The following is a 41833-nucleotide window of genomic DNA, read 5'->3' as shown; positions in this document are numbered from 1 at the left end:
GGCCAAGGCGGTGGCGGCGGCCAAGGCGGCAGCGGCGGCCAAGGCGGTGGCGGCGGCCAAGGCGGCAGCGGAGGCCAGGGAGGGCTGCAGGGCGGTACAGGCGAAGGCTCGCGGCATTTTGTTACGACCCCAAGGCAGTCCCTTGGCGGAGGAACGCCGACATTGGATGATGGGCCTATCCAAGGGGAAGGCGGAGAGATTGAATACGGAGGTCAGGCTCAGATAGAAGAAAGCCGGCCTACCCCTTATGAAGAGGTATACTCCGACTATGCTACAGAAGCTACGCGCTCACTGGAGCGTGCTCCCCTTCCTCAAAGCATGCAGGACTTGGTCAGAGATTACTTTACGGAAATTCAACCTAACCGCAGGTAGCGCTTTTTACAGCAATTGCTAAATCCCGGTTGTACTTTTAACCAAATAAGATATAGAGCCGAAAGCATGAATCAAAACGGATGTTAGTTGTCTATATCTTGTTGCTGCACGTTGGCGGAATCGAATTATGAAGAATGAAGCAATTAGTTATTTTACAGCTGGAAGCTCTAAGCAGTGGCGGTTCATCCGCGCAGGCAGGAATGGATACGCGGGCAGGCTGCTAAAGGCGCTTTGGAGCAGAAAGGGGAAATCAATAGATGGAGTCAAAGCAGCAGCTGCAGCAATGGTCACAGGTTATTGAAGAAATACGGACGGAAGTCGGGCGCGTCATCGTAGGTCAGCGCGAGGTGGTGGAACAAGTATTGTGGTGTATTTTTGCTGGCGGGCATGCCCTGTTGGAGGGGATCCCGGGATTAGGAAAAACGATGCTAGTGCGCACGTTGGCAGACACAATTAAGCTTTCCTTTTCCAGAATCCAATTCACACCCGATCTCATGCCTGCCGACATTACCGGTACTAATATTATCCAATTTGGATTAAAAGGGGAAACCAGCTATCAATTCCAGCAGGGCCCCTTGTTCGGAAATCTCGTGCTGGCTGACGAGATCAACCGCGCTACCCCCAAAACACAGAGTGCTCTGTTGGAGGCTATGCAGGAAAAGACAGTCACGATAGGAGCTACCACTCATGCCCTGCCACAGCCTTTCTTTGTTTTGGCCACACAAAATCCGCTCGAAAACGAAGGGACTTACCCGCTTCCCGAAGCGCAGCTTGACCGTTTTATGCTAAAAATTCATGTAACCTATCCCTCCAAAGAAGAGCTTAAGCAAATTGTTCTAAGAACCACTTCTACAGAAACGATTAGGGCAAGCTCCAAGGCGGACGGGGCCGCGATTGCCGCAGTCCAGCAGGCTGCCAAGGAAATTCTCGTTGCGGAAGAAGTTCTGGATTACGCCGTGCGGGTCATTCTCCTTAGCCAGCCGCAGCAGCCGGATGCACCACAAGCTGTGAAAAAATATGTTCAGTACGGTTCGGGTCCCCGCGGCTTGCAATCTTTAATCAGTGTAGCCAAAGTAAGAGCGCTTTCCTCCGGGAGGTATCATATTTCCCGCAATGATATTGAGAAGGTGGCTTTTCCAGCGCTGCGGCACCGTATCTTTTTAACCTTTGAAGGCCAGGCGATGGGTATTACAACAGACTCGATTATTGAGTCGATATTAGAAGAAGCGGGGAGCGGCTCATGATGTCCTCCGTCCGTGCCGCTCAGCTGCTTCCTCAGGAATTGCTGGTGGCCCTGGACCGTTCCGGTTTGATTGCGAAGCAAAGAATTGCCGGGACCATGCAGGGAAAGAGGCGGTCCAAGCAAATGGGGAGCTCGCTGGAGTTTGCCGATTACCGTTTGTATTCACCAGGGGATGATATCCGCCAGCTGGATTGGAATGCATACGGCCGTACCGGTAAGCCCTTTATCAAATTATATATGGATGAACAGGAACTGCCTGTGCAAATTTATGTGGATGGTTCGGCCTCTATGACAACACCCGCTTCCGTAAGAGGAGCGGATAAATTTCTTTACGCCAAGCAGCTGGCGGCAAGCATTGGCTATATTACGCTGAACAGCTATGATCGTGTCGGCGTCACGGTGTTCAGTTCAGAAGCGTATGAGCGGCTGCCGATGGTCAGGGGAAGGGTTTCCATCCCGCGCTTGTTTCATTTTTTGGAACAATGTCAGGCGGCAGAAGCAGGGGATATAGCTAACGTCTTTCGCCAGCCGGGACTCGTTCCTGCGAAAGCAGGCATGACCTGGATTATTTCCGACTTTTTGTATGAAACCGGCGTGGAAGAAGCATTGTCAACTCTGCTTGCAGCCAAGCAGGAAGTGATCGTTATTCAACTGCTGTCGCCTGAGGAAGTTCATCCGGACTTGATCGGAGATCTTCATCTTATAGATGTAGAGCTGAAATCCGGAAAAGAGGTTGCGATTTCCGACAAACTGCTCAAGGATTATAAACAAGTGGTAGAGGATTATACTTCAGCACTGCGCCGCTTTTGTTATGAACGGGGCATGGGCTATCAATTGCTTGTAACCGATACTCCGCTGTTTGCTGCTGTAACGGAAACATTCCGGTACAACGGCTGGATTAACTAATCCCTCCACAGGTTAAGCAGGAATTCATTTTGATTATAGAGGAAGCAGAACGGATTACTACACGCGAATGGCTATCCGAGGGTAATCCAGACGGACAGCCGTGCACCGTCAATAATCTTCATTCAAGGTGCAAGCTTATGAGGTGAACTGCATATGTTTTTCGGATCGCTGGCGAGCTTATGGTTTGCACTATCCCTACCGGCCATTATCGTCATGTATTTATTTAAAAGAAAATATATCGATACCCCGGTTTCCAGCCACTTGCTGTGGAACAAGGTTCTGCGGGAAATGGAGGCGAACAGACCTTGGCAGAAGCTCAAAAACCGCCTGCTCATGCTTTTGCAGCTGCTAGCGGCGGCGTTGATTGTGCTGGCTCTGATGAGTCCTTATGTTTGGTCCAATGATCGGGCCCAGGATCATGTTGTCTTTGTGCTGGACAATTCGGCCAGTATGCAGACGCGTCTCGCCGATCATGAGCTGACACGCTTTGAATACGCAAAGCGCTCATTGCTGGACTGGGCGGACAAAGAAGCCAGAAACAGCCGCTATACTCTAATTTCTCTTGGAAATTCACCGGAGGTATGGTTGTCTGCAGCGGCTTCCAAGGATTCTTTGGCAGCGGCTCTTGCTGAGCTGCAGCCTTATTATGGCAAAGCCGCTTACGATGAGGGAATGTCACTGGCATCAGCTTTGACCAGGGGCAGTGATGATGCGGAAATCCGTCTTTATACCGACGGTCAATGGCTGGATAGCGGGAGCGGCCTTGCCTTCGATGTCCCTGTGACGGTGGAAACGATTGGAGCAGGTGAGCAAGATAATCTGCAGGTAGTTCAATTTGGAGTAGGACGGACTCAGGCAGACCGCAGTCTCGTTACCGGAGTGGCTGCGATAAAAAACTGGAGCGGACAGGCGGCCGGATATAGTTTAATCGTTTCAGCCGATGGAGAGATTGTGCAGCATTCTCGCGAGCAGCTGGAAAGCGGTGAACAGCGGACCTTTTATTTTGACAGCTTGCCTGAGGCTGAAGTCTATCAGTTGACTATTGACGCTGATGATTTGTTGGAGCTCGATAATGCGGCTTATGCATTTTTGGATAGCGGACATACGATGCGGGCGGTCTTAATCAGTGATGGGAATTTGTTTTTGGAGAAAGCTTTGACCTTGGCTGGTGTAGAAGTATACAAGGCTCAGCAAGCGGAGGATACGTTTACACTTCCGTCCAGTCCCTTCGATCTGATTGTTGTGGACGGTGTTGACGAAGCGAAGCTGACTGGCGAGGAATGGCAGCGGCATTTGACAAGCAAGCCGGTCTGGTATATTCATGCGGGAATCCAAGGGGAGGAAATAGTCCTGGAAGGCTCCCACACGAATCGTATCGAGGTTGCAGAGCACCCGGTCACCCGTTATATCGGTTTTCAGGATACGTATATCGCTTCTGCTATATCCGGTAGCACTCCGCAGTGGGGGGAGCCGGTCGTTACTTGGGGTTCTGTCCCGCTTGTTTTGGCAGGGGAGGCTAATGGCCACGGCCGATTAATGTTCACCTTCGCGCTTCAGCAAACCGATTTGCCGCTGCGCTTTGATTTTCCTATTCTGGTCCGCAATGCGGTCGAATGGCTGGGGAGCACACGTGCACAAATACTGGGCCATCACCTTGCTTCAGACAGGCGTGAAATTCCGCTCCATGCTCAAACTTCGTCTGCTTATTGGCAGCTTGTGGAGAATTTGCAGCCAGCTGGTGATCCGATACCTGCCGACGAGACTGCCAATGGAGCGGTTACTTCGAATCAAACGATTCCCGACCGGCCTGGTCTGTACCAGTTTGTGGAAGAGGATGACGCGGGGCAAGTGCTGCAAAGCCGCTGGCTGATATCGCATGCAGATGCAAGGGAATTTAATCTGGGAGAGCTTCCCGCTCCCGCATTTGTCCAGACGGATGCCGGGCAGCCGGAGCAAACTGACGGGGGCGCAGCGGAGGCGGCCAACAGTAAAGTGCCGATTTCGCTTGTATCGTTCGTTATTGTCTTGGCGCTGGTGATCATGGTGTGGGAATGGAGGGTGTATCAGCATGGGAATTCAATTTAACTCCCCGTGGATGTTGCTGCTCCTGCTCGTTCTCCCCTTCTATCTGTACTGGATAGCTAGAAGCACGCTTCGCTTGAAGGGGCTTCGCAAAAAGGCGGCGATTGCGCTCAGAGGCACGGTACTGCTTCTTCTTGTTCTGGCATTGGCGGGGATGCAGTGGTATACGATAACGACCAAGCAGGCAGTTGTATTTGTGACCGATCGCTCCGACAGCATAGTAGACAGCCCTGAATGGACCGATTGGATGAAACGGGCAGTTTCGGTAAAAGCCCCGGATGATTTGGCCGGCGTCTTAGCACTTGGGCTCAATGCGGCCGTGGAACGCAGAACCGATGAACGCAACCTGGAGGGCTTTCAATGGTCCAGCTCGCTTAATCGCCAATTCAGCAACTTGGAGGCGGGGCTAAGAACAGCAAGCGGCTTGTTCAGTGATGATGTCGCTCCGCGGATTGTCCTGCTCAGTGACGGCGAAGAAAACGTCGGCGATGTGCTTCGCCAGGGACGTTTGCTGAGAGATCAGGGGATTCCCGTTGACGTCCTGCAGCTGCCCTCGGCACAGGGGCGGGATGTAGCCGTAGAGGAATTGAAGGTGCCTGAGCGGCTTTACCAGGGGGAGCAGTATTCCTTGGAGATTACCTTGCAGAGTACAGAAGCGGTGCAGGGTGAACTAAGAATTTACGAGGATAACCAGGAGCTGTCGGTTCAGCAGGTAAATCTGGAACGCGGAGAAAATCGATTTGTCCTGCAGAGCTTGGCCAAGGAGCCCGGCTTTCATCGTTATCGGGCGGAGATTTATGTGCAGGGGGATATGCAGACAGCCAACAATACAGCCACATCCTTTAGCCGGGTGACTGGTCCTCCCAAGGTACTGGTAGTAGAGGGGCAACCCAATACCTCACAGAATGTGCTTTCCGTTCTCGATGCGGGCTTGATCGGCTACGATGTGGTGCAGCCGGAAATGTTATCCCGGGATCTGACAGCTTATGTCGGGTATGACAGCATTCTGTTGCAGAATGTTCCGGCAACCCGGTTATCCCAGCAGCAGATGGAAATGATGGAGCAGGCGGTGCGTGATTACGGTGTCGGTATGATCATGTTCGGGGGAGAGGAAAGCTACGGGCTGGGAGGATACTTCCAAACTCCTGTTGAAAATGCACTGCCGGTATATATGGACTTAAGAGGCAAGCGGGAGATGCCGTCGCTGGGCTTGATTCTCGTCATTGATAAATCAGGGAGCATGTCGGACGGTAAAATGGAGCTTGCGCAGGAGGCCGCCGTGCGTACGGTAGAGCTGCTGAGAGAGCGGGATACACTTGGTGTGCTTGCCTTTGACTCCTCGCTCTGGTGGGTTAGCGAGCCTGAGCCGCTTACCGACAAAGAACAGGTAATCCGCGAAATCAATTCTATTCCGGCCGATGGGGGAACCGATATCTATCCCGCCGTGCAGGAAGCATACTCTAAGCTGCTGGATGTGGATGCCCAGCGCAAGCATATTATCCTGTTGACTGATGGACAATCCGCAACCCAGCAAAGCTACGAGGCGCTTACGGCGCAAATGCTGGAAAACCAAATTACATTATCAACAGTAGCTATAGGAGAAGGCGCCGATACGGTTCTGCTGGAGCGGCTTGCTGGTCTTGCTAATGGCCGGTACTACTTTACTAATGATCAAAGCACGATTCCGGCAATCTTCAGCCGGGAAGCAACGATGGTGTCAAGAACGTACATTGTTGATCAGGCTTTCGTGCCGATCTATGGCCAGGGGGCAGACTGGAGCTCCTGGATGCAAGCAGGGCTGCCGTCCATTAACGCCTACATTGCAACAACGCCGAAGGAAATGGCTGAAGTGGTCCTCATGAGTCCGGAACCGGATCCGCTGCTTGCCAGATGGCAATACGGTTCCGGACGCACTGTTGCGTGGACAAGTGATGTGACCGGAAAGTGGTCTGGCGATTGGGTGTCCTGGAGCGGCTATCAGCAAGCTCTCAGCCAAATCATCAAGTGGACGTTCCCTCAATTCGACGCTATTCCTTACGAGCTGGCTACCCGTGTAGAGGGTGAGCGCACGGTGCTGGAGGTCTCTTCCTCAGTCTCCGAGTACCAAGGGGAATTAACGGCAACCGTTACGGACGAAAACCTGGACACCCATGAAATCTCTTTAATGCCTACCCTGCCCGGAGAATATGTGGGTGAGCTGCCGTTTTCGAATCCTGGCGTGTATTTGACGCGTATTGATCGCCTGGAAAAAGGAGAAGATGAAGAGGAGCATATTTCCAGCTACACAACCGGCTTTGTCATTCCGTATTCGGCGGAATACCGGATTACGGAAAGGGGAGGAGCAGCCAGGTTGGAGCGCTTGGCTGAAACGACCGGGGGGAGGGTGCTTACCCTGGAGCAGGCTGAAGAGGTGTTTGCCGCGGAAGTTAGCGGCAAAAAACAATTTCGCGATCTGGCCTACCCGCTGCTTCTGCTGGCCCTGCTGTTGTGGCTTGCAGATATTGCAATAAGAAGGTTCAGCTTATCGCTTCACGCTCTTCGGGCGATAGTCGCATCGTCAAGGCCAGGCAGGTCCAAAAGTGAACGAGGGGCCGAAGCAGCGGAGTCCTGGTCGCGGCTTCGCCAGTCCAAGGAAAGAGTTAATCAACGACTTGTGTCCCAGAAGGAGGATCCTTCAGAGCAAAAAGGTCGGCAGCTTGTGAATGCTCAAGCGGATTCTGCCCCACGGCAAAATCGTATGGCGCAGGCAGAAGCAAGTGCGAGCCGAACAGGCAGCTCAGCCCTAACGGAAAGCAGGAAAACCAACGATTCGCCTAGGCCTATTGGAGAAGATAGCCGCCCGTCGCAAGCTAATGCAAGAGGCGGTGATCAGGAAGTGGATCCGATGAGCCGGCTTTTAGAAGCGAAGAAAAGAAAGAAAAGATAGGCGGACACCTGCAAACGGAACAATTTGGAAGCGGAAGCTGGCAATTTAGTGCATCTTCCGCTAAACTAACTGTAATAGGATGTCGCATTCTGTCAAACCGGGAGGAAGGCTATGCAAAAAAATCGTTTTTCTATCGGAATATTGTTAATTGTCATTGCGTTGATTCTCATTTTGGGCAAACTAGGCGTCTTCAGCTTTCTCGGTTATTTACTTTGGCCATTGCTTTTGTTGGCAGTTGGGCTTGGTTTTCACTTTCTGTATTTCGCCAAGCTGGCGCCATCCGGCATTTTAGTGCCGGGCGGAATTCTGGTTACCTACTCCTTCATGTTCTTTATATGTAATTTGTTTGGCTGGCATTTGATTCGTTATTTATGGCCATTATTTATCTTCGGAGTGGCTGTTGGATTGTACGAACTGTACCTGCTTGACCGTAATAGCCCCCGTCAGTTGATGACATTTGCTGTAATTCTGGCTGCTTTGTCGGTACTGTTCCTGCTGCTGATGTTTATGTTCAGTGCGTTCATTTATGTCATAGCTGCCCTGCTGGTCATCGCTGGGGTATTCCTGCTTATGAGAAGACCGAAGGCATGGTAACGTTGCTTAACGCAAGCGGGCTGACTTGCAATTTTCCGCCGTTAAGCGTATAATACACTGTGATTATTGAGCGTCGGCGCTTAGTCCGGCGCTTCTTTTGTGAACGGTTCTGAACAGCTCCGATCTCTTGATCTTCGTCATCGGAATGATGTATAGGCCAGCGGAAGGGAAAAGATGATGAGCCCAGGTATCAGCTCACTTTACTCTAAGTACAGAGAGGAAATGGCAGCATGCACGCTAGAGATACGATCAAAAATATTGCAATTATAGCCCACGTCGATCATGGCAAAACGACGCTGGTGGACAAATTGCTTCAGCAGTCGGGGACGTTTCGGGAAAATGAGTTGCAGGAAAGGGTCATGGATTCAAACGATCTGGAACGGGAACGCGGAATCACTATCCTGGCCAAAAATACGGCAATCCATTATAAGCAATATTTAATTAACATTGTGGATACCCCCGGACACGCCGATTTTGGCGGGGAAGTGGAAAGAATTATGAAGATGGTCGATGGTGTACTGCTTGTGGTAGACGCTTTTGAAGGCTGCATGCCGCAAACCAAATTTGTGCTGCGCAAAGCATTGGAACAACAGTTAAGACCGATCGTTGTTCTTAATAAGATAGACCGGCCGAATGCCCGCCCCGCTGAAGTGGTGGACGAGGTGCTGGAATTGTTTATCGAGCTCGAAGCCAGCGATGAACAGTTGGATTTCCCGGTTGTCTATACATCGGCTCTTCAAGGTACATCGAGTACGGATCCGGATAACCCGGGAGACACAATGGAATCACTGTACGAGGCTATTGTCCAGCACATACCCTCCCCTACAGAAAATGTTGAGGAGCCGCTGCAGTTTCTTGTAACGTTGATGGATTATAATGAGTATTTGGGGCGGATTGCCATCGGCCGTGTAAACCGTGGTAAAATCCGTGCAGGCCAGCCTGTAGCCGTCATGACACGGGAAGGCAAGATTAAGCAGGCGCGGATTGAGAAGCTGTTCGGGTTTCAGGGGCTGAAGCGGATTGAAATTCCGGAAGCCGGCGCCGGTGATATTATTGCGATTGCCGGGATCAAAGATATCAATATCGGGGAAACGATCGCGGACCCGGCTAATCCGGAAGCACTGCCTGTGCTTAAGATTGACGAGCCGACCCTGCAGATGACGTTTCTCGTCAATAACAGCCCGTTTGCCGGGCGTGAAGGTAAATGGGTAACGTCACGCAAGCTGCGGGAACGCTTATACAAAGAGCTCGAGACCGATGTGAGCCTGCGGGTGGAGGATACGGACAGTCCCGATGTATTTGTCGTGTCGGGGCGTGGAGAGCTGCATCTGGGCATCCTCATCGAAAACATGCGCCGCGAGGGCTTCGAGCTTCAGGTGTCTAAGCCTGAAGTCATTATCAAAGAAATCGATGGTCAAAAGATGGAGCCAATCGAAAGACTGATTATCGATATCCCTGAAGAAAGCATGGGCGCCGTTATGGAAAGCCTTGGCACACGAAAGGCAGAAATGGTTAACATGGTTAACAACGGAAACGGACAAATTCGCCTGGAGTTTCTAATACCGGCTCGAGGCTTGATCGGATACCGGACGTATTTCCTTACCTTAACCCGCGGTTACGGAATTATGAACCATGCCTTTGACAGCTACGGTCCCTATCAGGGAAGCGGAATCGGCGGGCGTCATCAAGGCGTGCTCATCTCCAGTGAAAACGGGGTCTCAACGCTGTATGGCATTCTGTCGATTGAAGATCGCGGAATTCTTTTTGTGCAGCCGGGAACGGAAGTTTATGAGGGAATGATCGTTGGCGAGCATACTCGCGACAATGATATTATTGTCAACATCTGCAAGGAAAAACAGTTAACTAACGTTCGTTCCGCGGGGAAAGACGATACCGTGAAGATGAAAACACCGCGGCTGTACTCTTTGGAGCAGGCATTAGAATATTTAAATGATGATGAGTATTGTGAAGTTACGCCTAAGTCGATCAGGCTGCGTAAGAAGCTGCTGAACAAAAGCGAGAGGGAACGCGCGGAAAAGCAGCGCAAGATGTCTGAAGCGAATTTATAGGAGGTGACCGGCAGTGTCGGCACTTTATGACTGGTTCTTTGCACATCCCTGGATCACATTTTTTATTATATTTGCCGGGCTGGCTTTTGTTTACAACAAGGTGTTTCGGGTAAAAAAGCTGCCCATTCTTAAAGAAATTATAGTCTACATCATTATGGCTATCGGCGCTTTCATTCTGCTGCTATTCCAGCTGGATTTGCGGATTCCGATAGTGCCGAGTTTGGCGATAGCGGTTCTATTGATGCTGACCGTCAAAATTCGTTACTGGATTGAAGGCAGACAGGAAAAAGACAATAAGCAGGAGTAATCATCGTGGACGGTTAAGCGCGGAAGCTTTCAAGGAAGAGCAGAAGTTACATTTTGAACGGGGGAGGCTTATTAAGCTGGTGGAACTTCGAGATGCGCTCTTTTATTGGCTGCAAATGAAGCTGGTTTGTGAGGCAAGGCCGGAAGATCAAGCGGCTAAAGACACGTTGGCGTTTTTTGAGCAGATTTTATCTGAGGATCATGCCCTGGAGCATTATCGAATCGCTGAGTCCGACACGGTATCTATTCATGTATCGGCAGAAAGCCGAGGCCAAGTACAAAGCTTCCGGTTTGACCGGGAAATGGCGGAACAGCTGCTGGGACAAATTGAGTCTAATCCCAAATATAATTGTTAAAAAACTGTTTTAGTAAAATGATTCAGGCGTGTATAAATAGTGGCTGAAGGCTGCATATGCTATAATGAGGTCAAGATTAGCATACCGGTTGTACTCTACGCCGTCTGCTTGCAGATGGAACTGAAGGAGGAACCCCGTTAGATGATCCTTGGAAGCATTACTCCCGGCCAGCTGCTAGATCGCCTAAATCATACTGCACAATACAATTTAACGGATTTAATCAACAGGCCTATGGTCATTTCGCCTGCTTTAATCCAGTTTGCCCATGTAAAAAGCCTAGCTAAATGGAATAGCTAGGCTTTTTGGCATTAACCGCTAGGCGGCCGTTGCCGGGCACGCACATCTGTTGCTGGAGCAGGGCTAGCTCCGCATGGTTCTTTAGTTAGCGGCTTGCAGGCTATGGAGCTGCCGGGGTATTAGTATTCGCAGGCGGCGGTTCAACCGGGTTAATATCCCGCGGGATTTGCGGCATGATTCTGCCAATAATATCGCCCAATTCTTCTGCTAATCCGGAGAGCGGACGTCCCTGATTAATATCGTCACGGACTTCACGAATCCGCTGATCCAAATCCAAATCCGCGGTAACGAGGGAGTTGACTCCGTAGGGATCCTTTTTCAAAGCTTCAGCTGCTGAGTATTTAATTGAATCTACACGGGCCCGATCCAAGCCGGGCTGGACATTAATGCCAACAATTGCCATATTGCCCAGCACCACACAATGAGCGTCTTCAACTTGCGGAAGCGATTTAACAATACCTTCAAGGTGAGCGGCAACTTCCTCGCGGGATTTGTCTGGTCTTGACTCAGGAACAGTCTGCTGAGTGACTTCTCCCTGTTCCGGCTGAGGCTGATCGGCGGGAGGAGTTGCGCATCCGGCAGCCATAGCAAAGAGCGTGCCTATTAAGACCCATTGGCGTATTAATTTCATAAGTATCTTCCTTTCTTATAATAAGAGAACTCCACTAATCTCTAGTCTTTCCTGCTCAAGAAATTCTATGTACCAGAAGCAACATCAAATGCAAACCGGTTGGAGGGATGGGAATTTGAAAAAGCTTTATGTGCTGGACACTAATGTTCTGCTCCACGACCCCAATGCTGTATTTTCATTTGATAATAACGATGTTGTCATACCCGCTGCGGTGCTGGAGGAGATTGATTCTAAAAAGAGACTTGCCGATGAGATCGGGCGAAATGCCCGCTATGTCTCACGGCTGCTTGACGGATTTCGCAGCCAAGGCCGGCTGCATGATGGAGTGCGTCTGCCGGGCGGCGGTAATCTGAAGGTCGAATTAAACCATCGCAGCTTTACGAAGATGCAAGAAGTATTCGGGGAAATGACCAACGATAACCGGATTTTGGCTGTAGCTATGAATTACTGGATGGAAGAGCAGGAAAAGGAAGAGGCATTACCGGTCATTCTGGTCAGCAAAGACTCACTCGTTCGAATCAAGGCTGATGTTCTGGGTCTAGTCGCGGAGGATTACAAGTCCGACCGGCTTGTGCCGCCGCAGGATATGTACACCGGGTGTGAAACCGTGCAGGTTCATCCCTCGGTAATTGATGAGTTTTACACGTTTCGTCAACTGCTGGTGCGCAGCCTTCCACTTAACTATCCGGTGCATCCGCATCAGTTTATTATCTTGAAGGATGAATTGGGCACGAGCAAATCTGCTTTGCTCAAGGTTACGGCGGACGGCAATAAGCTTCAACCGCTCCATCTCAGCAATGATGCGGTATGGGGGATTACGGCAAGAAATGCACAGCAGCGCATGGCGATGGAATTGCTGCTAAACGATGAGATTCCTCTGGTGACTCTTACCGGAAAAGCCGGCACAGGAAAGACTCTGCTGACCTTGGCAGCCGGACTATTGAAAACTGAGGATGAGCATCGTTATAAAAAACTGCTGATAGCCAGACCAGTCGTTCCTATGGGAAAAGACATCGGTTTTCTTCCAGGAGAAAAGGAGGAAAAGCTGCGTCCCTGGATGCAGCCCATCTATGATAATCTGGAGTATCTGTTTGATACGAAAAAAAACGGAGATATCGACAAAATTTTGGCCGGGATGGGCAGCATCCAGGTGGAGGCGCTCACCTATATTCGCGGCCGTTCCATTCCAGGTCAATTCATTATCATAGACGAAGCGCAAAATTTATCCAAGCACGAAATCAAAACCATTATTACCCGGGTGGGTGAAGGCAGCAAAATCGTTCTGCTTGGGGACCCGGAGCAAATTGACCATCCTTATCTCGACTCGACAAGCAATGGATTGACTCATGTTGTGGAGAGATTCAAGCAGGAGCCGGTAAGCGGTCACGTGACGCTTGAAAAAGGTGAGCGGTCTCGGCTGGCGCAGCTGGGAGCGGAACTGTTATAGGATGTGGAGGCGAATTGTATGCGAAAGTGTATACGCAAACAGTCATGCCATTGAATTCTCAGGCACAACTCCAGCATGAAAATAGCCAAGGATGGCGGGGCTCGCGAGGTTCGCGGAGTTCGTGGGCTGCGCGGGCTTGTTTCCTGCATTTTATACGAAATGTCGTACAAATGAATGGGGTGAGGTGCGATTACAGGAGATTTGTATGAAACGTCGTACAAAAACAGGGCATTGATGGGTAATTACCCAAGATTTGTATGACAAATCGTACAAAAACAACATGACAAAAAAGTTGGACGGAAAACATTATGTTTTTCCGCCCAACTTTTATTGGGACTTTCCGGACAGCCCCATGCGATTGTTTTGAACCCCCCGGGTTTTTTGGTGATCCCTTCGGCAGGAGGACAAGCTGACAATATTTCTGGTATGATGATAGGGAATAGAAAAAGGGGCAAGTTCAATGCAGAAGGAGAGTTTCGATTGACAAGGAAGAAATATTTATTAGTTCTTTTTGCTATAGTAGGCTTATCTATATTGTTGATAACCCAGGTCATGGCACCAGAGGGCGGAGCCAGACAAACCGCTATACCGGGCAGGGATACGCTGACCGGCACCCTGCCAGGACGCGCTGATAACGATACAGAGAACATAATCATGGCTGTGTCCATGAAGGAGGAGGAATATGCCGTCCTTCAAGAGACAATTAATGATTACCTGGATACGGTTAACCGGGTTCAAGTCGAATTGCTCAACCTTCCGCCAGGGGAGGCATACGAGTATTTGAAGAAGGCGAGCCAATTAGGACAAGCACCCGACCTGATGCTGCTCAATAACGATTGGGTCAACGAATTTGCCGCTCTTGGATATTTGCAGCCGGTTGATGAGGTGATCGGCAGCGAGCAGCATTTGCAGATTGTGGATCCGGTATTGAACCAGGTCAAATGGAATGGATATACCTGGGCCGTTCCGAAAGACATTGATCCTTACATTCTCGCCTGGAATACAGGAAAAGCCGAGGAACTGAACGGCGGCGAGCCGCCTCGAACGGCAGAACAAATGGTGCATTGGAACCGGCAAGGAGGGGATGCAGAGGCAGGAATCCCCGGTGTGTATTATGATCCAGCCGATCCTTATGCTTTGTTATCGCTTCTATCCGCTTTAGGCGTGCCTTCCCCACAGGGAGAAATTCCTTTTATCCATATGGATAATGAAATCACATTGCAGGCACTCCAGTCTTTTTACTATGCCGAACAAGAATCGAGCGAGGAAAGAGAGGAAGCAGCGGAACAACCGCAGCGGCCGGACTCTTTCCATCCTTTGCCCGGCAATCCTTGGGAGCTGCTTAAGAAAGGCAAGCTGTCTGCCATGATTACCACGATTTCAGAATTCAAGCTGTATGCGGATTCTTCTGCTGTTGAGTTAAGCGCACTGCCAATGATCAAGGAAGATAATCAGGAGACGACAGGGACCTGGCTCAAAGGGCGGAGCTACGCGATTTCCTCTAAGACGGAAGCGCAAACGGCTGTCGCGGACCTGCTGAAGGCACTTACGACGATGGACGCTGAAATGAATTTATGGTCTGAAGCCAAAGTGCTTCCCGCCATAGTTAGTGCCTATATGGCGCCAGCGATTAAGTCCGATCCGTCTTATCGCTCCTATACCTGGTTAATCGAACAGGGTAATACGATTCCGGTGCAGATTGACCTGGCTAAGAAAATGCATGAGCTGGATCAAGCAATGGAGCAGTTTGCGGACGGGCAGCAGGATCTGGCTGCTTTCGCCAATTACGTCGCATCATTATGGAAGCAGGAGTAAAAGTCCAGATAACAGAGTAAAAGTCCAGATAACAGAGTAAAAGTCCAGATAACAGAGTAAAAGTCCAGATAACAGAGTAAAAGTCCAGATAACAGAGTAAAAGTCCAGATAACAGAGTAAAAGTCCAGATAACAGAGTAAAAGTCCAGATAACAGAGTAAAAGTCCAGATAACAGAGTAAAAGTCCAGATAGAAGCAGAAAAGTCAAAAGCTGAAGCTTATCTAAGCTTCAGCTTTAATTTTAGAGTAAGCATTCCGTCCTCAGTGCTTATTTCAGATGCCTGCAGAAATCCGACGATGCTTTCCGGAGAAAACCCGAGAGGAAACTCCTCCTCCAGGGATCGATTGGTGGATTCAGGGAGGACGAAACCGTTAAAGGTCAATTCCTCCACGTAAAAACGCAGCAGGCTAGCCTCATGCATCTCCAAGACGTACTGTCCCTTGATCGTAACCTCGACATCATCCTCCTGGCCTTCCGCCATAAAGTAACCGTCCTGGAAGGAGAATTCCAGGTTGTTGAACAGCGGATTGCGACTGCGGAAAAAACGGATCAGCTCCTGGTCGGAAATTTGAAAGGTTAGTCCGTTCAAATACTGGTTTCGATTGTCGTCTGCGAGCAATTCTGAAATAGACTGCATCTCATTAGAGATAGCTTCAAAATATTTGCGGAATAACGGAAGTCCCTTGTCCTTCCAGGCAGTGGTTAAATCGACCATCTGCTTAAACACTTCTGTTGCTTCGGGGTTGTTGGCTAATCCTTCATCCATTTCTTGCTGCAAAGCCAGTCTTTGATCACGCTGGATTATAAATGCCTCTTTAATCTGTTTTAATTCCTCATCGTAAGCGATCAGCTCTTCACGCATTTCCTCCAGCCGCTGATAACTATCGGAATAGGCAGTTAACCGCTTGCGGTCATTCACAAAGATCATCGTCAAATATTGGTAAACAGCTATAGCATCGGAGAAGGAATCGGTGCGCAGCAGCAAAGTCCATATATCGTTGCGTTCCCCCATGTAGTAAGCACGGAGAACCTTGCCTGCCTGGTCGCGGGCCTGTTCCATATTCACCTGCTGCCGAGCCATGTTTGCCTCTGTTTGCAGGAGCTGTGCTTCTATCCGCTTTTCTTGCTCGGTCAGCCGTTCAATTTCCCGATCCATTTCTGTGATCGTCAAACTTTTTTGCAGCAGGTCCCTTGCCTGTTCCAGACTGGGCTCTTCGGCTGCCTTCACCGGGGCCTGTGGCGGAATAATAAGCAGAAGACAAAGACACAGCAGTACTATAGGTCGATAAGGCTTGAGCATAGAATACCCCTTTTTCAATTTCAATTTATTTTTATAGGCAAAGCTGATTTTAAGTTCCGTTCAGTTCCGGGGAGTTTATCTTGTTGTCTTTTTCTAAATTTACTCCTTGACCCTCGGTGAACATGACAAAAAACTTCCCCGCAAAAGAGAAGTTTTAAGCGACATCCTTGAACTTAAGACGAAGTAAGACGGGTTAATCCTGCCGTGCAGCGGGAAAAAATAATCGCAGCACCTGACTAAATGGCAGAGCCTGCTCGGGAATTTCTTTTTGAAATTGCGGGTTTTGATTAATGTCGTCATAGCTTTGCTCAAGGCGGATGGTTTGAGGGCTGCCCTCATCCCAGCTGTAGGTTAGGTCCAGCCTTTGACTGCTGGCGTAGCCTTCCCCGTTGATTTCAACGGATAGCTGCCCCGGCGCGTGCAGGGTCAGGGATTGTCCCTTTTCCCTCCATTCGGTCGTTTGTTCCTGTGACAGCAGGCCGTAAGCATGCAGTGTATCCACAATGCCGGGCCAATGATCACGAATGACCAGACTAAGCTCCTCCTGATTTTCTTCGGTTATCTCAATTCCAATCCGGAAAGATCCGTCCGGGTTGCTTTCTTCTGCGTCCAGCCGGGAAAACCAGCGCTCCTCCACAGAGCTGTACAGCTCACTATGCAGCTCTGCGAATAAATGAGCTGTCTGCTTGAGCCGCTCGTCAGTTAGTGCGGAGTCACTGCCCGTCAGCTGGGCTAATTCGGCAAATTCAATCTGAAAATATTCCTCGGGTTTATTAATCAATGGTATATTAACATACAGAGAGTTGTCGGCAAAAAGAACAGGCAGTTTCATGGCAGACGATTCCACGGCTGCTCCTGCAGCGAAAGTGGCTTCTATACGCAGTGGGCTTAATGCAGCGGTGCCTTCCCAGGATAGGCTGCCTTGCAGCAAGGATTGCTGGAGACTGTCCACTATCGGGTTGCTTGTTGTTTTAGCTTCATGATTGATATCAAGATCGGCGCGACCCGTGAAAGTATAGCTTGTAATTTCTTCGTGCTTGCTTAATGCCGTAATCGCTTGTTCCTTCCAATTGACCTTTTCTGCACAGCTGGAGGTCAATAAGGCGGCGCCAAGCAGGCAGAGAAGCGAGCTTTGTTTATTCCAACGCATTTTGGCAAAAACTCCTTTTGTTTAGCTGTTATCATTATAGCTTTATTAACCAGGGTTTGTCTGCAGCAATCCGTAAAACAGATGGGAGCATCAAACATGATCGAATCGAATTCTAGTAACCGTATTGTACCATGGATTGCTTTGGCGATTAGAGAGACAGCAGCGAAAGCGGTCACTTTTTGTGAGTATATGAATTGGTGCCTCTATCATCCGGAGTTTGGATATTACATGAACACTCGGCCAAAGGTGGGGAAGGAAGGAGATTTTTATACCAGCTCCTCTATTACTCCGGTTATGGGAGAAATGCTGGCTAATCGGATTAAAGCGTGGGCCGATGAAGATAGCAGAAGCTCTGCGTGTACGGTTACGGAATGGGGTGCCGGTACCGGAAAATTAGCACGAGCTTTACTGGATAAGCTGGCCCGGGCGTGGCCTGATTTGTATGAACGGTTAGAGTATTGGATCATCGAAAAAAGTGAATACCATCGCCAGCTGCTGCTGCAGGAGCTGGCGGCGCATTCCGGAAAAATCAGAATGTGGAGGGAGGACGAGTGGAGTCAGCAGCCCTGCCCGGAGCGCATGTTCATGTTTTCCAATGAGTTGTTGGATGCGTTCCCCGTTCATCGTGTGCGCCAAAATCATGGGAGATTAATGGAAAGCTGGGTAGCTTGGGATGAGGACAGCCAAGCGTTGACTGAGCGGTGGGAACCTTGCAGCAACAATCAGCTATACCATTATTTGCAGGCCGATTCCATTGAACTGAAAGAGTCACAAGAGGCGGAAATCAATTTGCTGGCTGAGAGGTGGGTGCGGCAGGCGGCGGAATGGCTGTCTCCGGGATCGTGTCTGTTGACTATTGATTATGGCGATTTGGCTGCAGAGATTTATGCCCCCCATCGAATGAAGGGAACGCTCATGTGTTATTACCGGCATGAAGCGCAGGATAACCCGTTAATCTATCCCGGTGAGCAGGATATTACATCGCATGTTAATTTCTCCGCCTGCATGAGGGCGGGCCGCCTCGGCGGTATGGTGACGGAACAGTGGACTACACAAAAGCAATTTTTGGTCGAGCAGGGAATATTGAATGAACTGCAAAACCATGCTTCCCGCGATCCATTCTCCCCGGTGGCAAGAAAGAACAGGGCTATCCGCCAGCTGCTGCTGAGCGATGGAATGAGCGAGCTTTTTAAAGTGCTGATTCAAAGAAAGCTCTAGTCATGCCCCCGCTTGCCAATGTCCGTTTCCGGGTATGAAAACATGAAAAAAGATGATTGCTGACCAGCAATCATCTTGGTTACGCAGGTTAGTTAGCTTATCGACCGGACTTACAGCTCCATATGGAAGACAGACCAATATGTAAAACCGGTAAATGAGATGAGCATGTACGCCCAAAACATCACAATGTAAGTGCGTTCTGTCAAATTCATATAACCGAGCACAACAAACACTGCGGTTTGGAAAAAGAAAATTAATGCCATAGGAATCATATGTCCGGCTAATGCCATTAATCCGATAACAAGTGTCCAGAAACCAAGGACACGATACATGCGTGCCACCGTAACATCCTCCTCTCTTACACAACGATCATCACTAGTACTGCTAATATTATACCGCCCGAGGATGGGCCTGTAAACTCGAATCCGTGACAAAATCGAAACATTTCCGAAAATCGCGGTCTCCCTTAGCGTTTCCAATTCTTTCGAAAATCATGTATGTTTGCCAAAAAAATTGGATATACCTTTTAGTATCAAATAGATTCTATGAACTCTAGTATTGGCATAAAGATAAGGTATCGGGAACGTTTAGTCTTTATGCAAGCCATTAACACCTGAATGAGCAAGATCCATTCTTGTAATTTCTTTACTATCGGTTGGGAGGTAATTAGATGTCGGCAGTAAGACAAGATGCTTGGAGCGAAGAAGATGATCTGATTCTTGCGGAGGTGACGCTAAGACATATCCGTGATGGAAGCACCCAGTTAACTGCATTTGAGGAAGTAGGGGAAAAGATTGGCCGAACGGCCGCTGCATGCGGGTTCCGCTGGAACAGCTGTGTCCGCAAGAGATATGAGGCTGCTATTCAAATAGCCAAAGCTCAGCGCCAAAAAAGAAGCCAGCTGAAGAAAAATGCCTCTGCTCCTCTTTCCAGTGTTTCCTCTGTAGCTGTGTTGGACGGTGACGCCAATCTTCTAAGAACAGACGGTTTCTCCGAAGAAAGTTTGTCTGTAGAGGCTGTAATCCGTTTTCTGAAGCAGTGGAAGAGTACATATTACGAGCTGTCCCGTCAGGCCAAATCTATGGAAAAAGAGTTGCAGGAGCTGCAGGAAGAAGTGGCTCATTTGCGTTCGGAGAATGAAAGACTCAATAAACAAGTTAACGAGGTTCAGACGGACTATCAGGTTGTCAATGACGACTACCGGGCTCTAATTCAAATTATGGACCGCGCTCGTAAGCTGGCCTTCCTCGTGGAAGAAGAGGATGACAAGAAAGCGAAGTTTAAGATGGATGCCAACGGCAATCTGGAGAAAATTGATTAGTGCCGCTACCGAAAGATCCGGTGTTTCCCTAAATGATGGAAAACCGGATTTTTTGTTTGTTTGCCTGCTTGGAAATGAACAATCTGTGCTAGCGGATGATTTGACTACATTTAAAAGAAATAGTACGGCAAAATAGTTGATATAGCTGGATAGGGGCAGGTAAAATGCTAACTCAGGCAGGAAAACAGGAAGCAGAAGGGGAATGTAACGTAAAGACCATTGATCTTGTAGGATAGCCATTTTGCATAAATTGCGGTGGGCTTTTAAGCAAACAAAGATATGGATATCAACGCGGTGTTCGATGTCTATGTCTTGCTGCTGCCTGTTGATAATCGAATTATGCACTTTTGCTCCTACAAGAAATGGATCGGAAATTAGCCTGCAAAGGAGTTAGCCTAATGCGCGTATTGGTGGTTGGCGGAGGCTCCATAGGCCTGCTCATGGCTGGTAGACTAGCGCTGGGGTCAGCGGAGGTTCATTTGGTGTGCAGAACCAAAGAACAAGCCGAATCTATTGCTGCCCAAGGCATAACGGTAACAGCGCTTAATGGTACGAAACAAACCGTGCATCCTGTCTCCATTACGGCATTTGACGAAGCGCTGGCGGCAGCGCTTCCGTCCGCCGAATCTACATGGTCATGGATATTGCTTACCGTCAAGCAAAAGGATATTAATGCTGCATTAATCCAATGGCTGAAGACGCAAATGCTTGGGGAAACCAAGCTGGTTGGCTTCCAGAACGGTATAGGCCATATGGAGCTGCTGGCTGAGATGCTTTCTCAATCCCGTCTGTTTGCCGCTGTAACAACTGAAGGGGCCAAAAGGGAATCGGAGACTGTGGTGTTACAGACGGGGAGGGGAACGGTCTGGCTGGGCAGAGCCTTTGCCGGGAACAGACAGACAGCGGCACCTGGTCCTTCAGCAGCAGAGCATGGCGAAGGTTATTTAATGGATGGGGAGACTCAAGCGCTGATTCAGGTATTGAGAGAAGCGGGGGTGGATGCCCGTGCCGATGGGGCAATGCCCGTACGAATATGGAATAAACTGATTGTGAATGCAGTCATTAATCCATTGACTGCAATCAGCGGAGTAAAGAACGGGGAGCTGCTGGAGGATGCCTGGCGCAGAGAGCTGGCAGGAAAGCTGTATGAAGAAGCTAGAGAGGTCGCTCTTTCTCTCGGAATCCCGATAGCTGACGATCTATGGGAGCAAATCGTCGCGGTTTGCAAGCGGACGGCTGCCAATCACTCCTCCATGCTCCAGGATCGGATGGAACGGAGAAAGACGGAGATCGACTGGATTAATGGGAGCTTGCTGAAGCTTGCACACAGACAGGGGATCCCCTGTCCTAACCATGAGAGCATCGTTCGACAAGTAAAGGCGCTTGAGGACCAATATTTGTCCGGCGAGACGTTCTGAAGCTCGAGGGAATTCTTTGACTATTAGAGGGAGGATGTGTACAATCGAAACAGAATCGATTACCTACTCACGAGTCGTTATATAGGGTAGGGGAGGAGTCCATCTGTATGAAAATAATTCCTTTTGAGCGAAACTCAGGGCAGCGGCTGGCTGCCGACTATTATCATCAGTTTTCTAAAGTAAGCGAGTTTTATGAATATAATCCCTGGGATGGAGACAGTTGGGCTATACGGGCAGAGGCGCTCGGGCATCCCCGTTCTTTAACTGCTAATCGAACCGAGCTGGTCCACAGCTTGATCCGATACAATGATAAAGTCAATAATGCAGCCGAGGCTTTTCAGGCTCTGGAACAGCTGAAAAACGAAAACACGCTTGTCGTTGTAGGCGGGCAGCAGGCCGGATTGTTTACCGGACCGCTGCTTGTTATTTATAAAGCAATAACGATTATTCAAGCGGCCAAGCATGCCGCGGAGAAGCTCGGCCGTGCGGTGGTGCCCGTATTTTGGATAGCCGGAGAGGACCATGACATCGATGAAGTCAATCATACGTATGTTCATGCCCATAATGAAGCTGTTAAAATCAAGCTATCCCCAGCAGAGGGGGAGCCTAGAACCTCCATTAGCCGACTGACAGTGAAGCACTGGGAGGATGTGCTTCAGCAGTTGGATAAATCGCTGATGGATACGGAATTTAAGGCTCCCATCATGGATCAATTAACCTTGATTGCCGGTCAGTCCTCCACTTTGTCGGAATTTTTCGCCAGGATTATGGCGTCATTATTTGGCCGTCATGGGCTCATTCTGCTTGATTCCGATGACCCGGGTATTAGGAAGCTGGAAGGAGCGATGTTCGAGCAATTGCTCGAACAGAATGAGCTGATCAGCGAGGCCTTTCTTAACGAGAGCAGCAAGCTGGTGTCAGCCGGCTATCAGCCGCAGGTTGAAACTTCGCCGCTCTCGGCGAATTTATTTGTATTCGGTGAGGATGGCGAAAGACGACTGCTGCAGCGCAGCAGCAGCGGGTTCACAGATAAGAGAGGGGAGCAGGAATATTCTCTCGGCGAACTGCAGGAAATGGCCTGGAGCCGTCCGGGCAGTCTGAGCAATAATGTCATCACCAGGCCGCTCATGCAGGAATTTCTGCTTCCGGTACTTGCTTCTGTACTTGGTCCTGGTGAAATCGCTTATTGGGGACAGCTTCGCCAAGTATTCGGCGCGGTCGGGATGCAGATGCCCATTCTTTTGCCGCGTAAAGAGCATACTTTGGTGGAAGGTACTGTGCAGAAATATATTGACAAGTACGAGCTGACCTTAGAGGAAGCCTTCGACCAATGGGAGGAAAAGAAGGAGGAGTGGCTGAGATCGCAGGATGAGCTTTGTTTGGAGGAAAGATTCAAGCTGGCCAAAGAGCAATTTGCCGAAATTTACAAGCCCATCCTGCAGGCTGTCGCCAAGATTAATCCGGGTATGGAAAAATTGGGTCAGACGAATGCGGCCAAAATTGTTGAGCAGATTGATTTTCTCCAGGCCCGCTCGATCGAAGCAAACAAATCCCAGTACGAGGCTGCGCTCAGGCAATGGGACCGAATCCGAAATACGCTCTTTCCTCTTGGCAAACCACAGGAAAGAGTCTACAATTTATATAGTTATGTTAATAAGTACGGTCATAGCTGGCTGGAAGAGCTGGTAGCCCAGCCGCTGCAGCTGCGTCCTTTGCATTCCATCGTGTACTTATAAAAGGGGCAGGATATGATGCATAAGCTGCAGGTTGCAACAATTATGTCAGGAGGCATGAATGGATAATGAATTCAAAAGAACAAAGTGTAATTACAGACATATCGCTGGCCCCGGAAGGTCATTTGAAAATCGGATGGGCTGACGCCCATATGCCGGTTTTGAATCGGATTAAAGAGCAATTCGCGCGGGAGCAGCCATTTAAAGGCTTGAAGGTGGCGATCTCGCTGCATTTAGAAGCGAAGACTGCTTATTTGGCCAAGGTCATCCAGGCTGGAGGAGCTCAGGTAGCCATTACTGGGAGCAATCCTTTGTCTACCCAGGATGATGTATGTGCAGCATTGGTAGAGGATGGGATTACGGTATTTGCCAAGTACAACCCGGATCCTGTTGAATATAAGCAGTTAATGGTTCAGACATTGGAGACTAAGCCGGACCTGATCATTGATGACGGCGGAGATTTGGTGACTATTCTTCATTCTGAACGCAAGGACTTGCTGGCACAGGTGCGTGGCGGGGCGGAGGAAACAACGACCGGAATTTTGCGGCTGAAAGCAATGGAAAAGGATGGGACTCTCCAGTTTCCGATGATCGCCGTAAATGATGCTTTCTGCAAATATTTATTCGACAATCGCTACGGCACGGGCCAATCCGTATGGGACGGCATTAACCGGACGACTAATCTGGTCGTTGCTGGAAAGACGGTTGTGGTAGCTGGCTACGGCTGGTGCGGAAAAGGTGTGGCCAAACGCGCCCAAGGCCTGGGAGCGAATGTGGTCGTAACCGAAGTTGATCCGATTAAAGCGGTAGAAGCTTATATGGATGGTTTCCGAGTGATGACGATGCGTGATGCCGCCCGCATTGGAGACTTCTTCGTGACTGTTACCGGGAATCGTGATATCATCCGCAAGGAGCATTACGAAGTTATGAAGGACGGTGCAATTCTGTCCAATGCCGGCCATTTCGATGTAGAGGTTAACAAGCCTGAGCTTGAGGAGATGGCTGTATCGAGCAGGACCGTTAGACGGAACATTGAGGAATATGTGTTGAAGGATGGTCGCAAGTTCTATATTTTGGCCGAGGGGAGATTGGTTAATTTGGCTGCAGGAGACGGACATCCTGCGGAGATTATGGATATGACCTTTGCCCTTCAGGCATTGTCTCTGAAATACGTGAACGAGCAGTATAAAGCTATCGGCACCAAAGTCGTTAATGTCCCCTATGAATTAGATGAGCAGGTAGCCAGATACAAGCTGGAGTCACTAGGATTAACGATCGATTCCTTGTCAGAAGAGCAGGTGCGCTACCTGGAAAGCTGGCAGGAACATTAAGCTTTCGCCATTCAATCCATTATAAAGGGGCGGTTCAGATAATCAGTGAGAATGGACGACTGGACGCCCTGACAAAAAAAGTTGGACGGAAATTACGATTTCCGTCCAACTTTTTTATTGTGGGGACATATTGGACAACTTCTTTTTATTTTTATGGGGAAAACTCCTTGCTGAGCAAATGAAATTGACTGAATAATCATAACGCTATAAAAACTTTTTGGAAAGTTGCTTGGTTTGGGAGCACTTTTTGATTATAATACTGTTATGTGGGGGAAAGTGGTGCAAAGTGGTGGAAAGGGGTGAAGGGTACCATGTTCATGGGGGAATATCAGCATAGTGTTGATGAGAAAGGCCGAATGATTATTCCCGCCAAGTTTCGTGAAGCCCTTGGTCCCAGCTTTGTCGTCACTCGAGGATTGGACAACTGCTTGTTTGTCTACCCCATGCAAGAGTGGACGGTTTTGGAAGGGAAGCTTAAATCCCTGCCCTTAATGAAATCAGATGCCCGCGCGTTTACCCGATTTTTCTTCTCTGGAGCAACAGAATGCGAACTGGATAAACAGGGAAGGGTAAACTTACCTAATACGTTAGTGGAGTATGCCAAGCTTAAGAAAGAGTGTGTGGTGCTTGGCGTATCCAATCGCGTGGAAATTTGGAGCAAAGATCTGTGGGAGAGCTATTTCCAGCAATCGGAGGATTCATTCAATGAAATTGCCGAGAAGCTTGTCGACTTCAATTTTGATTTATAAGGGTCCGCACGCGCTTTGCTGGACGACGCCTGACCAGTCTTCACACTCCAATATTTCAATAACGATCCGGGAGGGCTTTTCTTGTTTCAGCACACAACCGTTCTGCTAGAAGAAGCTGTTGATGGCTTACATATTCAACCTGATGGAATTTATGTTGACTGCACTCTGGGAGGTGCCGGTCATAGTGAGCGAATTGCATCAAGGCTGACTGGTCCGGGAAGGCTGATTGCACTGGACCAGGACGAAACGGCCATACATCATGCGACAAGCAAATTACAGTCATATGAACATCATGTCACGCTGGTCAAAAGCAATTTTCGCCATTTGAAACAGGTTTTATTGGGTCTTGATATACCTGTCCATGAAGGAATTCCGCAAGTTAACGGAATTTTATTTGATCTTGGCGTTTCTTCCCCTCAACTCGATGAAGCTGAGCGCGGATTTAGTTACAATCAGGAAGCGGCGCTGGATATGCGTATGGACACCTCTTCCGAATTGACAGCTTATGATGTGGTCAACACGTGGGAAGAAGAGGAAATTGCCCGCATCCTGTTTGAGTATGGTGAAGAGAAATTTTCCAGGAGAATTGCAGCCCGTCTGAAACAGGAAAGGGATATAGAGCCTATCCGTACAACACTCCGGCTGGCAGAGATCATTAAGGAAGCCATTCCCGCTGCTGCCAGGAGAACGGGCCCCCATCCGGCTAAGCGCAGCTTCCAAGCTATCCGGATTGCGGTGAATGATGAGCTGGGAGCTCTGCAGACAGCGCTGGAGCAAGCGATCGAGTGCCTCGCTCCGGGAGGCAGACTAAGCGTTATCACCTTTCACTCTTTGGAAGACCGTATATGCAAGCAGACTTTTACTAAACAAATTAACCGCTGTACGTGTCCGCCGGATCTTCCGGTATGTGTGTGCGGTCTTAACCCGCTACTCAAATTAGTTAATAGAAAACCGCTGCTCCCGTCCGAGCGGGAGCTCAAGGATAATCCGCGCGCGAGATCAGCAAAATTAAGAATTGCCGAGAAACTCTAGGCTTCAAAAGGAGGAGAAAGTTTGGCGGAATATATGCATGGAAGCTCAGCGTTAAAGCAGAATCGGCAGGAGCAGGTGCGTTATAAGGAAAAGCAGACGATTGTCTATCGCGCGAAATCTATTCCTATGAAAGAAAAAATCATTTATTTGTTAATGATCTTTTTATGTGTGGCGATTGCTGGCACCATTCTGTGGCGCTATGCTCAAATCTATCAAATGAATAACCAGATTTATAAGTTAGAAACCAGTATCCGCCAATTTGAAACGGAAAACACCAGCCTGAAACAGCAGATCGACAAAATGAATGACCTCAGCCTGATCAAGCAAGGAGCGGAGCAGAAGGGGTTAGTCCCAGCCACGCCGGATCAAGTGATCCGGATAACCGGCACTGCTGTTCAGGGGAAATCTGCAGAGGAGACGCCTTAGCTTATAAGCTATGAATAAAAAAGTTAAAGTTAGATCTCTGCTGATCGGGCTAAGTTTTTCTTTGCTGTTTTTTGGGCTTATAGGCAGGATGTATTGGATTCAAGTGGTAGAAGCTTCATGGCTGCAAAGCGAAGCGGAAATACGATGGAAGCAAAGCGAAGTGCTGCGTGCACAGCGGGGTTCGATCTATGACCGCAATGGCAAAGTATTGGCCGAGGACTCTGCGGCGTATACCGTCGCCGTGGACCCGCAGATCATCAACGAGCGGGGAATAGAGAAAATCGTCGCAAAAGGCTTGGCCGATCTCCTTGGAGAGTCGGATGATCCTAGCGAAAAACTGAAGCTGGAACAGAAAATGATGGAGCTTGTGACGAGAAAACGTAGTGACGGGACTCGTTTTGCCAGAGAGGTTATCGTCCGCAGCGAAGGTTATCGTTTGGATGCGGACCGCAAGGAAGAGCTGGAGCAGTTCATTGAAGATTTAAAGAAAAAAACGGAATTTAACAGTGTAGGCGTCTATCTGAAGGAAGAGCAGAAGCGCTACTATCCTAACAACAGGCTGGCCTCCCATCTTCTCGGCTATTTAAGCCAGGAGGGTGAGGCGGTAGGCGGCATCGAAATGATGTTTAATGAACAGCTTACCGGCACGGATGGCGATATTACCCGCAAGAAGGATCGGCGTGGTGTCGAGCTTCCTGATTCCAAGGTTTCCTTCACGCCGCCGGTTGACGGCAATGATTTGGAGCTGACGATTGATCAGAATATCCAGTTCTACACGGAGACTGCTTTACGCCAAGCTTATGACAGGTGGAAACCAAAGAATTTAACCGCGATTGCGGTTGATCCGAAGACGATGGAGATTCTGTCGATGGCCAGCATACCCGACTTTAATCCGAATCGATATTGGGAAGTGAACGGACAGTCTGATTTCATCAATCACGCAATTTCCTCCCAATATGAACCAGGCTCCACGTTCAAGCTGGTAACCCTGGCGGGAGCCATTGAAGAGGGATTGTTTGATCCCGAAGCGTGGTTCCAGTCCGGTACGCTTCAGGTGCCGGGAGCCCCTGTGCATGACCACAACCGTGCAGGTTGGGGATCGATTACGTACATGGAAGGGCTTCTCCGCTCCAGTAACGTTGCTTTTGCCAAGCTGGGCTATGAAGGTCTGAAAAAGGATAGGCTGCAGGACTACATAGACCGATTCGGCTTTGGACAAAAGACCGGCATCGAGCTCCCTAACGAAGTATCCGGAAAAATTCATATGCAGTATCCGTCCGATATCGCACGTGCTACATTCGGGCAGGGCCAGGTTACCGTCACTGCTTTACAGCAGGTAACTGCCTATGCAGCCGTTGCGAATGAAGGAAAGTTAATGAAGCCGTACCTGGTGCGGAACATTCGCGATAGAGAAACCCAAGAAGTGGTGCAAAGCTTTGGGCCGCAGGAGGTAGCTCAAGTGGTATCACCGGAAACGGCGAAAGAAACCGGGCTATACCTTGAGCAGACGGTGGCCAATCAGGAGCTGGGTACAGGCAGGATCGCTTACATTGACGGCTATCGGGTTGCCGGGAAATCAGGTACAGCGAATATCGTACCCGAAGGCTCCAGAGAGTACTCCAGAGATACATGGCTCGTATCCTTTATCGGCTATGCACCGGTAGACAATCCGCAAGTTTTGATTGCGGTCCTGGTCAATCAGCCGGACCTGAAGGGGAATTATCAGCTTGGCGGCGAGGTTGCTACCAGTGTTTTTCGTGAGATTATGACACAGACACTCAGTTATTTGAATATACCGCCCAGCATTTCTCCGTCGGAACGCAGTGATCAATCTTCGGCAAGAGTAATGCCTGATATAACCGGAATTTCTGTGGAGAATGCCAAAGCTAGATTAAGTCAGGTCGGCTTGCAGGCTTCAACATTGGGTGAGGGCAGCAAGGTGACTGCACAATACCCGGCCGCCGGACTGGATGTTTCGACATCGCAGCAGGTGTATCTGGCAACTTCAGATCCATCCAAGCTTCCCATCCCGGACTTGAAAGGCAAGTCCATGAGAGAGGCGATGGAGATCTGCAGCTTCCTGGAAGTGCAATGTGTAACTAAAGGACAAGGTTACGTTAAAGAACAAAGCAATGACACTTCCGCAAGAAAGGCGCAGCTGCAGCTGCGGCCGTTAACGGCGGAGGAAGAAGCAGCTTCTGATCCCGATGAATCAAGCGAAGATTCAAGCGAAGATTCAAGCGAAAACTCCGAAGGGGAAGCTCCGGACGAAGAGGTTGAGCATGAAGGCGAAGCAGAGGGCCAGGCAGAGACAGATTCTGACGAGACGCCTGAAAGCAATCAAGATGAGGAATCCTCATAAAAAAGTTATCATCCCAAAGCAGGCTTTCCGGCGGCTTTGAAGGCTGAGCGCTGCAGCATTGCAATGGCAAGCATGAAAGACAAGTTGTTCTAACCCCTGGTTGTCCCGAATAGTCTGGATATGAACGATCTTGACGGGACAAAGGGGGTTATTTCGTCCATGCGGGTTTCCAATGTAACGATAAGGCGCAGGCTGTGGATAGCCATGCTGGTAGGCATATTGCTTTTTCTTTCGCTAGTGGTAAGATTGGCTTACGTGCAATTGTGGAAAGGATCCGAACTGGCTGAAATGGCAGAGGATTCATGGAGGAGAACGATTCCTTTTGCCGCTAAGCGGGGTGAGATTTGGGACCGTAATGGGGTCAGGCTGACCTATAACGTCAGTTCGCCTACAGTGATGGCGATTCCCGCCCAAATTAAAGAGCCTGAGGAAACAGCAGCCCGATTGGCGGCAGCTTTGCAGATGTCTGAAGAGAAGATCTTGGCTGATATCACGAAGAAGGAAAGAATCGTAAATATTCGCCCGGGAGGGCGCAAAATTTCTCAAGAAAAGGCGCAGGAAATCCGCAGCCTTGGTCTTCCTGGAATTGTAGTCACTGAGGACAACAAACGATATTATCCGTTTGGTTCGATGGCCTCTCATCTGTTAGGCATCACTGGAATTGATAATCAGGGCTTGACTGGGCTGGAAGCGACCTATGATCGATTGTTGACCGGTTCGGCGGGCAGTGTAGCCTATTTGTCCGATGCAGCGGGCAGGGAAATGCCGAATTCCTCGGATGAATTTACGCCTCCCCGCGACGGGCTGAATCTGCAAATAACGATTGACAGTTATTTGCAGTCCGTCATGGAAAGAGAACTGGATCAGGCCATGCTGCAATTCCAAGCGGATAATATTATTGGGATCATGATGGATCCGAATAACGGGGAGATTTTGGCAATGTCCAGCCGGCCTACATACGTTCCGGATCAATTTCAGCAGTATCCTTCGGAAGTCTATAACCGCAATTTACCGATATGGAAAACCTATGAGCCGGGTTCAACCTTTAAAATCATTACACTAGCTGCAGCTATTGAAGAGAACAAAATCGATTTGCATAATGACCATTTCTATGATCCGGGCTGGATCGAGGTTGGAGGCGCACGGCTGCGCTGCTGGAAGCGCGGAGGACACGGGAGTGAAACCTTTTTGCAGGTGGTCGAGAATTCCTGTAACCCTGGTTTTGTCGTGATGGGCCAGAAGCTGGGGAAAGATCTGTTGTTCGATTACATTAAGAAGTTCGGCTTCGGCCAGAAAACCGGAATCGACCTCGGGGGAGAGGAAAACGGGATTTTGTTTAAGCCTTCACAGGTAGGCCCTGTGGAACTGGCGACGACCGCATTCGGCCAAGGTGTATCCGTAACCCCAATCCAGCAGGTTGCTGCCGTTTCAGCTGCTATCAATGGCGGGGTGCTGTATCAGCCGCATCTGGCCAAGGGCTGGTATCATCCGGAAACCGGAGAATTAATAGAATCGATAGAGCCTGAAATGGTAAGAAGGGTCATATCCGAGGAAACGTCCAAACAAGTACGCGAAGCATTGGAAAGCGTGGTGGCCAAGGGAACCGGGCGCAATGCATTTTTGGAAGGCTATCGGGTTGGCGGTAAAACAGGTACTGCTCAAAAGGTGGTCAATGGCCGCTATTCGCCAACGGAGCATATCGTATCATTCATCGGCTTTGCTCCGGCGGATGACCCGCAGGTTGTGATCTACATTGCTGTGGATAATCCGCAAGGGATTCAGTTCGGAGGTTTGATCGCTGCTCCGATTGTCAAAAATATTATGGGGGACACCTTGCATTACTTGGAAGTCAAACCCCGCAAAGAACAGGTGGAGCGCGAATATCGTTATGGGGAGCCGGTACCGGTAGTTGTCCCGGATATGGTCGGGGCTACGGTGCAGGACTTGTACGAGGATTTGCGGTCAGATCTGCGTTTAGCCCAATCGGGCAGCGGGTCCTATGTTATCAGTCAGGCGCCGAAAGCGGGAACGAAAGTAGAGCAAGGCTCGACAGTCCGGATATACTTGTCGTCAACTCCGCCGCCGCAAACCTCGGCCCAGCCGTGAGAAGCTTTTCTTAATGAAATGGATGCTTAGGGAATATACATGAAATGTATAGGCTTTCGAAGCAAGTTTTGTATCCACCTAGTCAATTAATTTCTATGTTATCTACAAAACGAAGCATAGGCTTTCGAAGCAAGTTTTGTATCCACCTAATCAATTAATTTCTATGTTATCTACAAAACGAAGCATAGGCTTTCGAAGCAAGTTTTGTATCCACCTAATCACTAATTTCTATGTTATCTACAAAACTTTGAGGAGGTACCCCCATGCAAATAAAAGAGCTGGCCTCTCTCATCACCCCATCCAAGCTAACCGGAAACGAACAGGCAAAGATAAAAGGAATACAAATTGACTCCCGAAAGGTAAATGAAGGAGACTTGTTTATTTGCCTGACCGGGTCGTTAAAGGACGGACATGACTATGCCCGGCAAGCAATCGACAATGGGGCGACAGCTCTGGTCACTGAAAAGCGCCTGGAGGTGGAAGTGCCTCAGCTGATTGTGAAAAACTCCAGGCTGGCAATGGCCATTATCGCTGATCATTTCTACCAACACCCGAGTAAAGAACTGAAGGTCATCGGGGTAACCGGCACCAACGGGAAAACCACCACGACTTACTTGCTCGAAAAAATCTTGAACGATCATGGCTGCAGCACAGGGCTGATGGGCACGATCGAAATGAAGATAGGCGGTCAAATTTACCCTGTGCTTAACACTACTCAGGATGCGGCCGATCTGCAAAAATCTTTTCGGCAGATGAAGGATGAGGGTGAAAACTATTGCGTAATGGAAGTATCCAGCCATGCCCTCGAGATGGGCAGAGTCAAAGGGGTGCACTTCCGGACCGCGCTATTCACTAATTTAACGCAGGACCATCTCGATTATCACGGTACTATGGAACGCTATCGGGAAGCGAAGGGCCTCCTATTCTCCCGCCTGGGCAATACCTATGCTTCGTCTGAAGCGGAGAGAAGCTATGCGGTTCTGAATGCGGATGATCCGGCTTCCGAATATTTTGCAAGAATGACCTCGGCGCAGGTGATTACCTACGGCATCAACAATGAGGCCGATGTCCGTGCTCATAACATCCGCATTACCTCACAGGGGACGGCGTTCACGCTGAGCACCTTCAAGGGCGAGCAGGACGTGAACCTGAAGCTGATCGGGAAATTCAATGTCTATAATGCGCTCGGCGCGGTTGCCGCTGCGCTTCTGGAAAACATTCCTTTGGAGGAGATTGTGTCCAGTCTGGAGAGGACGGGTTCCGTCCAGGGAAGAATGGAAGTGGTTGATGAAGGACAGCCTTTCCTGGTGCTGGTCGATTATGCTCATACTCCCGACGGTCTGGAAAATGCGCTTTCTACAATTAGCGAGTTTGCCGAAGGCCAGATTTTCTCAGTGTTTGGATGCGGGGGAGATCGCGATCGTACTAAACGTCCGCAGATGGGAGAGATCGCTGCGCGATACAGCGACTATGTTTTTGTAACCTCCGATAACCCGCGTTCAGAGGAGCCGGAAGCGATTCTGGATGATATTGAACCGGGTCTGCTTGAGGCTGGACTAACGGCAGATCAATATGAGAAAATAAGTGATCGGGAAGAGGCGATCCGGAGAGCAATAGATAAAGCCGGACCTAAAGACGTTATTCTGATTGCTGGCAAAGGCCATGAAACCTATCAGATCATTAACGGAACTACCCGCCATTTCGATGATCGGGAAGCCGCTCGTCAAGCGATAAGGGGAAGAAGAACGTGATTAAACGGACATTGGAACAGATTGAAGTGATGGCCGAAGGCAAGCTAGTCCCGGGTGTTCCCCGGGATAAGCTGATTTCCGGAGTTTCGACGGACAGCAGGGCAATAACTACCGGTTGTTTGTTCGTTCCGCTAATCGGCGATGTGTTTAACGGACATTCTTTTGTGACAGAAGCTTTTGCCAAAGGAGCGGCAGCGTCTCTCTGGCAGCAGGACCAGGGGGAGCCGCCAGCCGATATGCCGGTTATTATCGTGGAGAATTGCTTGACCGCCTTGCAGAAGCTGGCCACCGCATACCGCAATCAGCTTACTGCAAGAGTGATTGCCATTACAGGCAGCAACGGGAAGACGACGACGAAAGATATGACTGCAGCTATTTTATCTACTACATATAAGGTTCATAAAACGGAAGGAAATCTAAACAATCATATTGGACTGCCGCTTACCTTGCTGCAAATGGATGAATCGACGGAAATGGCTGTTTTGGAAATGGGCATGAGTGGACGTGGCGAGATTGAGCTGTTGACCGGGCTGGCACAGCCGGAGGCTGCCATCATAACGAATATCGGTGATGCTCATTTGCTGCAGTTAGGCAGCCGGGAGGAAATTGCCCGGGCGAAGTGCGAGATTTTGAGCGGCCTGAAGGAGGACGGATTTTTTGCCTACAACGGGGACGATCCGTTGATTGATAATACCTACCCGTCCATGCCGCAGCCGAACCACTTTTTACGTTACCGGTTCGGAAGCGGTCCGCAGAACGATCTGTATCCGTTAGCCATCATGCTTGATCATGAAGGGCAGCAGTTTCGTATTAACTGGCCAGATGCCCCCGGATTCAGTCTTCCATTACTGGGCGAGCACAATGTGATTAACGCGCTTGGCGCTATCGCCGTTTGCAAATATATGGGAGTGCAGGACAAAGATATTGTCGAGGGACTGCGAAATTTAAAAGTATCCGCGATGAGAATTGAATCGATCAAAGCCAGCTGCGGGGCACTGCTGCTTAATGATGCTTACAATGCAAACCCATCTTCCATGAAAGCGGCTATTCAGCTCGTGCATACGTTAAAGGGCTACCATACTAAAATGGTAGTGCTCGGAGACATGCTGGAGCTTGGTGAACGGGAACTGGAATTTCATCTGGAGATCGGACGGATGCTGGATCCCGCTCAAATTGATTATGTGTTTGCTTATGGGCCGTTGGCTTATCATATTATGCTGGGGGCTAAAGAAGTGTTGGGAGCAGGCAAGGTACAGTGGTTCGAGGATAAGAATGAGCTCGTTAAGAAGTTATCCTCGATGCTCTCCCCGGGGGATCTCGTGTTATTCAAGGCTTCGCGAGGCATGAAGCTAGAAGAGGTTATCCAAGCTGTACAATGAGCATGCTGCATAAGTGACAGGTAAGGAAGAAAAGTATGTTTTGAATAAGATTCAGGAGGGTATCCGGTGATAGATTTTAAAGAAATCATGTTTCCTCTAGGCGCCGCATTCGTGCTGTCCTTATTGGCCGGCCCGCTGCTTATCCCATTGCTGCGCGCGCTGAAATTTGGACAACAAATCCGCGAGGAAGGACCACAAGCGCATCTTAAAAAGGCCGGCACTCCGACCATGGGTGGTGTTATTATTATGCTCGCCCTGACGCTGGCCGCCCTCCGTTTTGCCGATTTAACACCTGAATTAGTAATTTTGCTAGTGGCAACCCTTGGTTACGGGCTGGTAGGCTTTTTGGATGATTACATTAAAATTGCTTTTAAGCGTTCATTAGGTTTGACCGCGAAGCAAAAGCTGGCAGGCCAGTTAATCGTCTCGATTATTGTATGTGTGCTGCTTTACCGCATGGGACACCCGACTTATCTCGACATTCCCGGACTGAATTTCTCTATTCCGCTGGGCTGGTTTTATTATGCATTCGTAATTCTCTTTATGATGGGAATGTCGAACGCCGTTAATTTCACCGATGGACTGGACGGATTATTAGCCGGAACGAGCGCGATAGCTTACGGAGCTTTCGTCGTTATAGCAATGAAGCTGCATAGCCCGGAAACAGCAGTATTTACTGCAGCTATGGTCGGAGCCGTTCTTGGATTTCTGGTTTATAATGCCCATCCCGCCAAAGTATTTATGGGGGACACCGGCTCACTCGGAATAGGGGGAGGGATAGTTGCTGCGGCGATTCTTACCCGCTCGGAGCTGCTGTTAATCCTGATTGGCGGAGTGTTTGTTATGGAAGTGCTGTCGGTTATTATTCAAGTGATTTCCTTTAAAACGACCGGGAGACGGGTCTTTAAAATGAGTCCGATCCATCACCATTTTGAGCTGGTCGGATGGTCGGAATGGAGAGTGGTTATTACTTTTTGGGCGGCCGGATTTGTGCTGGCGGCGATCGGATTATGGATAAGCGGGGTGTTTTAACGATGAAGGAGCCTTATGAGTATAAGAACAAACAGGTTGTGGTTATCGGACTTGCCCGAAGCGGGGCGGCAGCAGCCAAATTACTGCACAGCTGGGGGGCGGTGGTTACCGCCAACGATTTGAAATCGCGTGAGCAATGCCCGGAAGCCGACGAGTTGGAGGCGCTGGGTATTTCTGTTGTTTGTGGCGAGCATCCCCCGGGTCTGATCAGCAGGGAAGTGGAACTGGTTGTTAAAAATCCGGGAATTCCCTATAGGGCCGATCCGATCAAACAAGCGGAAAAGCTTGGTATCGAAGTCGTGACGGAGGTGGAGCTCGCCTATGTCGTCAGCCGGGCGCCTATTATCGGCATAACAGGCTCCAACGGGAAAACGACCACAACGACATGGGTAGGAGAAATGCTGGAGGCTTCCGGATTGCGGCCGATCGTGGCCGGCAATATCGGCAGGCCGCTGGCTGATGCTGCGATGCAAGCGGAAAAGGACCAGTGGCTGGTTGCAGAATTAAGCAGTTTTCAGCTTAAAGGTACGCAGCGCTTTCGCCCGCAGATCGCTTGTCTGCTCAATGTCTCGGAAACTCATTTGGATTATCACGGCACAATGAAAGATTATACCGCCTCTAAATTCAAGCTGTTTGCGAACCAGTGTAAGGAGGACATAGCCGTTTTGAATTGGGATGATGGCGAGTGCCGCAGGCTCGCTTCCCAATTAACCGCCAAAGTTCTTCCTTTTTCTACAAAGGAACAGCTGGAGGAAGGCGTGTTTATACGCCGCCATGCGGAAAGCGGGCAGTTGGAGAGAGATATCGTGTATCGGCCGGCCGGAGGAGACATGAGGCATATTTTGCGGGCCTCCGAGGTAGGCGTGCCGGGCTCCTTCAATCTCGAGAATGCGCTGGCGGCGGCTGCCATTGCCATTGCCGCAGGAGTATCGCTGACGGTAATCGCGGAGTCCTTGCGGCAATTTCGCGGGGTGGAGCACCGCTTGGAATGGGTCGCGGAGCACCAGGGAGTGCTCATATACAACAATTCCAAATCGACGAATGCCACAGCCACGATTAAGGCGCTGGAAGGATTCGATCGTCCGGTCGTCCTGATTGCAGGCGGACTGGACCGGCAAAAAGACAAGCCTGACTCCGGCTTTGAGGAATTGATCCCGATATTCCAGGCGAAGCTGAAAGGCCTCATCGCCTTAGGGGAGACGCGCCACAAGCTGGCTAATGCCGCCCAACAGGCGAATGTCGGGCATGTTGTGCGCGTGGATGCAGCGGATCCCGAGGAAGCAATGGATCAGGCTGTCCAATCAGCAGCTTCCCTCTGCAAGGAGGGGGACATTCTGCTATTGTCGCCATGCTGTGCGAGCTGGGACATGTTTGCCTCCTTTGAGGAACGGGGGAGCATGTTTAAGCAGTCCGTGCATAATCTTTTAACAAGGGGATAACCAAGCTCTGGCTGTCCCATCTTGTTGAAGGATGTGAGGACATGGGAAAAGCACGTACCGCTCCAGATGCGGTGTTGTTGGTTTCGACTTTGCTCTTGCTGACCATTGGCGTCATTATGGTGTACAGCGCAAGCTCTATTTTATCTTTTCATGATTTTGGGGATTCTTGGTATTATGTGAAAAGACAGCTGCTTTTTGCAGTCCTTGGTGTAGCAGCTATGGGTTTGACGATGAACGTGGACTACTGGGTTTGGAAGAAATACGCGAAGCTCGGTTTGCTGGTTTGCTTCGCTCTTCTAGTTATCGTTTTAATTCCGGGAGTGGGTGTCATACGGGGCGGAGCGAGAAGCTGGCTCGGCATCAGCTCCTTCGGGATCCAGCCTTCCGAATTTATGAAAATCGGAATGATTATTTTTATGGCCAAGCTGTTGTCCGAGGAGCAGGGGAAAATTACTCAATTTACCCGCGGCCTGCTGCCCCCGCTGGCGGTCATGGGGCTGGCATTCGGTCTGATCATGCTGCAGCCCGACCTGGGTACAGGCGCGGTATTGGTAGGGGCCACTTTACTGATTATTTATACAGCGGGAGCCCGTATTTCCCATCTGGCTATGCTGGGGCTGGTAGGGCTGGCGGGGTTTGTCGGCCTGATTGCCGCAGCACCGTACCGCTTGAAAAGGATTACCGCATTTCTTGATCCGTGGCAGGACCCGCTTGGCGCCGGCTACCAGGCTATTCAATCGCTCTATGCGATAGGCCCCGGACGTCTTGCCGGGCTTGGCTTCGGCAACAGCTTGCAAAAATACAGCTACCTTCCCGAACCGCAAACGGATTTTATTTTTTCCATCATTGGGGAAGAGCTTGGATTCATTGGCGGCTCGCTGGTTCTTGTACTGTTTGCTTTATTGGTATGGAGAGGACTGCGAGCAGCCATTACCGCCCCCGACACGTTCGGCAGCTTGCTCGCGGCCGGGATATCCGGTATGATAGCGGTCCAAGTCATTATTAATGTCGGCGTGGTCATTGGCATGTTCCCGGTTACGGGGATTACCCTGCCGCTAATCAGTTACGGAGGCTCCTCATTGACCTTGATGCTGACCTCGCTTGGCATTTTATTAAACATCTCCCGCTATTCAAGAGGGTAACCGGGATGCGGCTGCAGCCCGCCATCACGCCGGACCCGATGGACTAGCGATGAGGGTGGATACATTTTTCATGCGGCTGCAGGTTGCGATTGGGCTTTTGTCACACTATTGGGGATTTGACATAAGATACACTATACCCGTGACAAACACCCGTTAACCAGGCAGAAAACCGGAGCAGCGGAAACGCTGCAGCCGATCCTACCTGCAAAGCCCATGCATTTTTTTGAAGAAAGGGTGAGCCTATTGCTGCCGTGGATTACTGAGCTGGAGGCTGCGAATGTTGGCACCGTGCTGGCCAATGAGCCAATGGCGCCTCACACGTACTGGAAAATAGGAGGCCCCGCTGATGCTTTAGTCATACCGGAGACTAAGGAGCAGCTGGTATCCATTGTCCGTCTAGCTAAAGAAAAGCAAATTCCCTGGTTTGTGCTGGGGAAAGGCTCAAACTTGCTGGTAACCGACAAAGGAATCCGGGGTATTGTCATCAAGCTGTCCGATGCATTGGATTACGCAAGGTTTGAAGACAATATCGTGTACGCGGGTGCAGCCTTCTCGCTGATCAAGCTGGCCATATTGGCGAACAAACGAGGCTTAAGCGGGCTGGAGTTTGCGGGAGGCATTCCCGCAAGCATTGGTGGCGCCGTCTTTATGAATGCCGGGGCTCACGGGTCGGAGATGTCACGTATTCTTAAGCAAGCTGAAGTACTGCAGGATAATGGAGAATGGGCGATTTTGCAGAATGAAGAGTTGCAGTATTCTTACCGTCATTCTATTCTTCAGGAACGATCTGCTATCGTTACGGAGGCTGTGCTGGAGCTGGTTCCAGGAGACCCTAAAAAAATTACGGAGGCCTATGCCGTAAACAGGGAAAGACGGTTGAAAACCCAGCCCCTTTCACTTGCTGTTGCCGGCAGTGTTTTCCGTAATCCTCCAGGGCATTACGCTGCACAGCTAATTGAAGCCTCCGGGCTGAAAGGAAAGAGAGTAGGAGGGGCGGAAATATCAACTCTTCACGCCAACTTTATTATCAATACGGGGCAGGCTACAGCGGAAGACGTGCTCACCCTCATTGACCATATCCAGAAGGTGATCGGACAGAAATACGATGTGAAACTGGTTCCTGAAGTATTGGTGGTGGGTGAACGGTAATTCGGAGGTGAAACATTGGAAAAGTTGGTGATCGAAGGCGGGAAACCACTCTCGGGAACCATACGAATTCATGGAGCTAAGAACGCAGCATTGCCCATCCTTGCAGCAAGCATTATGGCTGAAGGAACACACGTACTAGAGAATATACCGGATTTGTTGGACATCCACGTGATGCTGGACATTTTACGCGCTCTGGGGTGCAAAGCAGAGCTTCGGGGCGATAAAGTAACGTTAAATACATCGCCTATTTATTCCTCTCACATCCCGCAAGAATTAATGAAGCAAATGCGGTCGTCTGTTTTCCTCATGGGTCCTTTACTTGCCCGATTTGGCACTGTGCAAATTTATCAGCCTGGCGGATGCGCGATCGGTGAAAGAAAAATCAATTTGCATTTGCAGGGGCTGCAAGCATTAGGTGCAGTGGTGGAAGAGAAGGGGAACACCATCCTGTGCCGCACCGAACGATTGAAAGGCGCCGATATTGTATTAGACTTCCCCAGTGTCGGAGCTACGGAGAATATTATGATGGCTGCGGTTATGGCTGAAGGAACGACAAGAATATTCAATGCAGCCAGAGAGCCCGAAATCGTGGATCTGCAGAATTATTTAATTGCCATGGGCGCGAAAATGATCGGTGCCGGAACCGATACAATTACGATCGAGGGTGTGAGCAAGCTTCAACCGGTTTCTTACAAGGTGATTTCCGACCGAATCGTAACTGGAACACTAATGTGTGCGGCGGCAGCAACTCGCGGCAGCGTAACCTTAGAAAACGCCAATCCGGCCCATTTGACTTCAGTCATTCATGTGTTAAAGCGGGCAGGTGTGCAGGTTGTTTCCCAAGGAGATGTCATCCAGGTGACGTGTCCGGCCAGGCCCAAGGCGGTAGAGAGAGTAGTAACTTCCCCTCATCCGGGATTTCCTACCGATTTGCAGCCGCAAATGATGGTGCTGCTTGCCCTCGCGGATGGAATCAGCATCATTAAGGAAACGATCTTTGACGGCCGCTTCAAGCATGTGGAGGAGCTGTCGAGAATGGGCGCCGACATCCACGTAGACCTCTCTTCAGCCTTTATAAGAGGTGTACCCAGACTTTACGGCGCTACAGTAGAATCGACCGATTTGCGGGCAGGAGCGGCTCTTGTCATTGCCGGGCTGGCTGCCCGCGGAACGACGGTGGTTGAAGAAGTGCATCATATTGATAGGGGATATGATAGAATAGAAGTAATGCTAGGCAAGCTAGGGGCAAACATAAGCCGCTGTCCCTCGCTAAGCCGAAAAACCCTCCTGTCTTGATGGTAAGCTGTACGTCCTTCTGTCCCTTCCTGCCTAGGAAGGGATAAGGACGTTTTCACTTCATCAGAAAGTATAAGTCTCATATTTTCAAATTTCTGATGAAGCTTGACAAACGCGCCTATTCCTAAAGGGGCGAATCCGTTTATCCTTGAGCAGTAGATTTCTAGAAGGTGATCGATTGTCTGCTGAACGAAAAGTGCCGGCTATCAAACCAGCCCGGCCGAAAAAAAGGACTAACCGCAAAAGGGTCATTTTGCTTGTCGTTTTTTTTGTTACATTATTAGCCATTCTTTTCTTTCAATCTTCCATCAGTAAAATAAGCGAGATTGAAATAGTCGGGTACGAGATGGTATCAGCTGAGGAGATTGGACAAGTCTCGGGGATTACTCTGGGGGACAGCTTTTTTACTATAAAAGATCGAGAAGTGATCGCAAACATAGAAGCGCTGCAGCCCGTTAGGGAAGCGGCCATTCACAAGAAGTTCCCCGGTTATGTGCAGATTGAAGTGACAGAGCATGAGCGGGTGGCCTTTACCATCAATGATCAGGGGGCGAGAGAGGCGCTGCTGGCAGACGGCACGGCCGTTCCTCTTGAAGGCCTCGCGATACCATTGGACAGGCCTATCCTGAGCGGATGGGAAGCGGGTAATCCGCTAATGATCGAGCTGTGCAGCGTGCTCGGCAGCATAGCTGAGCCCCTCTTGGACGATATTTCGGAGATTGTGCCGGATCCCAGCCAGGCTTACGAAGATAAGATCCGGATGTATACCAAATCGCAATTTGAAGTTTCCACAAGAATAGCTTTGCTCGCAGAAAAGCTGCAGTATTTTAATCTCCTGGTCCAGGAAATTAAAGATCAGGACATCCATGCAGGGGTGTTTACGCTAATGGAGCAAGACCGCTTTCTTCCCGTAGAACTGGAGGAGGAAGAGGCGGGGAATAACTTGGCCGAGTGAGCAGCCAGCCTATTACAGGCTTGTTTTGAAAGAGCAAAAAAAGATCAAAATAGACTACTCTTTGCCATTCAATAATGTTAGAATTGATACTATGGGATTTCTGCGAAATAGGAATTATTTACTATATAAAAAATCGCTGAAAAAAGAGGGAAAACAGGAACGATGTTGAATATGTACAGAGGTCTAAATTTAGACTGCAATAGGGACAAGCAACAGGAGGTGCCTAGGATTGAGCAACAATGACGTCATCGTCAGTTTGGACATTGGTACTTCCAAGGTTCGTGCCATTATCGGGGAAGTTGCTAACGGAACTATCAATATTATCGGCGTAGGATCCGCGGAATCCGAAGGTATTCGCAAGGGTGCTATTGTCGATATTGATCAGACCGTACAATCGATACGAAATGCCGTCGATCACGCGGAGCGCATGGTCGGCATTCAAATTTCAGAGGTTTATGTCGGAATTTCCGGCAATCATATCGGTTTGCAAACCAGCCATG

At 49.7% G+C, this 41833-nt stretch carries 33 protein-coding genes and 1 pseudogene (1 of these 34 cut by a window edge); 30 read left to right on the top strand and 4 right to left on the bottom strand.

Going from position 1 to position 41833, the window contains the following annotated elements:
* From PSHG_RS30835 to PSHG_RS04850, 9 genes and pseudogenes are all read left to right on the top strand, one after another.
* A pseudogene (locus tag PSHG_RS30835) lies at positions 1 to 372 on the top strand (phage tail tape measure protein); the annotation flags it as partial.
* 257 nt (positions 373 to 629) lie between these two features.
* Positions 630 to 1616: an AAA family ATPase gene (locus PSHG_RS04885; protein ID WP_010270184.1), complete on the top strand. Its 987-nt coding sequence runs from the start codon at positions 630 to 632 to the stop codon at positions 1614 to 1616.
* Positions 1613 to 2521 (top strand): DUF58 domain-containing protein, encoded by a 909-nt coding sequence (locus tag PSHG_RS04880; protein WP_235782008.1) that lies wholly within the window; start codon positions 1613 to 1615, stop codon positions 2519 to 2521. The genes PSHG_RS04885 and PSHG_RS04880 overlap by 4 nt, the downstream gene beginning before the upstream one ends.
* 153 nt (positions 2522 to 2674) lie before the next feature.
* Entirely contained in the window at positions 2675 to 4606 is a 1932-nt protein-coding gene (locus PSHG_RS04875; RefSeq protein WP_010270180.1) for a vWA domain-containing protein, read from the top strand.
* A complete protein-coding gene (locus tag PSHG_RS26600; protein WP_010270177.1) occupies positions 4590 to 7529 on the top strand; it encodes a VWA domain-containing protein in 2940 nt (979 codons plus the stop codon). The genes PSHG_RS04875 and PSHG_RS26600 overlap by 17 nt, the downstream gene beginning before the upstream one ends.
* 111 nt (positions 7530 to 7640) lie before the next feature.
* Entirely contained in the window at positions 7641 to 8123 is a 483-nt protein-coding gene (locus PSHG_RS04865) for a hypothetical protein (RefSeq protein WP_010270175.1), read from the top strand.
* A gap of 230 nt (positions 8124 to 8353) precedes the next feature.
* The gene (gene typA, locus PSHG_RS04860) at positions 8354 to 10192 is read left to right on the top strand and encodes a translational GTPase TypA (RefSeq protein ID WP_010270172.1); all 1839 of its coding nucleotides are present in this window, start codon (positions 8354 to 8356) and stop codon (positions 10190 to 10192) included.
* Positions 10193 to 10205: 13 nt separating this feature from the next.
* Positions 10206 to 10499, top strand: a complete 294-nt coding sequence (locus PSHG_RS04855; RefSeq protein WP_010270168.1) for a YlaH-like family protein — start codon at positions 10206 to 10208, stop codon at positions 10497 to 10499.
* Between the two features lie 79 nt (positions 10500 to 10578).
* On the top strand, positions 10579 to 10854 hold the full coding sequence (locus PSHG_RS04850) for a hypothetical protein (protein ID WP_010270166.1): 276 nt from the start codon (positions 10579 to 10581) through the stop codon (positions 10852 to 10854).
* A gap of 397 nt (positions 10855 to 11251) precedes the next feature.
* On the opposite strand, the gene PSHG_RS04840 is transcribed toward PSHG_RS04850, so the two are convergent.
* A complete protein-coding gene (locus PSHG_RS04840; RefSeq protein ID WP_010270165.1) occupies positions 11252 to 11782 on the bottom strand; it encodes a YhcN/YlaJ family sporulation lipoprotein in 531 nt (176 codons plus the stop codon).
* Positions 11783 to 11897: 115 nt separating this feature from the next.
* Between PSHG_RS04840 and PSHG_RS04835 the strand changes: the two genes are divergently transcribed.
* Positions 11898 to 13229, top strand: a complete 1332-nt coding sequence (locus PSHG_RS04835) for a PhoH family protein (protein WP_010270162.1) — start codon at positions 11898 to 11900, stop codon at positions 13227 to 13229.
* Positions 13230 to 13709: 480 nt separating this feature from the next.
* Positions 13710 to 15044 carry an extracellular solute-binding protein gene (locus PSHG_RS04830; RefSeq protein ID WP_010270158.1) on the top strand — a complete coding sequence of 445 codons (1335 nt, stop codon included), beginning with the start codon at positions 13710 to 13712 and terminating at the stop codon, positions 15042 to 15044.
* A gap of 217 nt (positions 15045 to 15261) precedes the next feature.
* On the opposite strand, the gene PSHG_RS04825 is transcribed toward PSHG_RS04830, so the two are convergent.
* A complete protein-coding gene (locus PSHG_RS04825; protein WP_010270156.1) occupies positions 15262 to 16344 on the bottom strand; it encodes a hypothetical protein in 1083 nt (360 codons plus the stop codon).
* A 193-nt stretch (positions 16345 to 16537) separates the two neighbouring features.
* Positions 16538 to 17494, bottom strand: coding sequence for a hypothetical protein (locus tag PSHG_RS04820; protein ID WP_010270154.1), 957 nt, complete (start codon positions 17492 to 17494; stop codon positions 16538 to 16540).
* Between the two features lie 96 nt (positions 17495 to 17590).
* On the opposite strand from PSHG_RS04820, the gene PSHG_RS04815 reads away from it, so the two are divergent.
* Positions 17591 to 18712, top strand: a complete 1122-nt coding sequence (locus tag PSHG_RS04815) for a class I SAM-dependent methyltransferase (RefSeq protein ID WP_010270153.1) — start codon at positions 17591 to 17593, stop codon at positions 18710 to 18712.
* 110 nt (positions 18713 to 18822) lie between these two features.
* Here the strand turns inward: PSHG_RS04815 and PSHG_RS04810 are convergent, their stop codons facing one another.
* Positions 18823 to 19053, bottom strand: coding sequence for a DUF2626 domain-containing protein (locus PSHG_RS04810; RefSeq protein WP_010270152.1), 231 nt, complete (start codon positions 19051 to 19053; stop codon positions 18823 to 18825).
* Between the two features lie 329 nt (positions 19054 to 19382).
* Here PSHG_RS04810 and PSHG_RS04805 point away from each other — a divergent pair, with 329 nt between their 5' ends.
* From PSHG_RS04805 to ftsA, 18 genes are all read left to right on the top strand, one after another.
* Positions 19383 to 20033 carry an RsfA family transcriptional regulator gene (locus tag PSHG_RS04805; RefSeq protein WP_010270151.1) on the top strand — a complete coding sequence of 217 codons (651 nt, stop codon included), beginning with the start codon at positions 19383 to 19385 and terminating at the stop codon, positions 20031 to 20033.
* A 398-nt stretch (positions 20034 to 20431) separates the two neighbouring features.
* Positions 20432 to 21451: a ketopantoate reductase family protein gene (locus PSHG_RS04800; protein ID WP_010270150.1), complete on the top strand. Its 1020-nt coding sequence runs from the start codon at positions 20432 to 20434 to the stop codon at positions 21449 to 21451.
* Between the two features lie 107 nt (positions 21452 to 21558).
* Positions 21559 to 23187 (top strand): bacillithiol biosynthesis cysteine-adding enzyme BshC, encoded by a 1629-nt coding sequence (gene bshC, locus PSHG_RS04795; RefSeq protein WP_010270149.1) that lies wholly within the window; start codon positions 21559 to 21561, stop codon positions 23185 to 23187.
* Positions 23188 to 23252: 65 nt separating this feature from the next.
* The gene (locus PSHG_RS04790; protein ID WP_010270148.1) at positions 23253 to 24515 is read left to right on the top strand and encodes an adenosylhomocysteinase; all 1263 of its coding nucleotides are present in this window, start codon (positions 23253 to 23255) and stop codon (positions 24513 to 24515) included.
* A gap of 311 nt (positions 24516 to 24826) precedes the next feature.
* Positions 24827 to 25264: a division/cell wall cluster transcriptional repressor MraZ gene (mraZ, locus tag PSHG_RS04785; protein WP_010270147.1), complete on the top strand. Its 438-nt coding sequence runs from the start codon at positions 24827 to 24829 to the stop codon at positions 25262 to 25264.
* An 81-nt stretch (positions 25265 to 25345) separates the two neighbouring features.
* Positions 25346 to 26296 (top strand): 16S rRNA (cytosine(1402)-N(4))-methyltransferase RsmH, encoded by a 951-nt coding sequence (gene rsmH / locus PSHG_RS04780; protein ID WP_010270146.1) that lies wholly within the window; start codon positions 25346 to 25348, stop codon positions 26294 to 26296.
* A gap of 21 nt (positions 26297 to 26317) precedes the next feature.
* Entirely contained in the window at positions 26318 to 26722 is a 405-nt protein-coding gene (locus tag PSHG_RS26595; RefSeq protein ID WP_010270144.1) for a cell division protein FtsL, read from the top strand.
* A gap of 103 nt (positions 26723 to 26825) precedes the next feature.
* Positions 26826 to 29084 (top strand): penicillin-binding transpeptidase domain-containing protein, encoded by a 2259-nt coding sequence (locus PSHG_RS04770; protein WP_162137277.1) that lies wholly within the window; start codon positions 26826 to 26828, stop codon positions 29082 to 29084.
* 159 nt (positions 29085 to 29243) lie between these two features.
* A complete protein-coding gene (locus PSHG_RS04765) occupies positions 29244 to 31190 on the top strand; it encodes a stage V sporulation protein D (RefSeq protein ID WP_010270139.1) in 1947 nt (648 codons plus the stop codon).
* A 263-nt stretch (positions 31191 to 31453) separates the two neighbouring features.
* On the top strand, positions 31454 to 32941 hold the full coding sequence (locus PSHG_RS04760; protein ID WP_010270136.1) for a UDP-N-acetylmuramoyl-L-alanyl-D-glutamate--2,6-diaminopimelate ligase: 1488 nt from the start codon (positions 31454 to 31456) through the stop codon (positions 32939 to 32941).
* Positions 32938 to 34320, top strand: coding sequence for a UDP-N-acetylmuramoyl-tripeptide--D-alanyl-D-alanine ligase (locus PSHG_RS04755; RefSeq protein WP_010270133.1), 1383 nt, complete (start codon positions 32938 to 32940; stop codon positions 34318 to 34320). The genes PSHG_RS04760 and PSHG_RS04755 overlap by 4 nt, the downstream gene beginning before the upstream one ends.
* A gap of 69 nt (positions 34321 to 34389) precedes the next feature.
* Positions 34390 to 35352 carry a phospho-N-acetylmuramoyl-pentapeptide-transferase gene (gene mraY, locus PSHG_RS04750; protein ID WP_026021190.1) on the top strand — a complete coding sequence of 321 codons (963 nt, stop codon included), beginning with the start codon at positions 34390 to 34392 and terminating at the stop codon, positions 35350 to 35352.
* 2 nt (positions 35353 to 35354) lie between these two features.
* Positions 35355 to 36791 carry a UDP-N-acetylmuramoyl-L-alanine--D-glutamate ligase gene (gene murD, locus PSHG_RS04745; protein WP_026021189.1) on the top strand — a complete coding sequence of 479 codons (1437 nt, stop codon included), beginning with the start codon at positions 35355 to 35357 and terminating at the stop codon, positions 36789 to 36791.
* A 41-nt stretch (positions 36792 to 36832) separates the two neighbouring features.
* A complete protein-coding gene (gene spoVE / locus PSHG_RS04740; protein WP_010270127.1) occupies positions 36833 to 37933 on the top strand; it encodes a stage V sporulation protein E in 1101 nt (366 codons plus the stop codon).
* Positions 37934 to 38176: 243 nt separating this feature from the next.
* Positions 38177 to 39082, top strand: coding sequence for a UDP-N-acetylmuramate dehydrogenase (murB, locus tag PSHG_RS04735; protein ID WP_010270124.1), 906 nt, complete (start codon positions 38177 to 38179; stop codon positions 39080 to 39082).
* A 15-nt stretch (positions 39083 to 39097) separates the two neighbouring features.
* Positions 39098 to 40378, top strand: coding sequence for a UDP-N-acetylglucosamine 1-carboxyvinyltransferase (gene murA, locus PSHG_RS04730; RefSeq protein WP_010270120.1), 1281 nt, complete (start codon positions 39098 to 39100; stop codon positions 40376 to 40378).
* 178 nt (positions 40379 to 40556) lie between these two features.
* Positions 40557 to 41333 carry a cell division protein FtsQ/DivIB gene (locus PSHG_RS26590; protein ID WP_010270118.1) on the top strand — a complete coding sequence of 259 codons (777 nt, stop codon included), beginning with the start codon at positions 40557 to 40559 and terminating at the stop codon, positions 41331 to 41333.
* Positions 41334 to 41562: 229 nt separating this feature from the next.
* On the top strand, positions 41563 to 41833 hold the 5' portion of the coding sequence (ftsA, locus tag PSHG_RS04720) for a cell division protein FtsA (protein WP_010270115.1). 971 nt of this gene lie beyond the right edge of the window; the window shows 271 of its 1242 coding nt (coding positions 1–271); its start codon is at positions 41563 to 41565; the stop codon falls past the right edge of the window.

It is taken from the genome of Paenibacillus senegalensis JC66, assembly GCF_000285515.1.
Classification (GTDB): Bacteria; Bacillota; Bacilli; order Paenibacillales; family NBRC-103111; genus Paenibacillus_L; species Paenibacillus_L senegalensis.
Note: the sequence above shows the minus strand (reverse complement) of the source record. Positions and strands in the feature narration are given on the sequence as shown.

Excerpts from the sequence above, each read along its gene's own strand:
- PSHG_RS04885 (WP_010270184.1), top strand. The coding sequence starts at position 630 with ATGGAGTCAAAGCAGCAGCTGCAGCAATGGTCACAGGTTATTGAAGAA.
- PSHG_RS04880 (WP_235782008.1), top strand. The coding sequence starts at position 1,613 with ATGATGTCCTCCGTCCGTGCCGCTCAGCTGCTTCCTCAGGAATTGCTG.
- PSHG_RS04875 (WP_010270180.1), top strand. The coding sequence starts at position 2,675 with ATGTTTTTCGGATCGCTGGCGAGCTTATGGTTTGCACTATCCCTACCG.
- PSHG_RS26600 (WP_010270177.1), top strand. The coding sequence starts at position 4,590 with ATGGGAATTCAATTTAACTCCCCGTGGATGTTGCTGCTCCTGCTCGTT.
- PSHG_RS04865 (WP_010270175.1), top strand. The coding sequence starts at position 7,641 with ATGCAAAAAAATCGTTTTTCTATCGGAATATTGTTAATTGTCATTGCG.
- typA (WP_010270172.1), top strand. The coding sequence starts at position 8,354 with ATGCACGCTAGAGATACGATCAAAAATATTGCAATTATAGCCCACGTC.
- PSHG_RS04840 (WP_010270165.1), bottom strand. The coding sequence starts at position 11,782 with ATGAAATTAATACGCCAATGGGTCTTAATAGGCACGCTCTTTGCTATG.
- PSHG_RS04825 (WP_010270156.1), bottom strand. The coding sequence starts at position 16,344 with ATGCTCAAGCCTTATCGACCTATAGTACTGCTGTGTCTTTGTCTTCTG.
- PSHG_RS04820 (WP_010270154.1), bottom strand. The coding sequence starts at position 17,494 with ATGCGTTGGAATAAACAAAGCTCGCTTCTCTGCCTGCTTGGCGCCGCC.
- PSHG_RS04815 (WP_010270153.1), top strand. The coding sequence starts at position 17,591 with ATGATCGAATCGAATTCTAGTAACCGTATTGTACCATGGATTGCTTTG.
- PSHG_RS04805 (WP_010270151.1), top strand. The coding sequence starts at position 19,383 with ATGTCGGCAGTAAGACAAGATGCTTGGAGCGAAGAAGATGATCTGATT.
- PSHG_RS04800 (WP_010270150.1), top strand. The coding sequence starts at position 20,432 with ATGCGCGTATTGGTGGTTGGCGGAGGCTCCATAGGCCTGCTCATGGCT.
- bshC (WP_010270149.1), top strand. The coding sequence starts at position 21,559 with ATGAAAATAATTCCTTTTGAGCGAAACTCAGGGCAGCGGCTGGCTGCC.
- PSHG_RS04790 (WP_010270148.1), top strand. The coding sequence starts at position 23,253 with ATGAATTCAAAAGAACAAAGTGTAATTACAGACATATCGCTGGCCCCG.
- mraZ (WP_010270147.1), top strand. The coding sequence starts at position 24,827 with ATGTTCATGGGGGAATATCAGCATAGTGTTGATGAGAAAGGCCGAATG.
- PSHG_RS04765 (WP_010270139.1), top strand. The coding sequence starts at position 29,244 with ATGCGGGTTTCCAATGTAACGATAAGGCGCAGGCTGTGGATAGCCATG.
- PSHG_RS04760 (WP_010270136.1), top strand. The coding sequence starts at position 31,454 with ATGCAAATAAAAGAGCTGGCCTCTCTCATCACCCCATCCAAGCTAACC.
- murD (WP_026021189.1), top strand. The coding sequence starts at position 35,355 with ATGAAGGAGCCTTATGAGTATAAGAACAAACAGGTTGTGGTTATCGGA.
- spoVE (WP_010270127.1), top strand. The coding sequence starts at position 36,833 with ATGGGAAAAGCACGTACCGCTCCAGATGCGGTGTTGTTGGTTTCGACT.